At 66.5% G+C, this 56,021-nt stretch carries 50 protein-coding genes (1 of these 50 running past the window's edge); 30 read left to right on the top strand and 20 right to left on the bottom strand.

All coding sequences use genetic code 11. The annotated features are described in order from the left end of the window. Positions 1–487, bottom strand: partial view of a short-chain fatty acid transporter gene (locus tag NAO55_RS16105; protein ID WP_045159158.1) — the start only. Its footprint begins 854 nt before the window's first position; 487 of the gene's 1,341 nt are visible here — the first part of the coding sequence; its start codon is at positions 485–487; its stop codon lies off the left edge, out of view. A 107-nt stretch (positions 488–594) separates the two neighbouring features. Between NAO55_RS16105 and NAO55_RS16100 the strand changes: the two genes are divergently transcribed. Further along, on the top strand, positions 595–1,029 hold the full coding sequence (locus tag NAO55_RS16100) for a DUF192 domain-containing protein (protein WP_102840461.1): 435 nt from the start codon (positions 595–597) through the stop codon (positions 1,027–1,029). Positions 1,030–1,067: 38 nt separating this feature from the next. Here NAO55_RS16100 and NAO55_RS16095 read toward each other — a convergent pair whose 3' ends face one another. After that, positions 1,068–2,978 (bottom strand): methyl-accepting chemotaxis protein, encoded by a 1,911-nt coding sequence (locus tag NAO55_RS16095; protein WP_102840462.1) that lies wholly within the window; start codon positions 2,976–2,978, stop codon positions 1,068–1,070. A gap of 150 nt (positions 2,979–3,128) precedes the next feature. Then, positions 3,129–3,599, bottom strand: coding sequence for an Lrp/AsnC family transcriptional regulator (locus tag NAO55_RS16090; RefSeq protein ID WP_014595823.1), 471 nt, complete (start codon positions 3,597–3,599; stop codon positions 3,129–3,131). A gap of 241 nt (positions 3,600–3,840) precedes the next feature. Between NAO55_RS16090 and NAO55_RS16085 the strand changes: the two genes are divergently transcribed. From NAO55_RS16085 to NAO55_RS16040, 10 genes are all read left to right on the top strand, one after another. After that, on the top strand, positions 3,841–7,311 hold the full coding sequence (locus tag NAO55_RS16085) for an indolepyruvate ferredoxin oxidoreductase family protein (RefSeq protein WP_102840463.1): 3,471 nt from the start codon (positions 3,841–3,843) through the stop codon (positions 7,309–7,311). Between the two features lie 119 nt (positions 7,312–7,430). Further along, entirely contained in the window at positions 7,431–8,525 is a 1,095-nt protein-coding gene (locus NAO55_RS16080; RefSeq protein WP_102840464.1) for a Glu/Leu/Phe/Val dehydrogenase dimerization domain-containing protein, read from the top strand. Positions 8,526–8,653: 128 nt separating this feature from the next. After that, positions 8,654–10,063 carry a sodium-dependent transporter gene (locus NAO55_RS16075; RefSeq protein ID WP_102840465.1) on the top strand — a complete coding sequence of 470 codons (1,410 nt, stop codon included), beginning with the start codon at positions 8,654–8,656 and terminating at the stop codon, positions 10,061–10,063. Between the two features lie 410 nt (positions 10,064–10,473). After that, the gene (gene hppD / locus NAO55_RS16070; RefSeq protein ID WP_102840466.1) at positions 10,474–11,559 is read left to right on the top strand and encodes a 4-hydroxyphenylpyruvate dioxygenase; all 1,086 of its coding nucleotides are present in this window, start codon (positions 10,474–10,476) and stop codon (positions 11,557–11,559) included. A 182-nt stretch (positions 11,560–11,741) separates the two neighbouring features. Then, positions 11,742–12,881 carry a homogentisate 1,2-dioxygenase gene (locus NAO55_RS16065; RefSeq protein ID WP_102840467.1) on the top strand — a complete coding sequence of 380 codons (1,140 nt, stop codon included), beginning with the start codon at positions 11,742–11,744 and terminating at the stop codon, positions 12,879–12,881. Then, positions 12,881–13,864 carry a fumarylacetoacetate hydrolase family protein gene (locus NAO55_RS16060; protein ID WP_102840468.1) on the top strand — a complete coding sequence of 328 codons (984 nt, stop codon included), beginning with the start codon at positions 12,881–12,883 and terminating at the stop codon, positions 13,862–13,864. The genes NAO55_RS16065 and NAO55_RS16060 overlap by 1 nt, the downstream gene beginning before the upstream one ends. Next, on the top strand, positions 13,854–14,513 hold the full coding sequence (maiA, locus tag NAO55_RS16055; protein ID WP_102840469.1) for a maleylacetoacetate isomerase: 660 nt from the start codon (positions 13,854–13,856) through the stop codon (positions 14,511–14,513). Before NAO55_RS16060 ends, maiA begins: the two co-directional genes overlap by 11 nt. Before the next feature lie 81 nt (positions 14,514–14,594). Further along, complete coding sequence (locus tag NAO55_RS16050) at positions 14,595–16,055, top strand: sodium-dependent transporter (protein WP_102840470.1); 1,461 nt, start codon at positions 14,595–14,597, stop codon at positions 16,053–16,055. A gap of 185 nt (positions 16,056–16,240) precedes the next feature. Further along, positions 16,241–18,130: a methyl-accepting chemotaxis protein gene (locus tag NAO55_RS16045; protein ID WP_102840942.1), complete on the top strand. Its 1,890-nt coding sequence runs from the start codon at positions 16,241–16,243 to the stop codon at positions 18,128–18,130. A 122-nt stretch (positions 18,131–18,252) separates the two neighbouring features. After that, positions 18,253–18,936: a type 1 glutamine amidotransferase domain-containing protein gene (locus NAO55_RS16040; RefSeq protein WP_102840471.1), complete on the top strand. Its 684-nt coding sequence runs from the start codon at positions 18,253–18,255 to the stop codon at positions 18,934–18,936. Between the two features lie 3 nt (positions 18,937–18,939). On the opposite strand, the gene rimA is transcribed toward NAO55_RS16040, so the two are convergent. Together rimA and NAO55_RS16030 are read right to left on the bottom strand one after the other, a co-directional pair. Further along, the gene (gene rimA / locus NAO55_RS16035; protein WP_102840472.1) at positions 18,940–19,752 is read right to left on the bottom strand and encodes a S6 modification regulatory phosphodiesterase RimA; all 813 of its coding nucleotides are present in this window, start codon (positions 19,750–19,752) and stop codon (positions 18,940–18,942) included. A gap of 129 nt (positions 19,753–19,881) precedes the next feature. Next, entirely contained in the window at positions 19,882–21,525 is a 1,644-nt protein-coding gene (locus NAO55_RS16030; RefSeq protein ID WP_102840473.1) for a cation:proton antiporter, read from the bottom strand. A 207-nt stretch (positions 21,526–21,732) separates the two neighbouring features. Here NAO55_RS16030 and rhlE1 point away from each other — a divergent pair, with 207 nt between their 5' ends. Next, a complete protein-coding gene (rhlE1, locus tag NAO55_RS16025; protein ID WP_102840474.1) occupies positions 21,733–23,055 on the top strand; it encodes an RNA helicase RhlE1 in 1,323 nt (440 codons plus the stop codon). A gap of 49 nt (positions 23,056–23,104) precedes the next feature. On the opposite strand, the gene NAO55_RS16020 is transcribed toward rhlE1, so the two are convergent. Together NAO55_RS16020 and NAO55_RS16015 are read right to left on the bottom strand one after the other, a co-directional pair. Then, on the bottom strand, positions 23,105–23,692 hold the full coding sequence (locus NAO55_RS16020; RefSeq protein WP_102840475.1) for a LysE family translocator: 588 nt from the start codon (positions 23,690–23,692) through the stop codon (positions 23,105–23,107). 108 nt (positions 23,693–23,800) lie between these two features. After that, a complete protein-coding gene (locus NAO55_RS16015) occupies positions 23,801–24,640 on the bottom strand; it encodes an AraC family transcriptional regulator (protein WP_102840476.1) in 840 nt (279 codons plus the stop codon). A 215-nt stretch (positions 24,641–24,855) separates the two neighbouring features. Here NAO55_RS16015 and adhP point away from each other — a divergent pair, with 215 nt between their 5' ends. Then, entirely contained in the window at positions 24,856–25,878 is a 1,023-nt protein-coding gene (adhP, locus tag NAO55_RS16010; RefSeq protein ID WP_102840477.1) for an alcohol dehydrogenase AdhP, read from the top strand. 28 nt (positions 25,879–25,906) lie between these two features. Here adhP and NAO55_RS16005 read toward each other — a convergent pair whose 3' ends face one another. Then, entirely contained in the window at positions 25,907–27,190 is a 1,284-nt protein-coding gene (locus tag NAO55_RS16005; RefSeq protein ID WP_102840478.1) for a TIGR03862 family flavoprotein, read from the bottom strand. 19 nt (positions 27,191–27,209) lie between these two features. Further along, positions 27,210–28,130: a histone deacetylase family protein gene (locus tag NAO55_RS16000; protein WP_102840479.1), complete on the bottom strand. Its 921-nt coding sequence runs from the start codon at positions 28,128–28,130 to the stop codon at positions 27,210–27,212. A gap of 70 nt (positions 28,131–28,200) precedes the next feature. Between NAO55_RS16000 and NAO55_RS15995 the strand changes: the two genes are divergently transcribed. The 3 genes from NAO55_RS15995 (at position 28,201) to NAO55_RS15985 (ending at position 30,289) form a co-directional block, all read left to right on the top strand. Continuing rightward, complete coding sequence (locus NAO55_RS15995) at positions 28,201–28,755, top strand: GNAT family N-acetyltransferase (RefSeq protein WP_063544186.1); 555 nt, start codon at positions 28,201–28,203, stop codon at positions 28,753–28,755. Between the two features lie 77 nt (positions 28,756–28,832). Further along, complete coding sequence (gene tesB, locus NAO55_RS15990; RefSeq protein WP_102840480.1) at positions 28,833–29,702, top strand: acyl-CoA thioesterase II; 870 nt, start codon at positions 28,833–28,835, stop codon at positions 29,700–29,702. After that, the gene (locus NAO55_RS15985) at positions 29,699–30,289 is read left to right on the top strand and encodes an HAD family hydrolase (RefSeq protein ID WP_102840481.1); all 591 of its coding nucleotides are present in this window, start codon (positions 29,699–29,701) and stop codon (positions 30,287–30,289) included. The genes tesB and NAO55_RS15985 overlap by 4 nt, the downstream gene beginning before the upstream one ends. 217 nt (positions 30,290–30,506) lie before the next feature. Here the strand turns inward: NAO55_RS15985 and ypfJ are convergent, their stop codons facing one another. Together ypfJ and NAO55_RS15975 are read right to left on the bottom strand one after the other, a co-directional pair. Beyond that, positions 30,507–31,361, bottom strand: coding sequence for a KPN_02809 family neutral zinc metallopeptidase (ypfJ, locus tag NAO55_RS15980; RefSeq protein WP_102840482.1), 855 nt, complete (start codon positions 31,359–31,361; stop codon positions 30,507–30,509). A 127-nt stretch (positions 31,362–31,488) separates the two neighbouring features. Then, positions 31,489–31,923, bottom strand: coding sequence for a DUF411 domain-containing protein (locus NAO55_RS15975; protein WP_102840483.1), 435 nt, complete (start codon positions 31,921–31,923; stop codon positions 31,489–31,491). 193 nt (positions 31,924–32,116) lie between these two features. Between NAO55_RS15975 and NAO55_RS15970 the strand changes: the two genes are divergently transcribed. Beyond that, positions 32,117–32,656 carry a DUF4345 domain-containing protein gene (locus NAO55_RS15970; RefSeq protein WP_102840484.1) on the top strand — a complete coding sequence of 180 codons (540 nt, stop codon included), beginning with the start codon at positions 32,117–32,119 and terminating at the stop codon, positions 32,654–32,656. A gap of 6 nt (positions 32,657–32,662) precedes the next feature. Here NAO55_RS15970 and NAO55_RS15965 read toward each other — a convergent pair whose 3' ends face one another. After that, on the bottom strand, positions 32,663–33,358 hold the full coding sequence (locus NAO55_RS15965) for a Crp/Fnr family transcriptional regulator (RefSeq protein WP_081253795.1): 696 nt from the start codon (positions 33,356–33,358) through the stop codon (positions 32,663–32,665). A 98-nt stretch (positions 33,359–33,456) separates the two neighbouring features. Beyond that, positions 33,457–33,660, bottom strand: a complete 204-nt coding sequence (locus NAO55_RS15960; protein ID WP_102840485.1) for a hypothetical protein — start codon at positions 33,658–33,660, stop codon at positions 33,457–33,459. A gap of 192 nt (positions 33,661–33,852) precedes the next feature. Here NAO55_RS15960 and moaB point away from each other — a divergent pair, with 192 nt between their 5' ends. The 4 genes from moaB to NAO55_RS15940 all read left to right on the top strand — a co-directional run bounded on the left by moaB (position 33,853) and on the right by NAO55_RS15940 (position 38,714). Further along, on the top strand, positions 33,853–34,398 hold the full coding sequence (moaB, locus tag NAO55_RS15955) for a molybdenum cofactor biosynthesis protein B (protein ID WP_102840486.1): 546 nt from the start codon (positions 33,853–33,855) through the stop codon (positions 34,396–34,398). Next, the gene (locus NAO55_RS15950; RefSeq protein ID WP_102840487.1) at positions 34,395–35,627 is read left to right on the top strand and encodes a molybdopterin molybdotransferase MoeA; all 1,233 of its coding nucleotides are present in this window, start codon (positions 34,395–34,397) and stop codon (positions 35,625–35,627) included. Before moaB ends, NAO55_RS15950 begins: the two co-directional genes overlap by 4 nt. A 509-nt stretch (positions 35,628–36,136) precedes the next feature. Next, complete coding sequence (locus NAO55_RS15945) at positions 36,137–36,532, top strand: diacylglycerol kinase (protein WP_102840488.1); 396 nt, start codon at positions 36,137–36,139, stop codon at positions 36,530–36,532. A gap of 28 nt (positions 36,533–36,560) precedes the next feature. Next, complete coding sequence (locus NAO55_RS15940) at positions 36,561–38,714, top strand: LTA synthase family protein (protein WP_102840489.1); 2,154 nt, start codon at positions 36,561–36,563, stop codon at positions 38,712–38,714. A gap of 70 nt (positions 38,715–38,784) precedes the next feature. Here NAO55_RS15940 and NAO55_RS15935 read toward each other — a convergent pair whose 3' ends face one another. Both NAO55_RS15935 and NAO55_RS15930 read right to left on the bottom strand, forming a co-directional pair. Next, complete coding sequence (locus NAO55_RS15935) at positions 38,785–39,309, bottom strand: diheme cytochrome c (protein ID WP_102840490.1); 525 nt, start codon at positions 39,307–39,309, stop codon at positions 38,785–38,787. Positions 39,310–39,319: 10 nt separating this feature from the next. After that, on the bottom strand, positions 39,320–39,724 hold the full coding sequence (locus NAO55_RS15930) for a DUF1924 domain-containing protein (RefSeq protein WP_102840491.1): 405 nt from the start codon (positions 39,722–39,724) through the stop codon (positions 39,320–39,322). A 140-nt stretch (positions 39,725–39,864) separates the two neighbouring features. Between NAO55_RS15930 and NAO55_RS15925 the strand changes: the two genes are divergently transcribed. Beyond that, entirely contained in the window at positions 39,865–41,421 is a 1,557-nt protein-coding gene (locus tag NAO55_RS15925; RefSeq protein WP_102840492.1) for a 2Fe-2S iron-sulfur cluster-binding protein, read from the top strand. A gap of 97 nt (positions 41,422–41,518) precedes the next feature. Here the strand turns inward: NAO55_RS15925 and NAO55_RS15920 are convergent, their stop codons facing one another. From NAO55_RS15920 to NAO55_RS15910, 3 genes are all read right to left on the bottom strand, one after another. Further along, the gene (locus NAO55_RS15920) at positions 41,519–42,925 is read right to left on the bottom strand and encodes an MBL fold metallo-hydrolase (protein WP_102840493.1); all 1,407 of its coding nucleotides are present in this window, start codon (positions 42,923–42,925) and stop codon (positions 41,519–41,521) included. A 72-nt stretch (positions 42,926–42,997) separates the two neighbouring features. Next, positions 42,998–44,086, bottom strand: coding sequence for a tRNA (uridine(54)-C5)-methyltransferase TrmA (gene trmA, locus NAO55_RS15915; RefSeq protein ID WP_102840494.1), 1,089 nt, complete (start codon positions 44,084–44,086; stop codon positions 42,998–43,000). Between the two features lie 93 nt (positions 44,087–44,179). Next, positions 44,180–45,475 (bottom strand): NCS2 family permease, encoded by a 1,296-nt coding sequence (locus NAO55_RS15910; protein WP_011912110.1) that lies wholly within the window; start codon positions 45,473–45,475, stop codon positions 44,180–44,182. Between the two features lie 130 nt (positions 45,476–45,605). Between NAO55_RS15910 and NAO55_RS15905 the strand changes: the two genes are divergently transcribed. The 6 genes from NAO55_RS15905 to NAO55_RS15880 all read left to right on the top strand — a co-directional run bounded on the left by NAO55_RS15905 (position 45,606) and on the right by NAO55_RS15880 (position 51,628). Next, entirely contained in the window at positions 45,606–46,169 is a 564-nt protein-coding gene (locus NAO55_RS15905) for a DJ-1 family glyoxalase III (protein WP_011912111.1), read from the top strand. A 68-nt stretch (positions 46,170–46,237) separates the two neighbouring features. Further along, complete coding sequence (locus NAO55_RS15900) at positions 46,238–47,212, top strand: XdhC family protein (protein WP_011912112.1); 975 nt, start codon at positions 46,238–46,240, stop codon at positions 47,210–47,212. Positions 47,213–47,219: 7 nt separating this feature from the next. Beyond that, positions 47,220–47,810, top strand: a complete 591-nt coding sequence (locus NAO55_RS15895) for a nucleotidyltransferase family protein (protein ID WP_102840495.1) — start codon at positions 47,220–47,222, stop codon at positions 47,808–47,810. A 124-nt stretch (positions 47,811–47,934) separates the two neighbouring features. Further along, positions 47,935–48,447 carry a (2Fe-2S)-binding protein gene (locus NAO55_RS15890; protein ID WP_102840496.1) on the top strand — a complete coding sequence of 171 codons (513 nt, stop codon included), beginning with the start codon at positions 47,935–47,937 and terminating at the stop codon, positions 48,445–48,447. Further along, complete coding sequence (locus tag NAO55_RS15885; RefSeq protein ID WP_102840497.1) at positions 48,444–49,430, top strand: FAD binding domain-containing protein; 987 nt, start codon at positions 48,444–48,446, stop codon at positions 49,428–49,430. The genes NAO55_RS15890 and NAO55_RS15885 overlap by 4 nt, the downstream gene beginning before the upstream one ends. Next, a complete protein-coding gene (locus NAO55_RS15880) occupies positions 49,427–51,628 on the top strand; it encodes a xanthine dehydrogenase family protein molybdopterin-binding subunit (RefSeq protein WP_102840498.1) in 2,202 nt (733 codons plus the stop codon). The genes NAO55_RS15885 and NAO55_RS15880 overlap by 4 nt, the downstream gene beginning before the upstream one ends. A 397-nt stretch (positions 51,629–52,025) precedes the next feature. On the opposite strand, the gene NAO55_RS15875 is transcribed toward NAO55_RS15880, so the two are convergent. After that, positions 52,026–53,264: an acyltransferase family protein gene (locus NAO55_RS15875; RefSeq protein ID WP_102840499.1), complete on the bottom strand. Its 1,239-nt coding sequence runs from the start codon at positions 53,262–53,264 to the stop codon at positions 52,026–52,028. A gap of 142 nt (positions 53,265–53,406) precedes the next feature. On the opposite strand from NAO55_RS15875, the gene NAO55_RS15870 reads away from it, so the two are divergent. Then, positions 53,407–54,486, top strand: coding sequence for a serine hydrolase (locus NAO55_RS15870; RefSeq protein ID WP_102840500.1), 1,080 nt, complete (start codon positions 53,407–53,409; stop codon positions 54,484–54,486). Beyond that, a complete protein-coding gene (locus NAO55_RS15865; RefSeq protein ID WP_180981646.1) occupies positions 54,483–55,538 on the top strand; it encodes a serine hydrolase in 1,056 nt (351 codons plus the stop codon). Before NAO55_RS15870 ends, NAO55_RS15865 begins: the two co-directional genes overlap by 4 nt. Positions 55,539–55,573: 35 nt before the next feature. On the opposite strand, the gene NAO55_RS15860 is transcribed toward NAO55_RS15865, so the two are convergent. Then, positions 55,574–55,978, bottom strand: coding sequence for a carboxymuconolactone decarboxylase family protein (locus tag NAO55_RS15860; RefSeq protein ID WP_102840501.1), 405 nt, complete (start codon positions 55,976–55,978; stop codon positions 55,574–55,576). Between the last annotated feature and the right edge of the window lie 43 nt (positions 55,979–56,021).

Genomic DNA, 56,021 nt, shown 5'->3' with positions numbered 1-56,021 from the left:
CCAGCGACAGCGGAATCGAGCCGGAAAAGCCGCCGTGCCAGATCAGGAAGCCTGAGTAGGCCGAGGCCACCAGCAGCGGGTAGTCGACGCCGCGCACCTGGCGTGCCAGCGCGCGGGCGAACACTGCTCCAATGACCAAACCAAAGCCCCAGTTGATCCAGGAACCGGCCAGCGCCACCAGGGTCACCAGCACGATGGCCTGGCCCGGAGACTGCGGGATGCGCGCCATGCGGTCGAGCAGGCGGTTGATTGCCGGCGCCCGTGCCAGGGCATGGCCGGTGACCAGGATCAGCGACATCTGCATGGTGAAGGCCAGCAGGTTCCAGAAGCCGTTGCCCCAGTGCTGCGCCATCGCCGGCAGGCCCTGACCGGTGCTGAGCATGGCGGCGATCAGCACGATCAACGTGAGCAGGATGGCGAAGACGAAGGGCGAGGGCAGGAAGCGTTGCACCAGGTAGACGCTGGCGGCGGTTATTCTGTTGAGCACGTGGGGTTCTCCCTTGTTGTCGTTATGGGCCGCGACGGGCGGCGCTTCGCTTATGAGTGCGGCCGGGGCTGGCTGTTCCGCCGTACCCGGTCTCAGGAGATTGCTTTATGCGTATTGCGTTGCTGCTATCGCTGATGGCCGTCGCGACCACCGCCCAGCCCGCCGAGCCGTTGCGGCTGGAGGTTGGCGGGCATCAAGTGCAGGCCGAATATGCGGATACCTTCCTGCGGCGTCAGCGTGGCCTGATGGGGCGCACCGAACTCGCTGCGGACAGCGGCATGCTGTTTCGCTTCGACGAGGTGCGGCGGCACTGTCTATGGATGAAGGACACGCCGTTGCCGTTGTCGGCGGCGTTTCTCGATGAGAACGGGGCGATCGTCGATGTGATCGATCTGGAACCGCTGAGCACGGAGGTGCGTTGCTCCGAGAAGCCGGCACGCTATGCCCTGGAGATGCATCAGGGCTGGTTCGACGCGCAGGGTATTCGCGTGGGGGATCGGCTGACAGGGTTGCCCGAAGCCTGGCCGCCTGCTGACGGCTGACCCCGGGTCAGTCGTGACCCGGGTTGCGCCTCTGGTCTTCAGAATCGGAATTGTCCGACCAATGTTTGCAGGCCCGCCGCCAGATGAGCGAGCTGGCTGCTGGCCTGGGCGGTTTGGCCGGCGGACTCGGTCACGCGGTCAGCCACCTGATTGATGTTCACCACGTTCTGGCTGATTTCGTCGGCCACCACACTCTGCTGTTCCGCGGCGCTGGCGATCTGGGTGTTCATGTCATTGATGCTGGTGACCGCCCCGGTGATGCCGGTCAGCGATACACCGGCCTGCTGGGCCTGGCGCACGCTGGTCTCGACCTGAGCGCGGCCCTGCAGCATCACCGCGGAGGAGTCGCGCGCACCGGCCTGCAGCCGTTCGATCACCTGCTGGATTTCCACCGTCGACTGCTGGGTGCGCGAGGCGAGCGTGCGAACCTCGTCCGCCACCACGGCGAAGCCGCGGCCCTGTTCGCCGGCTCGGGCCGCCTCGATGGCGGCGTTCAGCGCCAGCAGGTTGGTCTGCTCGGCGACGCCGCGGATCACGTCCAGCACGGCGCTGATGCTCTGGCTGTCGGCCTCCAGCCGCTGGATGGCGGCAGCGGTACGCTCGACCTCGGCCGAGACGTTCTCGATCGAGCTGACCGTCTGCTGCACCACCTGCTGGCCCTGCTGGGCCTGCTCATCGGCTGCCTGGGCCGATTCGGCCGCTAGTGCGGCGTTACGCGCGACGTCCTGCACGGTGGCGGTCATCTCGTTCATTGCCGTGGCCACCAGCTCGATCTCGTGGCGCTGCTGCGCGACGTCGCGGTTGAATTCTTCGGTGATCGCCGACATTTCCTCGGCCGCGGCGGCCACTTGCGTCGTCGAGCCAGCCACCTCGCTGACCAGCCGGCGCACCTTCTCGGCGAACTGATTGAAGGCTCCGGCCAGTTCGGCAACCTCGTTGCGTCCGCGCTGTTCCAAGCGGCGGGTCAGGTCGCCTTCGCCGGCGGCGATGTCGCGCATCGCATCGACCGCGACCCGGATCGGCCTGACAATGCCGCGCGCCACCAGGGCCGCGACCAGCAGGCCGATGGCCAGCGCGATGCCGGCGACGACCAGTGCGGTGTTGCGCATCGAGGCCAGTGCATCGGCGTAACGCGTGCGGTCCATCGCCACTTCCAGCACGCCCAGCGGCTTGCCGGAGAAGTCCTCGACCGCCGATACCAGGACCGCCACCGGCTGGCCGTCGGCCTCGGCCTGGAAGATCACGTCATTGCCGGCGAGCGCCTGGCCGCGCTGCTCATCGCTGACCAGGGCGCTGCCAAATGTGGTGGCGAAGGGCTTGAAGCTGCCGTTGGCCTCGCGCAGCACCAGGCCGACATCGACGTGGTAACGCGCCTTGAAGGCGTCGAAGAACGCCTGGCCAAAGGACAGGCCGAACTCCACCGAGCCGACCGGTCGGCCCTGATGGCTGATCGGCACGAGGCCGCGAATGCCCAGGCCGGCGACGCCGGACTCGACGCCACGCACCGGCACCTGCCGGGTGTTGGTATCGACGATGGTCTGGCGGATCGCGGAAAGATCGTCACCGAACTGCGCCGGCTTGTGCACGCGCAGGAAGGACGTTGCCGGTGCCTTGTGGAACTGGAACTGGGTCAGGCCATAGTCGTTCGCCAGCTTCGCATAGCCCGGTACGAACAGCGCCGAGAGCCGTTCACGGTCATCGTCGGCCATCGCCTGCTGCACCTCGGGAATGCTCGCCACCAGGGCGGCGAGGCGCTCGGCGGTGAGGCTTTCCGCGGCGATCGTGGTGCTGACGTTGTCGAAGATGCCACGCAGTTCGCGGCGCTCGGCGTCGGCCAGCAGGCTCTCGAAGCGGCTGAAGAACAGGGCGGTAAGAATCGTCACGGTGACGATCAGCAGCAGCACGATACTGATCGCGATGCGCTGTCCGATGCGGATATTGGCGAGCATGCTCTGGAACTCCCGGCAGTAGGAATGGCTGCCGATGGGCAATGGATGGTGGGGGCGTCGACGAGAATGCCTGGTGCGATAGGCACCGCCCGTAATATCGACCGGCGGGGCCTGGTTCTTAAATCTTTCCTGCAAGCGGGAGCGGGGCGCTCAATCCAGCGGCAACTCCGTGGTCCGCTTCACTTCGCTCATGGCGATATGCGAGTGCGCCTCCTGCACGTGGGGGCGCTGCAGGAGCTGGTCACGCAGGAAGCGTTCGTAACTGTCGATATCGCGCGCCACCACCTTGAGCAGGTAATCCGACTCACCGGCCATGGTGTGGCACTCCAGCACCTCGGGATAACCCACCACCGCCCGCTCGAACTCGTCGAGGTTGCTGCGCCCGTGGGCCGAGAGCTTGATGTTGACGAACACCGTCATGTTCAGCCCGAGCTTCTTCGGGTTGAGCAGGGCGACCTTGCGCTCGATCAGCCCCTCCTCCTGCATGCGATGGATGCGTCGCCAGCAGGGCGATTGCGACAGCTCGACCTTCTCGGCGATTTCCGCAGCGGACAGATCGGCGTTGTGCTGCAGCAGCAGGAGGATCTTGCGATCGATGCTGCTCAGAGGTGTGGACTGCATGGTCGTTCCTGTTTTGTTGTTGTTTGCGAATGGGTCATGCACAGAACCGCTGTTCTACCGCAAAAGTAGAAAGAAAATCTCTCCGCGTCACGGCCAGACTGTTAATCGACACGCGACGGTGGGGCGATCCCCTGCCGATTGCCGGCGTGGAGAGACAACCGTGCGGTTTCTCCATGACTGCGTCAGGCGGGTAGCGAACAACGCCACCCTGACTCCGATAACAACAAATTAGGAGCGCCCCATGTCTCTGGCCGAGATCCGTCTGGACGACAAGTACCGGCTTGCTACCGGTCATCTGTACCTCACCGGCACCCAGGCGCTGACCCGCTTGCCGATGCTGCAGCATCAGCGTGATCAGGCCCGTGGATTGAACACCGGTGGCTTCATCTCCGGCTATCGCGGCTCGCCACTGGGCGGGCTGGACAAGAGCCTCTGGGAAGCCCGCGACTACCTCAAGCAACACGCCATCCACTTCCAGCCGGGCGTCAACGAAGAGCTGGCCGCCACCGCGGTGTGGGGCAGCCAGCAGACCAACCTGTTCCCCGGCGCCAAATACGATGGCGTGTTCGCCATGTGGTACGGCAAGGGCCCGGGCGTCGACCGTGCCGGAGACGTGTTCAAGCATGCCAACGCGGCGGGTGTGTCGCCCCAGGGCGGCGTGCTGCTGCTGGCGGGTGACGACCACGGCTGCAAATCCTCGACGCTGCCGCACCAGAGCGAGCATGCCTTTATCGCCGCTTCCATACCCGTGTTGAATCCAGCCAACGTCCAGGAAATCCTCGACTACGGCATCATCGGCTGGGAGCTGTCGCGCTACTCCGGCTGCTGGGTGGCGCTGAAGACCATCGCCGAGAACGTCGACTCCTCCGCCGTGGTGGAAGTCGATCCGCTGCGCGTGCAGACGCGTATCCCGGAAGACTTCGAACTGCCCGAGGACGGCGTGCACATCCGCTGGCCGGACCCGCCGCTGGCTCAGGAAAAGCGCCTGAACCTGTACAAGATCTACGCCGCACGCGCCTTCGCCCGGGCCAACAACCTGAACCAGGTGACGCTCGATTCGCCGAATCCGCGGCTTGGCATCATCACCACCGGCAAATCCTATCTCGATGTGCGTCAGGCGCTGGATGACCTCGGCCTGGACGAAGCGCTGTGCGCCTCGGTCGGCCTGCGCGTGCTCAAGGTCGGCATGAGCTGGCCGCTGGAGCCGGTCTCGGTGCACGAGTTTGCCCAGGGGCTGGACGAGATTCTGGTGGTCGAGGAAAAGCGCAGCATCATCGAGGACCAGCTCACCGGACAGCTCTACAACTGGCCCGTCAGCAAGCGTCCGCGGGTGGTCGGCGAGTTCGACGAGCAGGGCAACTCGCTGCTGCCGAACCTCTCCGAGCTGACCCCGGCGATGATCGCCCGGGTGATCGCCAAGCGCCTCGCGCCGATCTACACCAGCGACAGCATCCAGACCCGCCTGGCCTTCCTCGACGCCAAGGAAAAGGCCCTGGCCGCGCGCAGCTACAGCACCGTGCGCACGCCGCACTACTGCTCCGGCTGCCCGCACAACACCTCCACCAAGGTGCCCGAGGGCAGCCGCGCCTCGGCCGGCATCGGCTGTCACTACATGGTGCAGTGGATGGACCGGCGCACCGAGACCTTTACCCAGATGGGCGGCGAGGGCGTCAACTGGATCGGCCAGGCGCCGTTCACCGACACCCCGCACATGTTCCAGAACCTCGGCGACGGCACCTACTTCCACTCCGGCAGCCTCGCGGTGCGTGCGGCGGTGGCAGCCGGCGTCAACATCACCTTCAAGATTCTCTACAACGATGCCGTGGCCATGACCGGCGGCCAGCCCATTGACGGCGAGCTGCGCGTCGACCAGCTCAGCCGGCAGATCTTCCACGAGGGCGTCAAGCGCATTGCTCTGGTCAGCGACGAGCCGGACAAGTACCCGACCCGCGATACCTTCGCGCCGATCACCAGCTTCCACCATCGCCGCGAACTGGATGCGGTGCAGCGTGAGCTGCGCGAATTCAAGGGCGTCTCGGTGATCATCTACGACCAGACCTGTGCCACCGAGAAGCGTCGTCGGCGCAAGCGCGGCAAGCTGGAAGACCCGGCCAAGCGCGTGTTCATCAATCCCGCCGTGTGCGAGGGTTGTGGCGACTGCGGCGAGAAGTCCAACTGCCTGTCGGTGCTGCCGAAGGAAACCGAGCTGGGCCGCAAGCGCGAGATCGACCAGAACGCCTGCAACAAGGACTACTCCTGCGTCGAGGGCTTCTGCCCGAGCTTCGTCACCGTGCATGGCGGCGGGTTGCGCAAGCCCGGAGCCGTGGCTGGCGGTATCGAGGCGGCGACCTTGCCCGAGCCGCAGCATCCGTCGCTGGAGCGGCCATGGAACGTGCTGATCCCCGGAGTTGGCGGCAGCGGCGTGACCACCCTTGGCGCGCTGCTCGGCATGGCCGCGCACCTGGAAGGCAAGGGCTGCACCGTGCTCGACCAGGCCGGTCTGGCGCAGAAATTCGGCCCGGTGACCACTCACGTGCGCATCGCCGCTAAGCAGAGCGACATCTACGCGGTGCGTATCGCCGCCGGTGAAGCCGACCTGCTGCTGGGCTGCGACCTGATCGTCGCGGCGGGCGATGAATCGCTGACCCGCCTCAACGAGCAGATCAGTAATGCCGTGGTGAACAGCCACGAGTCCGCCACCGCCGAGTTCACTCGCAACCCGGACGCCCAGGTGCCCGGCGCGGCCATGCGCCAGGCGATCAGCGACGCCGTCGGCGCCGACAAGACCCACTTCGTCGATGCCACCCGCCTGGCCACGCGGCTCTTGGGCGACAGCATCGCCACCAACCTGTTCCTGCTCGGCTTCGCCTATCAGCAGGGGCTGCTGCCGATCAGCGCCGAGGCCATCGAGAAGGCCATCGAACTCAATGGCGTTGCCGCCAAGCTGAATCTGCAGGCCTTCCGCTGGGGCCGCCGTGCGGTGCTAGAGCGCGAAGCGGTGGAAGGTCTGGCGCGCCCAGTCGAGGTCGCCGAACCACTCTGTAAAACCTTGGAAGAGATTGTCGAGTGGCGCGTGGACTTCCTTACTCGCTACCAGAACGCCGGGCTGGCGCGCCGCTATCGCCAGCTGGTCGAGCGCGTGCGCGATGCCGATACGGCGGACGATCTGGCGCTGTCCAAGGCCGTCGCCCGCTACTACTTCAAGCTCCTGGCCTACAAGGACGAGTACGAGGTGGCGCGGCTCTACAGCGAGCCGGAATTCCGCCAGCAGCTCGAGGCGCAGTTCGAGGGCGACTACAAGCTGCAGTTCCACCTCGCTCCGGCCTGGCTGGCCAAGCGTGACACGGTTACCGGCGAGCCGCGCAAGCGCGAGCTGGGGCCGTGGATGCTCAATGTGTTCGGCGTGCTGGCCAAGTTCCGCTTCCTGCGTGGCACGCCTCTGGACCCGTTCGGCTATGGCCACGACCGCCGCGTCGAACGCCAGTTGATCAGCGAGTACGAGAAGACCGTGGACGAGCTGCTGGCCCAGCTCAAGCCGACCAACTACCGCACCGCCTTGGCCATCGCCGCGCTGCCGGAACAGATCCGCGGCTACGGCCCGGTGAAGGAGCGTTCCATCACCAAGGCCCGCCAGCAGGAGAAATTGCTCCGCGAGCAGCTGGCCAAAGGCGACGAGGTGCAGAGCGTACGGCTGCTCCAGCCGGCGGCGTAGCTCGCAGTGCGCTAGCGGGGTGAAATCGGTCGCCCCGCATGGCCACCGCCGCAGGCGATACCCGCTAACGAGGCCCTGTCCGTGACAGGCCACCAGACCAACAAGAACGAGGTAACCAAATGTCCGTCTTCGCTCATCCTGACTTCGACCGCCACGAGCAGGTGGTCTTCTGCCATGACCAGGCGTCGGGTCTGAAAGCCATCATCGCCATCCACGACACGCGCCTCGGGCCGGCGCTGGGTGGCTGCCGGATGTTCCCCTATGCCAGTGACGACGAGGCCCTGCGCGATGTGCTGCGGCTGTCGCGCGGGATGACGCTGAAATCCTCGCTGGCCGGGCTCAAGCTCGGCGGCGGCAAGGCGGTGATCATCGGCGACCCGCATACCGGCAAGAGCCAGGCGCTGCTGCACGCCATGGGCGACTTCGTCGACAGCCTCGGCGGGCGCTACATCACCGCGGCCGACTCCGGCACCGGCGATGCCGAAATGCAGGCCTTCGCCCAGCGCACCCGCCATGTGGTCGGCGCCACGCCGCGCACCCTGCTCGACGGCAGCGTCGCCAGCGGCGACCCGTCGCCGTCTACCGCCTACGGCGTCTTCGTCGGCCTCAAGGAAGCAGTGCGCCAGCGCCTCGGTCGCGACGAGCTGACCGGGCTGAAGGTGGCGATCCAGGGCGTCGGCCATGTCGGCCTGGGGCTGGCGCGGCACCTGAAAGCGGCTGGCGCCGAACTGTGGGTGGCGGACATCTTCGATGCCAACGTCAAGCAGGCAATGGAGGAGGTGGGCGCCAACGTGGTGCGCCCGCAGGACATCTACGGTCTCGATGTAGACGTCTTCGCGCCCTGCGCCATGGGCGGCATTCTCAACGAGCAGACCCTGGATGTGTTGCGTGCCCCGGTGATCGCCGGTGCGGCCAACAACCAGCTGGCCAGCGCCGAGATCGGCGTCGAACTGCAGCGGCGCAACCAGCTCTACGCGCCGGACTACGCGATCAACGCCGGCGGCATCATCGACGTCTACTACCAGCGCAACGGCGGCAGCGCCGCGCAGATCGATGCCCATGTGAACGCCATCGCCGGCACGCTGCGCGAGATTTTCGAGCGGGCCGCCGCCAGCGGCGAATGCACTTCGGTGATCGCCGACCGCCTGGCGCTCGAGCGTTTGCAGGCCGGCGGCGCGCCTCAGGTCGCGACGCTGCAGCGGCAGGCTTCATGACGGCACATGGCCGGTCGCCCGAGCGCGCCGGCCTTCGCTGAGCGGGGCGGCGGGCTCTGATCGCCAGCGCCGTGCCCGCTCCGTTCGTTCGCACCATCCCTGACAAAAACAACAAGCAGGAATCCGCAATGACCGATAAAACCAGCCTCGCGGCCGGCACCTTCGCCGGCGCGCGCGCACGCATCCAGGACAACGCCAGCCGAGGCCTGTGGTCCTCCCGCTGGGTGTTCTTCCTCGCCGCCACCGGCTCCGCGGTGGGCCTGGGCAATATCTGGAAATTCCCCTACGTGACCGGGCAGAACGGCGGCGGCGCCTTCGTGCTGGTCTATCTCGCCTGCATCCTGTTGATCGGCATTCCGCTGCTGATGGCCGAGGTGATGATCGGCCGCCGTGGTCAGGCGAACCCTGATGGCGCCGTGGCGCGGTTGGCGCGCGAGGCCGGGGCCAGTTCGCGCTGGCGGGTGGTGGGCTGGCTCGGAGGGCTGACCGGCTTTCTCATACTGAGTTTCTATCTGGTGGTGGCCGGCTGGGCGCTGGCCTATGTGCCGGCGACGTTCAGCGGCGGCTTCACCGGGGTCAGCGGGGAGGCCAGTGGTGCGCTGTTCGGCGCGCTGCTGGCGGACCCGCTGCGCCTGGTGGTCTGTGCCACGCTGGTGCTGGCGGCGACCATGCTGATCGTCGGCTTCGGCGTGCGCGGCGGGCTGGAGCGATCGCTGCGCTTTCTGATGCCCGGGCTGTTCGTGCTGATGCTGGTGCTGGTGGTCTACGCCGCCATCGAAGGCGAGTTCGCCCAGGCGCTGCAGTTCCTCTTCGTGCCGGACTTTTCCGCGCTGACCGCGCAGAGCGTGCTGGTCGCCCTCGGCCATGCCTTCTTCACTCTGAGCCTGGGCTGCGGCGCGATGATGGTTTACGGCTCCTATCTGCCGGAAGGCACCTCGATCGCCAAGACCTCGATTCTGGTGGCGCTGGCCGATACCGCGGTGGCGCTGCTGGCCGGCCTGGCGATCTTCCCGCTGGTGTTCGGCAACGCGCTGGAACCGGGGGCCGGGCCGGGGCTGATCTTCGTCACCCTGCCGATCGCCTTCGGCCAGATGCCGCTGGGGCAGGTCGTGGGCGGGCTGTTCTTCGTGATGCTGGTGATCGCCGCGCTGACGTCGGCCATTTCGCTCTCCGAGCCGAGCATCGCCTGGCTCACCGAGCGCTTCCGCATCAGCCGGACCAAGGCCGTGCTGGGCAGCGGCCTGGTGCTCTGGCTGCTGAGCCTGGGCAGCGTGTTCTCCTTCAACCACTGGGCGGACTACCAGCTGTTCGGCAAGACCTTCTTCGACAGCCTGGACTACCTGACCACCAATTGGCTGATGCCGCTGGGCGGGCTGGGCACGGTGCTGTTCACCGGCTGGGTGCTGCAGCGTCACGTGGTCAGCGAGGCCATCGGCATTCGCAACGCCGGGATGTTCCAGGCCTGGTGGAAGCTGCTGCGCTACGGCACGCCGGTGGCCATCGTGCTGGTGTTCCTCAACCTGCTCGGGCTGATCTAGCGCGACCTTGGTCGTCCGTGCAGAACGCGCCGGTGGGCTGAAGCCCATCCCGCAAGCATGCTGCGGGCTTCTCAGGAAGTCCTTTTGGTGGGCTCAGGTCCATCCATCGAGGCCGACGCCAGCCTTGGTGGGTGGGCTTCAGCCCACCTTTTTTTATGCGCGACGCCATTGCGCCAGATGACATGTGCGGCAGCTTGTCGCACCAGGCTGTCAGTTTTTCGTTACGCCTGGCAAGCCGCCGAGCCAGGCTTTTCAGCAAAAAAGGAGCTGTAAGGAAAACCTGACAGCGGGGATGGCGCCAGCCGCTTTCCGTGCCCGTGAACAGCATTGTTCGCCGCCCTGGCCTGGGGTGTGATGGGGCCAGCCAAGCCGTGCAACGGCAGTCCTCACAACAATAATCAGGAGGCGATATGAACGCAGTGAACAAGATCGAACAGCACAACCCCATCGGCACCGACGGCTTCGAGTTCGTCGAATTCACCGCGCCGAATGCCGAGGGCATCGAACAGCTGCGTACGCTGTTCACCCAGATGGGTTTTACCGAAACCGCCAAGCACCGCTCCAAGGAGGTCTGGCTGTTCCAGCAGCACGACATCAACATCGTGCTCAACGGCAGCCCCACCGGGCATGTGCGCGAGTTCGGCGAGAAGCACGGCCCGAGCGCCTGCGCCATGGCCTTCCGGGTGAAGAACGCCGCGCAGGCCGCCGCCTACGTCGAATCCCAGGGCGCCAAGCTGGTCGGCAGCCACGCCAACTTCGGCGAGCTGAACATCCCCTGCGTCGAAGGCATTGGCGGCTCGCTGCTGTATCTCGTCGACCGCTATGGCGACAAGAGCATCTACGACGTCGACTTCGAGTACATCGAAGGGCGCACGCCGAACGACAATGCCGTCGGCCTGATGTGCATCGACCACCTGACCCACAACGTCAAGCGCGGGCAGATGGACGTCTGGTCCGGTTTCTACGAGCGCATCGCCAACTTCCGCGAGATTCGCTATTTCGACATCGAGGGCAAGCTGACCGGCCTGTTCTCACGTGCCATGACCGCGCCCTGCGGCAAGATCCGCATTCCGATCAATGAGTCGGCCGACGATAAGTCGCAGATCGAGGAATTCATCCGCGAGTACCACGGCGAGGGCATCCAGCACATCGCGCTCTCCACCGACGACATCTACGAGACCGTGCGCCGCCTGCGCGCCAACGGCGTGGACTTCATGACCACCCCGGACACCTACTACGAGAAGGTCGATACCCGCGTTGCCGGCCACGGCGAGCCGCTCGACCAGCTGCGCGAGCTGAACCTGCTGATCGACGGCGCGCCGGGCGATGACGGCATCCTCCTGCAGATCTTCACCAACACGGTGATCGGCCCGATCTTCTTCGAGATCATCCAGCGCAAGGGCAACCAGGGCTTCGGCGAAGGCAACTTCAAGGCGCTGTTCGAATCCATCGAGGAAGACCAGGTGCGTCGTGGCGTGATCAAGGCGGGCGAGTAAGGCCGGCGTCGAGGTGGGGTTGCGTAGGGTGGATGTCGCGAAGCACATCCACGCGTTTCGGTAGGCCGACATGAACGCGTGGCCGACTCAGACGCGTGGAAGATGCTTCGCAGTCTTCCACCCTACGCATCGGCAACCACCGCAGCGCCATTCAGATCACGCGGTATCACGAGGAGAGGCACATGAGCCGCAAATGGATCAGTTTCCCCATCCGCGAGGGTGAGAGTTCGCGTCAGGCGCACTGCGATTTTCCGCTGGGCACCTACGAGCGCGAAATGGGCCGCGAAGGCTTCTTCGGCCCGGCTTCGCACCTGCATCACAAGCATCCGCCGACCGGCTGGATCGACTGGGAAGGCCCGCTGCGCCCGCACGCCTTCAACTTCAATCACATCCCCAGCGAAGGCGACTGCCCGCTGCAGGCGCCGCTGGCGCTGCACAATGCCGACGTCAAGCTGCGCCTGTGGAAGACCAACGGCGCCATGCGCCACCTGGTGCGCAACGGTGACGGTGACGAACTGCTGTTCATCCACGAGGGCGCCGGGCATTTCTACTGCGACTTCGGCCACCTGGAATTCCGCGACGGCGACTACCTGATGATCCCGCGCGGCACCGCTTGGCGCATCGAGGCGACGCAGCCGGTGTTCATGCTGCTGATCGAGAACACCGACGGCGCCTACCAGCTGCCGGAAAAAGGCCTGGTCGGCCCGCATGCCATCTTCGACGCCGCGGTGCTCGACCATCCGCGGCTGGACGACGCCTTCCGCGCGCAGCAGGACGAGAACCCCTGGCAGATCCGCATCAAGCGGCGCGACCAGATCACCACCGTGACCTACCCGTACAACCCGCTGGACGTGGTCGGCTGGCACGGCGACAACACCGTGGTACGGCTCAACTGGCGCGACATCCGCCCGCTGATGAGCCATCGCTACCACCTGCCGCCGTCGGCGCACACCACCTTCGTCGCCAACGGTTTCGTGGTCTGCACCTTCACGCCGCGGCCGGTGGAATCCGATCCGGGTGCGCTGAAGGTGCCGTTCTTCCACAACAACGACGACTACGACGAAGTGCTGTTCTACCACCGCGGCAACTTCTTCAGCCGCGACAACATCGAGCAAGGCATGGTGACCTTCCACCCCTGCGGCTTCCCCCACGGGCCGCACCCGAAGGCACTGAAGAAGGCCAGCACCGACCCGGCGACCTTCGCCGACGAGGTGGCGGTGATGATCGACACCCGTCGTGCGCTGGAAGTCGGAGAGGCTGCCGCAGCCGTCGATGTCCCCGAATACGTCAACTCCTGGCGTGCGCCGGGCAAGGAATCCTGATGAAACTCGCAACCCTCAACCAGGGCCGCGACGGCGTACTCGTCGTCGTTTCCCGTGATCTCGCCCTCGCGGTGAAAGTCCCGCAGGTCGCCGCCACGCTGCAGGCCGCGCTGGATGACTGGCAGTACTGCAAGCCGAAGCTGGAAGCGGTCTACCAGCGCCTCAACGACGGGCTAGAGGAGGGCGCATTCGCCTTCGATCAGGGCGCCTGCCACAGCCCGCTACCGCGCGCCTATCACTGGGCGGACGGCAGCGCCTACGTCAATCACGTCGAGCTGGTGCGCAAGGCGCGTGGCGCCGAGATGCCGGAGTCCTTCTGGCACGATCCGCTGATGTACCAGGGCGGCGCCGATGCCTTTATCCCGCCGCACAGCCCGATCCGCCTGGCCGACGAGGCCTGGGGCATCGATCTGGAAGGCGAACTGGCGGTGATCACCGACGACGTGCCCATGGGTGCGACGCCGGCCGAGGCGGCCTCGCACATCCAGCTGCTGATGCTGGTCAACGACGTCTCGCTGCGCAACCTGATCCCCGGCGAGCTGGCCAAGGGCTTCGGCTTCTACCAGAGCAAGCCGTCGTCGAGCTTCTCGCCGGTGGCGGTGACGCCGGATGAGCTGGGCGAAACCTGGCGCGACGGCAAGGTGCACCGGCCTCTGGTCTCGCATATCAACGGTGAGCTGTTCGGCCAGCCGGATGCCGGCACCGACATGACCTTCAACTTCCCGACCCTCGTCGCCCACGCCGCGCGCACCCGTCCGCTGGGCGCCGGGACCATCATCGGCTCGGGCACGGTGTCGAACTACGATCGCAGTGCCGGCTCGTCCTGCCTGGCCGAGAAGCGCATGCTCGAGGTCATCGAGCACGGCGAGGCGAAGACGCCGTTCCTCAAGTTCGGCGACCGGGTGCGCATCGAGATGTTCGACGCCGCCGGGCAGAGCATCTTCGGCGCCATCGATCAGCAGGTCGAGCGCTATGAGCACTGAGCTGACGCTCTACGGCTACTGGCGCTCCAGTGCCGCCTACCGGGTGCGCATCGCGCTGAACCTCAAGGGCCTGGCCTACCGGCAGGTGCCGGTGCATCTGGTCAAGGATGGCGGCCAGCAGCGTGCGGCCGATTACCGCGCCCTCAACCCGCAGCAGCTGGTGCCGTTGCTGGTCGATGAAGCCAACGGCGGCGCGCGCATCAGCCAGTCGCTGGCGATCCTGGAGTACCTCGACGAAGTGTTTCCGGTGCCGGCCCTGTTGCCGGCCGATCCGGTCGAGCGCGCCCAGGTGCGCGCGCTGGCCATGCACATCGCCTGCGAGATCCATCCGCTGAACAACCTGCGCGTGCTGCAGTACCTCAGTGCCGAACTGGGCGTCGACGACGAGGCGAAGAACGCCTGGTACCGGCACTGGGTCGATCAGGGGCTCGCCGCCGTGGAAGCGGGCCTGGAATGTTTCGATGGCAGACTTTCCCTGAACGATCGGCCAGGTTATCTGGAGGCGTGCCTGGTGCCGCAGGTATACAATGCGCGCCGTTTTGCCTGTGACCTCGCGGCGTATCCACGCATTCTCGAGATCGTCGCACGCTGCGAGACGCTTCCGGCCTTCCAGCAGGCCGCGCCGGAGGTGCAGCCCGACGCTCAATGAAAGACTGAATCCGCCTTGCACGCCGCCGCGCCCTGCGCGACGGTCCCGATCCCGTCACAGATAACAACAAACAGGTGACGTATGACTCGTGAAAAACCGAAGAACCTCTGGCTCTCGCGCTGGGGTTTCATCCTCGCGGCAACCGGCTCGGCCGTGGGCCTGGGCAACATCTGGAAATTCCCCTACATCACCGGTGAATTCGGCGGTGGTGCCTTCGTATTGATGTACCTGCTGTGCATCCTCGCCATCGGCGTGCCGGTGATGATGTGCGAGATCGCCATCGGTCGCCGCGGCCGTGGCAGCCCGATCGACGCCATCGGCCGGGTGGTTCGCGAGAACAACGGCAACCCGCTGTGGAAGGCGGTGGGCGGCATGGCCATGACCGCCGGCTTCCTGATCCTCTGCTTCTATGTCGTGGTCGCTGGCTGGGCCTTCGCCTACACGGTGAAGATGCTCGACGGCTCGCTGACCGCGACCAGCGTCGAGGCGCTCGGCGGGGTGTTCGAGGCGCACAATGCCAACCCGTGGGAGCTCGGTGGCTGGAGCCTGCTGGTGGCATTGCTGACGCTGTGGATCGTCGCCAAGGGCGTGCAGAAGGGCATCGAGAATGCGGTGCGCTGGATGATGCCGGGGCTGGCCGTGCTGCTGCTGATCCTCGTGGGTTACGCGGTGACCAGCGGCGGCTTCGATCAGGGCTTCGCCTTCCTGTTCAGCTTCGACACCTCGAAGATCACCGGCGAGGCGCTGCTGGCCGCGCTCGGTCACGCGTTCTTCACCCTCAGCCTGGCGTCCGGCGCGATCCTCACCTACGGCTCGTATATTCCGGATGACCAGTCCATCGCCCGCACCACCTTCATGGTCGCCATCGCCGACACCTGCGTGGCGCTGCTGGCGGGCCTGGCGATCTTCCCGATCATCTTCGCCAATGGCATGGACCCGACCGCCGGCCCCGGGCTGATCTTCATGAGCCTGCCGCTGGCCTTCCAGCAGATGCCGTTCGGCACGGCGTTCGGCGTGCTGTTCTTCGCCATGGTGTCGATCGCCGCGCTGACCTCGGCGATCTCCATGATCGAGGCCACCGTCGCCTACCTCAACGAGAAGCACGGCATTTCGCGGATGAAGGCGGCCATCGGTTCCGGCGTGGTGCTGCTGGTGATCAGCCTGCTGGCGATGCTCTCGTTCAACCTGCTCTCGGGCTGGACGCCGATGGGCAAGAACTTCTTCGACTGGCTGGATTACCTGACCTCGCGCTGGATGATGCCGCTGGGCGGGATCTTCACCGTGCTGCTGGCCGGCTACGCGCTACGCAGCGAGATCATGCGCGACGAGCTGAACCTGCCGCCGCTGGGCTATGCGTTGTGGCTGTTCATGGTGCGCTACGTCTGTCCGGTGCTGATCCTCATGGTCTTCCTCCATGCCCTTGGCTGGCTGGGCTTCGACCCGCTGCAGCGCTGGTACTGGATCGCCGGAGCGATCGGTGCGCTGGCGGTGCTGGGCGAGCTGCTGCGCCCTCGGGTAATGCCGGCGCTGGCCGGTCGCTGACCACGGCGCGGCCCCTTCGCGTGAAGAACGCCAGCCAGCAGGCTGGCGTTTTTTATGGGGAAACATCCGCATTGCGACTAGTAGGTCAAGTTTCTTTGGGAACGGCCGAAAAAGTGATTGAGATCAAAGGAATGCACAGTGCGCAGGATGCCAGCACCCCGTTCAGTCATTCGGATGCGCCTCAAATGTCTAGTCATCTTAAGTTCAGCCACAAGATTCTGCTGGCCGCCTCGTTAGTGGTGATCGCAACTTTTGCGCTGTTTACCCTCTATAACGATTATCTGCAGCGGAGCGCCATTCGCGCCAACCTCGAAAGCTACCTGGGGGAAATGGGCGAGGTTACCGCCCACAACATTCAGAACTGGCTGTCAGGCCGTATCCTGCTGGTGGAAAGCGCTGCGCAGACCATCGGCCGGGATGACTCGGCAGAGTCTGTTGGCAGTCTGCTCGAACAACGTGCACTGACCTCTACGTTCATGTTCACCTATCTCGGCGGAGCCGATGGCAGCTATATCCTCCGCCCTTACGAGGCCATGCCGGACGACTACGATGCGAGAACTCGCCCCTGGTACAAGGATGCGCTGTCTGCAGATGGCACGACGCTGACCGAACCTTACCTGGATGCCACGCTGAACGAGCTGGTTGTGACAGTCGCAACCCCGGTCAAAAGCGGCCAGGGCGCGACGGGTGTAGTTGGTGGCGACCTAGGCCTGAAAACTCTGGTGGATATGCTCAACGCGCTGGATTTTGATGGCATGGGGTACGCCTTTCTTGTCAGCGGCGACGGCAAGGTGTTGGTCCATCCCGATCAGCAGATGGTCATGAAGTCGCTCCAGGATATTTACCCGCAGAATACGCCGTCGCTCAGTAGTGGCTATGTCGAGGCGCAGCTTGAGGGTAATCCGCGCATCCTCGGCTTCAGCCCAGTCAAGGGCCTGCCTTCGGTGCAGTGGTACGTGGGTATTTCGCTGGATCGTGACAAGGCCTATGCCGCGCTGACCAGTTTCCGCACCACTGCGCTGGTCGCCACGGTTGCCGCCGTGGCGTTCATCCTGCTGCTGCTGGGCATGTTGATTCGTGTGCTGATGCGTCCGCTCACCGACATGGGCCGCGCCATGGCCAACATTGCCGAGGGCGAGGGTGACCTGACCCGGCGCCTCGCCGTGCAGTCCAGAGATGAGTTCGGTCAGCTGGCGACCGCCTTCAATCGCTTCGTCGAGCGTATCCATGAATCGATCCGCGAGGTGTCCTCGGCCACGCTGCAGGTCAACGAAGTGGCACAACGCGTGCTCGGCGCTTCGAACGCATCGATGGCCAACTCCGACGAGCAGGCCAGTCGCACCAACAGCGTGGCGGCGGCGATCAACGAACTTGGCGCCGCCGCCCAGGAGATTGCCCGCAACGCGGCGGATGCCTCGCAGCATGCCAGCGGCGCGCGGCATCAGGCCGAAGACGGTCGCCAGGTGGTGGAGCAGAACATCGCCGCCATGCGCGAGCTGTCGGCGAAGATCAGTGCTTCCTGTTCGCAGATCGAGGCGCTCAACGCCAAGACCGTGGACATTGGCCAGATTCTCGAGGTGATCAAGGGCATTTCCGAGCAGACCAACCTGCTCGCGCTGAACGCCGCCATCGAAGCCGCACGGGCCGGCGAGGCAGGCCGCGGTTTCGCCGTGGTCGCCGATGAGGTGCGCAACCTGGCGCATCGCACCCAGAGTTCGGCGCAGGAAATCCAGCAGATGATCGAGCAACTGCAGGTTGGCGCCGGCGCCTCGGTGCAGACCATGACCGAAAGCCAGCGGCAGAGTGAATCCAGCGTCTCCATCGCCGACCGCGCCGGCGAGCGCCTCGGCGAGGTGACCCAGCGCATCGGCGAGATCGACGGCATGAACCAGTCGGTGGCCACCGCCACCGAGGAGCAGACCGCGGTGATCGAGTCGCTGAACATGGACATCACCGAGATCAACACGCTGAACCAGCAAGGCGTGGAGAACCTGCAGTCGACCCTGCGCGCCTGTGGCGACCTGGACCATCAGGCGCGCCGGCTGAAGCAGCTGGTGGACAGCTTCCGTATCTGATCGGAACGGTGGTTTAGAAGGGCGCTGCGGCGCCCTTTTTCATGGAAGTGATTTGGCCGCGGAGCAATGTGCCCGCGGCGGCAGTCTCAACTGTTCACGTCGCGCTTCAACAAGGAGGCTCCATGAAAATTCTCATCGTGCTCACGTCCCACGACCAGCTGGGTGACACCGGCAAAAAGACCGGCTTCTGGCTGGAGGAATTCGCCGCGCCGTATTACGTCTTCATGGATGCCGGGGCGCAGGTGGTGCTCGCGTCGCCCGAGGGTGGCGAACCGCCGCTCGACCCGAAGAGCGACGAACCCGACGCCCAGACCGAGGCCACCGAGCGCTTCAACGGCGACGGCGAGGCGCAGACGCTGCTGGCCAACACCTATCGTCTGGATCAGGTCTCGGCCGAGGATTTCGATGCGGTGTTCTACCCCGGTGGCCATGGTCCGCTGTGGGACCTGGTGAACAACCCGACGTCCATCGCCCTGCTCGAGTCCTTCGTCAAGTCAGACAAGCCGATAGGGGCGGTCTGCCATGCGCCGGCGGCGTTGACCGAGGTGCGCGGCAAGGATGGCGAGTATCTGGTCAAGGGCAAGCGCGTCACCGGCTTTACCAATGGCGAGGAGGCGGGGGTGGAGTTGACCGAGGTGGTGCCGTTCCTGCTCGAGGACCGCCTGCGCGAGCGCGGCGGGCAGTACAGCAAGGGCGCGGACTGGACACCCTATGTGCAGGTCGATGGGCTGCTGGTGACGGGGCAGAATCCGGCGTCATCCGAGGCAGCCGCGCAGGAGCTGCTCAAGCTGCTGCGCGTGGGCTAGGCATCACTGCGGCCAGGCGAGCTGTTCCGCCTGACCGCAGGCCTCGAATAGCGGCCGGCTGAACAGGTAGCCCTGCATCAGATGAATGCCCAGATCGAACAGGGCGCTGCATTCGTCGGCGGTTTCCACGCCTTCACCGATCACCTTGATACCCAATTCCTCACACATCCCCACCGTCGCCCGGACGATGGCCTGACGCGTGCGGCTCTGGTCGATGCCGCGGATCAGGTCCATGTCCAGCTTGATGATGTCCGGCTGAAAATCGGCCAGCAGATTGAGCCCGGCAAAGCCGGCACCGAAGTCATCGATGGCGGTGAGAAAGCCGATGCGCTGGTATTCGCGGAACACCTCGGTCAGCCACTTGCTGTCGTTGATGCGCTCGCCTTCGACGGTCTCGAAGATGATTTGCTCGATGGGAAAGTCGTGGGCGCGGGCGGCTTCCAGCGTCGAGCGTATGCACAGCTCGGGGCGGTAGATCGCGTTGGGCATGAAATTGATCGACAGCTTGCTCTGCATGCCTAGCCTGGACGCGGTCTTGATCGCCTTGACCCGGCCGGCCTGATCGAAGCGGAAGCGATTCTGCTCGGTGACCTGCGACAGCACGGTGGTGGCTGGTTCGCCGCCGATGCCGCGGACCAGCGCCTCATGGGCGAAGATCTGCCGGTCGTGCAGATCGATGATCGGCTGGAAAGCGTAGCTGAAGCCGAAGCCCAGGCGTTCGCCACTGGCGCAGCTGGGGCAGGCGCCGTGTGCGCTGGCGTCGTGGCAGCTGTAGGTGGCTGGGTCGGGGTTGTCGCTTGGATTGTTGAAAGTCATAACGCTCTCTTCTGCGGACTGGCTCAGGTTGGCGGCCGCGATGCCGTTAACTGCAGCGCGCTGGTCCGGTTGGGCGACAGTCGGTTGTTCAATCTACCGCTGGCTTGGGGTTAGGTTTGCTCGCGGGGCTCAATTCATCGAGCAGGCGCCTGCGGCGAAGTCCGCGGCATCGGTGAAAGGATTGAGTACCCGGTTGACTCCCGCGGCATCCAGCGCCCTGCCATGCTGGTCGTCGCGCACCACGCCAGCGATCTTCCCTTTGAAACCAGCATGCTTGAGCGCGTGCAGGAAAGCACGGTTGGATTCCCACTGCGGGAAGCTGGTGACCACCCATTCGGCATGCTGCAGCGGCAGTGATTCGAGAAAGCTCGGGTCCTTGCCATCGCCGAAACGCACCGGCAGCTTGCTGCGGCGCAGCGTGCGCACGGCTTCCGGATCGAAGTCCACGCCGAGCACCGGCATCCGCGCCGCCGCCAGCTGTTGCAACAGGCGCGAGCCATAACGGCCCAGGCCGAAGACAATGATGCGCGGATGGCCCTGCGGCCTGCCCTGGGCCTCCACTTCCAGTTCGCGATAGGGACGCTTGCGTTCGAACAGGCCGAGCCAGGGTGCCAGGCGTTCATAGAGCGGCTGCGAGAAGAGGATCATGTAGGTCGAGAGCATGATGGTCACCAAACCGACCAGCGTGGTGAGCCCCAGCGCCTCCGGCCCGATATCGCCGAGGGTGATGCCCATGGCGACGAAAACGATGGAGAACTCGCTGATCTGCGCCACGGTCAGCCCGGCGAGAAAGCCGGTGCGCTTGCGATAACCCATGTACCCCATGATTGCCATGACGATCAGCGGATTGCCGATCAGTACGAACAGCGCCAGCACGATGGCCGGCAGGATCTCGTTGCCGAGCGTGGAGAAATCCAGCCGGCCACCGAGGTCGATGAAGAAGAACAGCAGCATGAAGTCGCGGATGCCGGTCAGGCGCGCGTTCATCGCTTCGCGATAGGCCGTCGAGGCCAGCGAAAAGCCCGCGACGAAGGCTCCGGCCTCCTTGCTGAAACCGATGTAGTCGCCCAGCGCGGCAAGTCCGGTGCCCCAGGCAATCGCGAAGATCAACAGCAGTTCCTGTGAGCGCGCCATGCGGCTGACCAAGCTGGGCAGCACATAGCGCATCAAGACATACATCAGCACCGCCGCACCTGCCAGACGCAGCAGCAACGAACCGGAGACCTCGGCCCAGCCTGCATCGCCTGCGCCACGCAGGGCGCTCATGGTCATCATCGCCAGCACCACGGCCAGGTCCTGGACAATCAGGAAGCCCACTGCGATGCGCCCGTGCAGCGAGTCCAGCTCCTGTTTGTCCGAGAGCAGCTTGACGATGATGATGGTGCTGGAGAAGGTCAGCGCCACGGCGATGTAGATCGCCTCCATGGCGCTCTTGCCCATCAGCAGGGTGAGCGCGAAGCCGAAGATGATGGTGAAGGTCAGCTGCCCCAGCCCCGTGGCCAGCGCCACCGGGCCGATATTGCGGATATGCGCGAGATCGAGCTTGAGACCGACCACGAACAGCAGCACGGCGACGCCGATCTCGGCCAGCAGATGGATCTGGTCAGCGGCGTTGACCGGCCCGAACACTGCCGGCCCGAGCAGGATGCCGACCACGATGTAGGAGATCAGCAGCGGCTGACGCAGGCTCACGGCGATGACGCCGACCACTGCCGAGATGATCAGCAGCAGGGCGAATTCGGCGAAAGGGCCATGGGCGAGCAGCGCTTCCATCAGAGTCTCCGTGCGGTTGAGTGCCGGCGCCGCGGCGCTGTGCCTATCCTGCGGCAGGCGTTGGCCAGCTACCAGCGCGGCAGCGTATGACTGTGACAGCAAGGCATCGCCTGGCGCGCCTGCAATCGGCTGGTGCGCCGATGTGCCCGGCCTGCTGCTAGAATCCGCCCTTTTTTCACCCCGCCGAAACGGCGCTGCGAGCCTGCCATGACCTTCGCTTCCCTGGGCCTGATCGATCCGCTGCTGCGGACCCTGGAAACCCTCGACTACCGCAAGCCGACGCCGGTGCAGATCGAAGCCATTCCCGCCGTGCTCAAGGGCCGCGACCTTATGGCGGCGGCGCAGACCGGTACCGGCAAGACCGCCGGTTTCGCCCTGCCATTGCTGCAGCGCCTGACCATGGAAGGCGCCAAGGTGGCGAGCAATTCGGTGCGCGCGCTGGTGCTGGTACCGACCCGCGAGCTGGCCGAGCAGGTCCACGAGAGCTTTCGTGTTTACGGCCAGAACCTGCCGCTGCGCACTTACGCGGTGTACGGCGGTGTCAGCATCAATCCGCAGATGATGGCGCTGCGCAAGGGCATCGACGTGCTGGTGGCGACGCCCGGTCGCCTGCTCGATCTCTACCGGCAGAATGCCGTGGGCTTCGCCCAGCTGCAGGCGCTGGTGCTCGACGAGGCCGATCGCATGCTCGACCTCGGTTTCGCCGACGAGCTTGACCAGTTGTTCTCGGCCCTGCCGAAGAAGCGCCAGACCCTGTTGTTTTCCGCGACCTTCTCCGATGCGATCCGGCAGATGGCCCGCGAGCTGCTGCGCGACCCGCTGTCGGTCGAGGTCAGCCCGCGCAACGCGGCGGCAAAGACGGTCAAGCAGTGGCTGGTGCCGGTGGACAAGAAGCGCAAGAGCGAGCTGTTCCTGCATCTGCTGGCGGAGCGGCGCTGGGGCCAGGTGCTGGTGTTCGTCAAGACGCGCAAGGGCGTCGACCAGCTGGTGGACGAGCTGCAGGCGCAGGGCATCGCCAGCGACGCGATCCACGGCGACAAGCCGCAGGCCTCGCGTCTGCGTGCACTGGAGCGCTTCAAGGCGGGTGAGGTGCGCATCCTGGTGGCGACCGACGTGGCGGCGCGCGGGCTGGACATCCACGACCTGCCGCAGGTGGTCAACTTCGACCTGCCCACCGTCGCCGAGGACTACGTGCACCGCATCGGCCGTACCGGCCGCGCCGGCGCCACAGGGGAGGCGATCTCGCTGGTCAGTGCCGATGAGGTCGATCAGCTCGCGGCCATCGAAACCTTGATCAATCAGGTTCTGCCGCGCCACGACGAGCCGGGTTTCGTGCCGGACCATCGCGTGCCGGCCACGGCGCTCGGCGGGCAGATCATCAAGAAACCGAAGAAACCGAAAAAGCCCAAGGACGGCGGCGGCAAGGGCAAGATTCATCTCGGCAACTGGTTCGACGAGAGCGAAAAGCCCAACGCCAGGCCGATTCGCAAGGTACCGAGCCTGGGCGGCAAGCCGGCGAAGAAGCGCTGAGCCGTCCGTAGGTTGGAAAACGGCGCAGCCTTTCCACTGGTAACGCAGGTCACAGACCCAGCAGCGCCGACACCACCAAGAGCAGCGCCATGGCGTAGTTGAACCGGCGCAGGTGCGCGGCCGATTGCAGCAGCTTCGCCGCACCGGCGCCGAGCAGGGCCCAGGCCGCCAGGCATGGCAGGGCGATCAGAAAGAACAGTAGGGCGTGAATGGCGTAACGCCCCGCGTCGGCAGCGGCGCCGCTGAACACGCCGACCACCGCCAGCGCCATCATCCACACCTTCGGATTGACCAGTTGCAGACCGGCGGCGCCCAGCGCGCCAAGCCGGCGCGGCGCAGCGGCGGCCTCGACCGGCTCGGCCGGGCTGCGGGCGATCTGCCAGGCCAGGTAGAACAGCCAGGCCAGACCAAGCCAGCTCATCAGCTGCTGCAACTGCGGATGGCGCAGCAACCACTCGCCGGCACCCAGGCCCACCAGCAGCACGATCAGCGCCGCGGCCGAGCAGGCGCCGAAAATGATCGGCATGGCTGCGCCGAGGCCGAAGCGCGAGCTGTTGCTCAGCACCAGAATGTTGGTCGGCCCCGGCGTGATCGAGGCGACGAAGGCGAACAGCATGAAGGGCAGCAGCTGGCTCACGATGGCTGCTCCGCGATGTGCGTGGCGAGTGCTCCGGGGGTGGCGGTGAGGTGAGGCATGGTTTTCGGCTCCAGGGTGGCGGACGACCGAATACTCGCGCCTGTTGGCTCAGTGGTCTGGAAGATTCGAGCAGCGTTTGCGGTAGTGCGCCGGTGTCAGCCCGTAGGCGCGGCGGAACCAGCGGCCCATGTGGCTCTGGTCGGCGAAACCGAGGCTCATCGCCACCAGCGCCGGTGGCTGGCCGGCTGCGAGCAGGCGACGGGCCTTGGCCAGGCGCAGCTGGACCAGATAGGCATGCGGCGCCAGCCCGAAGGTCGCCTTGAACGCCCGCGACAGCCTGAAGCGATCGACGCCGGTGGCGCGCGCCAGATCGTCCAGCCCCAGATCCTGATCCATGTGCGCATGCAGATAGTCCCGCGCCCGCAGCGCCACGGCCGGCAGGCGCGGGTCGGCGGTCAGCCGCGGTCGCCATGACAGGTGCCGGGCCAGCTTGCCCAGCAGCGCGTCCAGCGCGGCCTGGCGAACGATGCGCAGGTCCTGGCTTTGCAAGGCCTGGAAGGCGTCGGCAATCACCGTCACCAGCTCTGGTTCGCTTTCCAGCGTCTTGGCGAACGCCGGCTGGCACTGGCTGGGCGCATCCTCGAACAGCGCGCGCAGTTCGCGCTCGATCCAGTGCGGATCGAGGTAGAGCATCGAGTAGGTGAAGCCACCGGGTGTCGGCGCGTGGCCGTCGTGCAGCTCGCCGGGTTCGAGCAGAAACACCTGCCCCGGCGTGCTGCTGTGCAGCGTCCGGCGACAGTGAAACTGCTGCACGCCCTGTTCGGTGAAGCCGATCAGGTAGCTGTCATGGAAATGCGGGTCGTAGGCGTGGCCTTCGAAATGCGCACGGATCGTCTCGATGCCGGTTTCGGCATCCTTCTTCAGATCGATCCAGTCATCGGTACCCATGATGGCTCCATGAACTCTGCGTCGCGGTGCGGCCCGGCTCAGTATCGCCCGCTGCAGCCTGGCCGTCTGGAACATTCGTGCAGCGCCGCTCACGGCCGGACAACGCGATGCGCTCGACGGACGGTCTCTGACTGCATGCTGTAATTGATCTGGGTCTAGGCTTGATCCGGTCAGTGTTGTGCAGACTCGAACGTCCCGACTCAAGGAGCAAGCCCATGCCCCAGACCATGAAAGCCGCAGTGGTACACGCCTTCGGCGAGCCGCTGCGCCTCGAGGAAGTCAAGGTGCCGATGCCCGGCCCCGGCCAGATCCTGGTGAAGATCGCCGCCTCCGGCGTCTGTCACACCGACCTGCATGCGGCCGAGGGCGATTGGCCGGTCAAGCCCACACTGCCGTTCATCCCCGGCCATGAAGGCGTCGGCCACGTCGCCGCGGTGGGCGCCGGTGTGAAACGGGTGAAGGAGGGCGACCGGGTCGGCGTGCCCTGGCTGTACACCGCCTGCGGCTGCTGCGAACACTGCCTGACCGGCTGGGAAACCCTCTGCGAAGGCCAGCAGAACACCGGCTACTCGGTCAACGGTGCCTATGCCGAGTACGTGCTGGCGGACCCGAACTACGTGGGCATCCTGCCGAAGAACGTCGAATTCGACGAGATCGCACCGATCCTCTGTGCCGGGGTCACCGTCTACAAGGGGCTCAAGGTCACCGAAGCGCGGCCCGGCCAGTGGGTGGCGATCTCCGGTATCGGCGGCCTGGGCCACGTTGCGGTGCAGTACGCCAAGGCGATGGGCCTGCACGTGGTGGCGGTGGATGTGGACGACGCCAAGCTGGAACTGGCCAAGCGCCTGGGCGCCGACCTGACCGTCAATGCGCGCAAGGAAAACCCGGTGGAAGTGGTGCAGCGCGACATCGGCGGCGCGCATGGCGTGCTGGTGACGGCGGTGTCCAACAGTGCCTTCGGTCAGGCCATCGGCATGGCCCGGCGGCGCGGTACCGTGGCGCTGGTCGGCCTGCCGCCGGGAGATTTCCCGACGCCGATCTTCGACGTGGTGCTCAAGGCGATCAGCATCACCGGCTCCATCGTCGGCACCCGCGCCGATCTGCAGGAGGCGCTGGACTTCGCCGGCGAGGGGTTGGTCAAGGCGACCATCCATACCGACAACCTCGACAACATCAACCAGATCCTCGACGACATGCGTGGCGGGCGCATCGAGGGCCGTATCGTGATGAAGATGTAGCAGGACCGTGCGGCCGGCAGCGCACCGCTCAGCGTGGCGCGTTTGCCGGCACGTTGTCGCGCAGCCAGCGCAGCATGCCTGCGGCCGCGGCGCGCCCGCTGGCAAAGCAGGCGGTCAGCAGATAGCCACCGGTCGGCGCTTCCCAGTCGAGCATTTCGCCGGCGCAGAACACGCCGGGTAGCCGGCGCAGCATCAGACCCTCGTCCAGTTCCTCGAAAGGCACGCCGCCGGCGCTGCTGATCGCCTCGTCCAGCGGACGGGGGCGGACCAGGCGGATGGGCAGCGCCTTGATCGCGGCGGCCAGGGCCTGCGAGTCTTGGAAGGTGGCGGCATCGGTCAGCTCGCGCAACAGCGCCGCCTTGACGCCATCGAGCTTCAGCTGGCGGTGCAGATGCTTGGCCATGGACTGCGAACCCCGCGGTCGGGCCAGGGCGCTGGCGATCTGTGTCAGGGTGCGATCCGGCAGCAGGTCGAGCAGTACCGTGGCGGCACCGTCACGGTTGATCGTATTGCGGATCGGCGCAGAGAGCGCGTAGACCAGGCTGCCCTCGATACCGGTCGCGGTGAGCACGAACTCACCCTTGCGCGGTGCTTCGCCGGGCAGCGCCAGGCTGACCGTCTTCAGCGGCGCGCCGGCGAACTTCTCCCGCAGGTATTCGCTCCAACCGGCCACCTCGAAGCCGCAATTGGCCGGCTGCAGGGGCGCGATGGCGATCCCGCGGTTCTGCAGCAACGGCACCCAGGCGCCATCGGAGCCCAGTCGCGCCCAGCTGCCACCACCGAGGGCGAGCAGGGTAGCGTCAGCCTCCATCAGGCTTTCGCCTTCCGGCCCGGCGAGGCGCAGCGCACCCCGTTCGCTCCAGCCCAGCCAGCGCTGGCGGGTATGGATGCGTACGCCGTTTTCGCGCAGGCGCTTGAGCCAGGCGCGCAGCAGGGGCGCGGCCTTCATGTCGGTGGGAAACACCCGGCCCGAACTGCCGACAAAGGTGTCGATGCCCAGCCCGTGAATCCATTCGCGCAGCGCATCCGGGGTGAAGGCATCGAGCAGCGGGCGCAGGTCGCCGGCGCGCTCGGCGTAGCGGCTGACGAACGCGGCGTAGTCCTCGGCATGGGTGATGTTCATGCCGCCGACGCCGGCCAGCAGGAACTTGCGCCCCACCGAGGGCATGGCGTCATACAGGTCGACATTCACGCCTGCCTGCCCGAGCACCTCGGCGGCCATCAGGCCGGCCGGACCACCACCGATGATGGCGACGCGAAAAGAGCAGGGCTGGGGCATGGTGGCAACCGGGTAGACGAGCGGGGCGGGCATTGTAGCCGCTGACGGTTGCTCAGCCGAGCCCGTGGCGCTGCCAGGCCGAGTGGGCGCTGACATGCAAGGTCGCATGACGACGGGCGAGCAGGGCGCGGTCCTTGTCGTAGCCACCGCCGATCAGGCCGACCACGGGAATGTCGCGGCTCAGGCAGTGATCGAGCACGGCGCTGTCGCGCGCGGCAAGCCCGGCGTCGGTCAGCGAGAGCAGGCCCAGGGCGTCGTCGCGGTGGACGTCGACGCCAGCGTCATAGAGCACCAGGTCCGGCTGATAGATCGGCAGCAGGTAGTTCAGGGTGTCGTGCACGACCTGGAGGTAAGCCTCGTCGCCCATGCCCGGCGGTAGCGGGATGTCCCAGTCGCTATGGGCCTTGCGGGTGGGGAAGTTCTTCTCGCAGTGCAGCGAGACGGTCACCGCATCCGGCACGTTCTCCAGGATGCGCGCGGTGCCGTCGCCCTGATGCACGTCGCAGTCGAAGATCAGCACGCGGCCGACACGTCCGCTCTCCAGCAGGTACAGCGCGATCACCGCCAGGTCGTTGAAGATGCAGAAGCCGGAGGCGTGATCGCGATGCGCATGGTGCGTGCCGCCGGCCAGGTGGCAGGCCAGGCCATGCTGCAGTGCCTGCTCGGCGGCCAGCAGCGAGCCGCCTACCGCCCGCACGGTGCGCTGCGCCAGCTCCGGGCTCCAGGGCAGGCCAAGGCGGCGCAGCTCGTCGCGGCCCATGTCGCCGCTGCAGTAGCGCGCGACATAATCGGCGTCATGAGCCAGAGTGAGGATATCGCTGCTGCACAGTTGCGGGCGCAACAGGCCCGCGTCCGTGGTCATACCCAGGGTGACCAGGTGGTCACGCAGCAAGCGAAACTTCTCCATGGGAAAACGATGGCCCGGCGGCAGCGGCGGGCTGTAATCGTCGTGATAGACCAGGGGAAGGGACATGAACCACGCGCGTTCGACAGATGTGCGCCGCAGTATGCAGGCTGCCCGTCGGCGCGCTCAAGGAGCAAGGATGGTCGATCGAATCGCCCTCGAAACCTCGCGTCTGCGGCTGCGCAGCTGGCACGACGACGATCTCGATGCGTTGGTGCAGCTGTGCGCCGATGCGGAGGTCATGCGCTACGAGCCGGCGCTTCTGACGCGGGACGAGTGTGCCGCGATGATGGTGCGCAGCCGCCTGCATCTGTTGCGCCACGGCTTCGGCCTGTGGGCGCTGGAGCGCAAGGACAATGGTGCGTTCGTCGGCTACTGCGGGCTGGGCTGGGCACCGCCGTCGCTGCCAAAGCCAGCGGTGGAATTGCGCTGGGGCGTGGCATGCGAGCAATGGGGCCAGGGCCTGGTGCTTGAGGCGGCACGGGCCGTCCTGCAGCATGCCTTTGTCACCCTTGAATTGCCCGAGGTGGTCGCCTGCTTGGCGCGGATCAACGAGCCGGCCAGGCAGCTGGTGGAAGCGCTGGGCATGCGCGCCGAACAGGCCCTGCCGTTCGCGCACCCGGATCTCGCCGCGGGGCACCCGCTGCACGAGCAGCTGCTTTACCGTCTGCAGCGGGACGATTGGCGAAAATAAGCCCTGTTGCTGGAGCGTTGTCGGCGAAATACGTAACATGGCGCGCCTGTCCGCCCGCCCTTATCAAGGATGCCGAAATGACCCAGATACTCGACGCCCTGGTCAACCTGCTGACCCTGGAACGCATCGAGGAAAACCTGTTCCGCGGCGCCAGCCAGGACCTCGGCTTTCCCCAGCTGTTCGGCGGGCAGGTGCTCGGCCAGGTGATCTCCGCCGCCAGCCAGACGGTGACACCGGAGCGCCATGTGCATTCGCTGCACGGTTACTTCCTGCGTCCCGGCGACTCGCACCAGCCGGTGGTGTACGACGTCGATCGCGTGCGCGATGGCGGCAGCTTCACCACGCGGCGGGTCAGCGCGATCCAGAAGGGGCAGACCATCTTCACCGGCATCGCCTCGTTCCAGGCCCAGGAGAGCGGCTACGAGCACCAGTTGCCGATGCCGGACGTGGTCGGGCCGGACGACCTACCCAACGAGTGGGAGCTGCTGCACAAGCTGTCGCCGATGGTGCCCGAGCGGGTGATGGAGAAGCTGCGCCGACCCAAGCCCATCGAAATCCGCCCGGTCACCCTGGTCGACCCGGCCAACCCGCAGCCGATCGAACCGGTGCGCCACCTGTGGTTCCGTGCCGACGGCTCGCTGCCCGACAGCCCGGCGCTGCACAAGTACCTGCTCGCCTATGCCTCGGACTTCAGCTTTATCGGCACCGCGTTGCAGCCCCACGGCGTCAGCTCGTGGAGCAAGTTCATCCAGCTGGCCAGCCTCGATCACGCCATCTGGTTCCACCGTGAAGTGAAGATGGACGACTGGCTGCTCTATTCCATCGACAGCCCCTGGGCCGGCAATGCCCGCGGCTTCGCCCGTGGAAGCATTTTCAACCGCCAGGGCGAGCTGGTCGCCTCGGTGGCGCAGGAAGGCCTGATCCGCGTACGCGAGGACTGGATGTGACGATCACCGAGGTACGGCACTGGGTGTTCGACATGGACGGCACCCTGACCATCGCCGTGCACGATTTCGCCGCGATCCGCCGCGCCCTGGAGATTCCCGAGGAGGACGACATCCTCCATCACCTGGCCGCGCTGCCGGCCGACGAAGCGGCGGCCAAGCGTGCCTGGCTGCTGGAGCACGAGCGCGAGCTGGCCTACGCCGCGCGCCCGGCCGAAGGCGCCCGCGAGCTGCTGCACGCGTTGCGCGAGCGCGGCTGCCGCCTCGGCGTGCTGACCCGCAATGCCCACGAACTGGCGCTGGTGACCCTGCAGGCGGTGGGCATGGGTGACTGTTTTCTGCCCGAGGACATCCTCGGTCGCGACGAGGCACCGCCCAAGCCGCATCCGGGCGGGCTGCTGCAGCTGGCGGAGCGCTGGGGCGTGGCGCCGGCGTCGATGCTGATGGTCGGCGACTACCGCTTCGACCTGGAATGCGCCCGTGCCGCCGGCGCGCGCGGGGTGCTGGTCAACGTGCCGCACAACGAATGGCCGGAACTGGCTGACCTGTACGCGCCTGATTGTCGCGCGTTACACGGCATGCTGGGCTGAGAGCGGATTTCGGCCCTGCGACTATTTGCACTGGTCTTGCTGGTGGGCTGAAGCCCACCCTACGCCACGTGCCAGGTTCCACGTGCCGGGTGTCGTGTCGGAGAGGGCAGCGGCGCTGGAACGTCATCTTAGGGTGGGCTTCAGCCCACCAGTCATCGCAACGACCCTCGCATGCGTGCCCGCAGCTGCGTCAGGGTTGGGGCACGCCTGGAAGCGCCTACAGCCGCGCCGCCTTGAAGGTGTCGCAGCGCGCTGGATCGCCATGTTCGAAGCCATCGCGGAACCAGCGCACCCGCTGCGCCGAGGTACCGTGGGTAAAGGCATCCGGCACCACGCGGCCCTGGCTGCGCTTCTGCAGGTTGTCATCACCGATGGCGTTGGCGGCGTTCAGCGCTTCTTCCAGGTCGCCTTCTTCCAACCAGTCGTGGCGTTGCTGCGCGTGATAGGCCCAGACGCCGGCATAGCAGTCGGCCTGCAGTTCCTGGCGCACCAGCAGGCCGTTGTCGCCTTCCATCCGCGCACCACGCTGGCGGGCCGCCTGCATCTGCCGGGAAACGCCGAGCAGCGTCTGGACGTGATGACCGACCTCATGGGCGATCACATAGGCCTGGGCGAAGTCGCCTGCAGCGGAAAAGCGCCGGGACATCTCGTCGAAGAACTGCAGGTCGAGGTAGACCTGCTGATCGCCGGGGCAGTAGAACGGGCCGACCGCCGAACTGGCGAAGCCGCAGGCCGAGTTCACGCCGCCGCGAAACAGCACAAGGGTCGGGTCGCGATACTGCACGCCGTTCTGCTGGAACAGCGCGTGCCAGGTGTCTTCGGTGTCGCCGAGCACAGCGCGGACGAATTCGACCTGTGGATCGTCGCCGGCCGGGCGCTGGCTTTGTTGGGAGACTGCAGGCCCGCCCTGGTTGGCCAGCTGGTCGAGGATCTGCAGCGGGTCCTGGCCGGAGAGCAGGCCGATCACCACCACGATGGCGATGCCGCCCAGACCCAGGCCGCCCAGGCGCATGCCGCTGCGGCCCCTGGCGTCCACTACGTTGTCGCTGCGTCGGGCTCGTTTCCAGCGCATGAGTTGCCCCTCGGAAATGGTGGATGGGAGCGTCGTGGCCGCAGCGAAGCGGCCAACGTCTTCCACTCAGACCCGTGAGCGGGCAAAAAAGATGCAGCGGGTATGGGCTCGGGTCGCGCCGGCGCTATCAGTTGCCCGGGTACTCGGAGATCACCCGCTCCTGGCCCTGCTTGCTGACGCCGATCACCTGGAAGGCGTCCTTGCGCTCGCCCATCTCCATACCGGGCGAGCCGACCGGCATGCCCGGAACGGCGGCACCGATCAGGTCGGGTTGCGCGCGCAGCTTGAGGATGTCGGCCGCCGGCACGTGGCCTTCGACGAACTTGCCGCCGATCACGCCGGTGTGGCAGGAGCCGAGGCGGTGCGGTACTCCATGCTCCATCTTCACCGAGGTCATGTCGTTGACCACATGATCGGCAACGGCGAAGCCGTTGTCTTCCAGATGCTCGATCCACGCCTTGCAGCAGCCGCAGTTGGGGTCGCGGTAGACGTCGATGGCGATGGGGTCGGCCGCCTGGGCGAAGCCGGCGAGCAGGACGGGTAGAAGCAGAAGGCGGCGCATGGGTATCTCCAATCAGCGAGGCGCCCAGAATACGCCGCCTCGCGGCCATCCCCAAGCTGCGAGTCGTGTGCAATTGTCACCGCCGGCGTGGCGTTCGGACCGCCGGCCGTGTGTTCGGGCGCAGAACAAAACGGCGGCGCGGCAGTCCCATGCCAACCGGAAGAGCGAGTCGCACCCATCAGGAGAGTTTTCGATGCGTTTTGCCCGTTTCGTTCTGCTCGCGCAGGCGCTGGTGATGGCCTGCCTGAGCCTGGCCTACTGGTTGCGCCCCTACGAGATGGCCAACCTGAACGGCATGCTGTTGATGGAAGAGGCCTCTGTCAGCCATATGCGGGTCTACTACGGTGGTCTGCAGCTGGGCCTGGCGGCCTTCCTGATCTGGGCGGCGCGTGCGCCCGAACGGGCGCGGTCGGCGCTGATGATGCTGATGATGACCCTGACGGCGCTGGTACTCGGCAGGCTGGTTTCGCTCTTGCTGGATGACAGCGCGCTGGTTGGCTTCGACCTGGCCTCGTTGATCTATCGGGTGCTGGCTGCGGTACTGGCGGGCGTCGCCTGGCAGGTCATCCGCGAACGTCCCGAGGCGGAACCCGAGCGCATCGAGCCGGCCACTCGCAGGCTGGTCAGCGAACCGCCGAAACCGTTTCAGCTCGGTGACGGCCCGCCGCCGGTCGAACCTGCCGTCAGTGAAGTCGCGCCGCAGCCGTTTCGGCGCGGCGGTCCCGATGACTGAGCCCGTTCAGGCCGCCGCTTCCAGATAGGCCGAGAGGCTGTGCTGATCGAGTATTTCGATACGCCGCCGCTGCACGGCGATCAGGCCCGCGTCGGTCAGCCGGTGCAGGATGCGCGAGAGGGTTTCCGGCTGAATGCCGAGCTGCGAGGCGATCAGGCGCTTGGGCAGATCCAGATCGATGACGTCGCTGTGCGCAGCCTGCAGCTCCTGGAACAGATAGCGCACCACGCGCTGGCAGACATTGGATGAGGTCAGGTTGTCGATCTGATGCAGGCGCTGGTTGAGCCGGGCGCTCAGACTGCTGAGCAGCTGCATGCACAGCTGCGGCTGATTCTCCAGCAGGCGCAGGTAGTGGCTGTTCTGCACGTTGAGCACCAGACTCTCCTTGAGCGTGGTGGCGCTCAGCGGATGTTCGGGCAGCTTGTCGAACAGCATGGTTTCGGCGAATGCCTCGCCGGGCCGGATCACCTCGATCACCTTTTCCTGGCCATCGCTGGTGACCCGGTGCAGTTTGACCTGACCGCTGATCAGCAGATGAAAATGCTCGGCCGCATCGCCCTGGTGGAACAGCGTGCATCCGGCGGGCAGGCGCTTGGCCGTGGTATGCGAGGCGATGGCGTGCAGCGATGTCTCGCTCAGGCCGCGGAACAGATGATGACGGCGCAATGTGTTGAGCACGGTGGAGCCTGTCAGCATGGCCATCCCCTTCCTTTCGATGCGGGCATGCTAGGTTGCAAGATGCCTCTATCCCATTGTCCCTAAGCCATACCTCTTTCTAGGCAGCCGGTGGCGGCCGGCGCTCAGCGTGCGCCGCCGGCCAGGCGTTCGTAGTCGAGGGTCAGTTGCTCGATCTTGCGCAGCAGCGAATCGCTGGTGGTGACGATCACCGTAGGCACGAATTCTCCAGCGGCGGCGAGGTCCAGGTATTGCGCTTCATGAACGCCAGCGGCGGTTGACTGCCGGCGCCGAACGGGCTGCGGGCCGACCGTTTTATTCGCTACCATCGGCCGGCACTGCCGGTCTGACCCATGCCCCGCTGCGTTGCAGTCGGGTTTGTCGCAACGCTCGCTGACCAACGCCATGCGTGTTGGTCGACCTGCCGGCACCGCCTGCCGCGCGCCTACCTCCAACGGGGAATGGGCTGGCCCGCGGCGCCGGTGCAGCCTGCGCACACATCTTCAAGGGAGTTTCGAGCCATGGCTCACCTGTCCAACACCGAATTCCAGCCTCTGAACATCGCCGTGCTCACGGTGAGCGATACCCGCAACCTGGACACCGATACCTCCGGCCAGGCGCTGATCGACGGCCTGCAGAGCGCAGGCCATACGCTGGCCGAACGGGCTATCGTCAAGGACGACATCTGGCAGATCCGCGCCCGGGTGTGCAGCTGGATCGCCAGTGAGCATGTGCAGGTGGTGCTGATCACCGGCGGCACCGGCTTCACCGCCCGTGACAACACCCCGCAGGCAGTGCAGCCGCTGCTGGACAAGGACGTCGATGGCTTCGGCGAACTGTTCCGTCATGTATCGCTGAGCGAGATCGGCACCTCCACCGTGCAGTCCCGCGCGCTGGCCGGGATGAGCAACGGCACACTGGTCTGCTGCCTGCCGGGTTCGACCAACGCCTGCCGCACCGCCTGGAACAAGATCCTCGTCGAGCAGCTGGACAGCCGTACCAAGCCCTGCAACTTCGTCCCGCACCTTAAGGCGGCCGCGGTGGAAAACTGCGGGCCACGCTCATGAGCGCCTGCGGCTGCGATACCGGCGGGCTGAAGCCGGTCGACGAGGCCATCGCCGAGCTGCTGGCGCGGGTGCCGGCGCCGCCCGCGGTGGAAGAGGTCGCGCTGCGCGATGCCCTCGGTCGCGTGCTCGCCGAGCCGCTGGATGCCAGCTTTCCGGTGCCCCCCTGGGACAATAGCGCGATGGACGGCTACGCCCTGCGCGCCGCCGATCTGCCGGCCGAGGGCGGTGCGCTGCCACTGGCCGGACGCATCGCCGCCGGCGACGCCGCCAGTCAGCAGCTGCCGGCCGGGCATGCGGTGCGCATTTTCACTGGCGCGCCGTTGCCGCCGGCCGCGGACGCCGTGGTGGCGCAGGAAAACTGCCGTATCGAAGGCGATCGCATCTGGCTGCCGGCGGTGAACGCCGGTGACAACGTGCGCTGCCTGGGTGAGGAAACCGCGGCTGGCGAGCGTCTGATCGACGCCGGCAAGCGTCTGCGCCCGCAGGAGCTCGGCCTGCTGGCGACCTTCGGCGTGGCGCGGGTGAAGGTGTACCGGCGTCTGCGCGTGGCGCTGCTGTCCAGCGGCAACGAACTGCGCGAGCCGGGCGAGCCGCTGGACGCCGGGCAGATTTACAACTCCAACCGCTACAGCCTGCTCGGCGTGTTGCAGAGCCTCGGCTGCGAAGTGCACGACTACCCGATCCTGATCGACGATCTGGGCGCCAGCCGCGACGCGCTGGCCGATGCGGCGAGCCGCTTCGACCTGATCATCACCTCGGGCGGTGTTTCGGTGGGTGAGGAGGATCACCTCAAGCAGGCGATTCGCGAGTTGGGCGAGCTGCACCTGTGGCGCCTGGCGATCCAGCCGGGCAAGCCGCTGGCCTTCGGCGAAGTCAACGGCACGCCGTGGATCGGCCTGCCCGGCAACCCGGCGGCGGCGCTGGTCACCTCGCTGGTGGTGGCTCGGCCGTTCCTGCTGCGCGCCCAGGGCTGCACGCAGGTGCAGGTCACGCCGCTGCGCCTGCCTGCCGGTTTCGCCTGGCGCAAGGCCAACGTGCGCCAGCAGTTCCTGCGCGCGCGGCTCGAAGCGGTCGATGGCCGGCTCGAGGTGCGTCTGTTCCCACGCCAGGGCTCGGCCATGCTGACCTCGGCGACTTGGGCGGATGGCCTGGCCATCGTCGAATGCGGGCGCACCCTCGCCGAAGGCGAGCTGGTGCAGTACCTGCCGTTCAGCGAACTGCTCGGCTGAGACATGCGAACGCCCGGTCGATGATGAGTCGACCGGGCGTTCTAACGCCTGGGTGCTGCTCCGTGACGCCGCGAGCGCGTTGCATCGACAGCGGGCTGGTGCAGTGGCGATTACCCGACAGTGTTTTCACTTCGCTGATAAAACACGGGGGAGCGTGGTCCTGCCGTGATCCCTGATAGCCGCGTCGCCGATCGATATCGATACATGTAAAGCCAGCGAGCTTGTACCGACCGCCTAAGGCACCCGCCTTCAGGGGCGGCGGGGCAATCTGCTTTTCACTTTTTTCACATTCTTTTGACGAGGCGTTGATTCGCGCCTCGCTAGTTTGACGCTCCGTTACCGACCGGAATGGCTCGTCATGACCACATCAAGCTCCACCCAGCTGGAGTTCTCGAGCAGACCCGGCTACCGGCATGCGCTGGGGACTCGCTACCGGCGCCCGGATGGATGGCCCCGGCAGTGGCATGACCAGCAGGCCGCTCATCCCTCCTCCAGTGAGGTGCGCTGCGATGTCATCCGAGCGTGACCGCGCGGTGGCCGATGGCGCAGCGCTCAAGGGGCGCAGCGGGCTGACACGGCTGTGGCTCGCTGGCGGCTATTCGTTCGCCGGCCTCCGGGCCGCCTATGTCGGCGAGGCGGCCTTCCGCCAGGTGGTGTTGCTCAACCTGCTGCTGATCCCGCTGACGTTTCTGCTCGACATCAGCCGCGTCGAGCGCGCCGTGCTGATTGCCGTGGTGCTGCTGGCGCCCATCGTCGAGCTGCTCAATTCGGCCATCGAGGCCACCGTCGACCGCATTTCGCTGGAGCTGCACCCGCTGTCCAAGCGCGCCAAGGACATGGGTAGCGCGGCCCAGCTGCTGACCATGACGCTGATCGCCCTGGTCTGGGCGGTGATCCTGCTCTGAGTCCCTTCCCGTTGCCCAGGAATTTCCCATGACCGATGGAACCGCTCGCCCCCAGGCCGGCCAGCCCGACCTGCGCCACCACCTGCTGTTCATGGCCGGCAGCGCGCTCGCACTGCTGATGCTGTTCACCCTGCTGCGTCTGGCATTGTTGCTGTACAACCGCGAGCTGCTCGGCGATGCCTCGCCGGCCACCCTGCTGGAAGGCTTCGGCAACGGCTTGCGCTTTGACCTGCGCCTGCTGGTCTACATCTGCGTGCCGCTGTCGCTGGCGGTGCTGAGTCGCCGCGCGATGGCCGCGCGCAGACTGCAGCGGCTCTGGCTGGCTGCCTGCGCCAGCCTGGTGATCCTCCTCGGCATGGTCGAGCTGAACTTCTACCAGGAATTCCACCAGCGCCTGAACAGCCTGGTCTTCCAGTACCTCGCCGAGGACCCGGCGACGGTGCTGAGCATGCTCTGGCATGGCTTTCCGGTGCTTACCCTGTTGAGTGTCTGGGGCGGGCTGACCCTGATCTGGTCGCTGCTGTTCGGTTGGCTCGACCGTCGTTGCCGGCCACGCGCTGGGCTGCTGACCAAACGATCGACAGCACCTATGCAGCTGAGCTGGCACTGGCACGGTGCGACGCTGGTCGCGCTGGTGCTGATCAGCGTGGTCGCCGCCCGCGGCACCCTGCGCCAGGGGCCGCCGCTGCGCTGGGGCGACGCCTTCACCACCGACTCGGTGTTCATCAACCAGCTCGGCCTGAACCCGGCGCTGACGCTCTACGAGGCGGCGAAAAACCGCTATTCCGATCATCGCGACAACGCCTGGAAGGCCGTGCTGCCGGAGGACGAGGCGCTGGCGGTGACCCGCGCGCTGTTGCTGACCGGCAATGACCGGCTGGCCGACCCGGAGCTGGCCGCCGTGCGCCGCGACTATCGGGCGCCGGAGGCCGGTCGGCTGCCGGTGCGCAACGTGGTGGTGATCTTGATGGAGAGTTTCGCCGGGCGCTATGTCGGCGCGCTGGGCAGCCGCGACGACATCACACCCAACTTCGACCGCCTGGCCGCTGAGGGCCTGCTGTTCGAGCGCTTCTTCGCCAACGGCACCCACACCCACCAGGGTATGTTCGCCAGCATGGCCTGCTTTCCCAACCTGCCGGGCTTTGAGTACCTGATGCAGTCGCCGGAAGGCGGCAACCGCTTCTCCGGGCTGCCGCAGCTGCTCAGCGCCCGGGCGTTCAACGACGTCTACGTCTACAACGGCGATTTCGCCTGGGACAACCAGCTGGGCTTCTTCGGCAACCAGGGCATGACCCGCTTCGTCGGCCGCAACGACTATATCGACCCGGTGGTGGCCGACCCGACCTGGGGCGTCTCCGATCAGGACATGTTCGACCGCGCGGTGCAGGAGCTCGGCGCCCTGGCACCGGGCGAACCCTTCTATGCATTGCTGCAGACGCTGTCCAACCACACGCCATACGCGCTACCGGACCCGCTGCCAGTGCCGGCGGTCAGCGGCCATGGCTCACAGGATGCGCACCTGACCGCCATGCGGTACTCAGACTGGGCGCTGGGCCGCTTCTTCGAGCAGGCCAAGCGCCAACCCTGGTACCAGGACACCCTGTTCGTGGTGGTTGGCGACCATGGCTTCGGCGCGCCGGAGCAGCTCACCGAGATGGACCTGTTCCGCTTCCATGTGCCGCTGCTGCTGATCGCCCCCGGCGTCACCGAACAGTTCGGCAGCCGTCGCGAAGTGGTCGGCACCCAGGTCGACGTGGTGCCGACCATCATGGGCCGCCTCGGTGGCAAGGTGCGCCATCAGTGCTGGGGTCGTGACCTGCTGGCACTGGACGAGCGCGATCCCGGCTTCGGCATCATCAAGCCCTCGGGCAGCGACCAGACCGTGGCGATGATTCGCGGCGAGCAGATCCTGGTCCAGCCCAAGGACCTCGAGCCGCGGCTGTACCGCTATCGCCTCGGTGCCGATGCCAGCGCCCAGCGGATCGAGGATGCCGACAACGCGGCGTCGATGCTGCGCCAGCTGCAGGCCTATCTGCAGGTCGCCACCGCCAGTCTGCTGGCCAATAGCGCGGGCGACCGCGAGCGGAAGGAGCCAGAGACGGGGCAGCAACTGGCGCGTGCCGGCGGCGGGCAGCAGGTTGTGCTGCCGGCGCCGAGCCCTCGTCAGCCGCGTGAGGGGTGAGTAAAGGCGTGGTTCAGCGGCTGCGGCCCGGGTGTTCTGGCGTGAGTAAAATGGGCGCACAGGCCATCGCTCAGCGCGGGATCTTCACTCGGTCGTCATCGAAGTCGCCGCGTTCTGCGTCGCGGTGGCAGGCCACGCAGTTGAAACGGCCACCGACCGATTCGCGGGCGAACTTGGCATCGCTGACTTCGTCGTGCTTGCGTTCGAACCAGCGGGTCTGGCTGATGCGCGGCGGCTCGCCAGTGGTCGGCGACGGCTCCACCGGCAGGCGGTTGGCGGCCGAGGCGCGGACCAGAAAGTCGAGGATTTCCTTTTCCTGCGCTGGGTCCAGCGAGGCGTTGCTGCCGTAGTGATCACTCAGAGTGCGCATCTGCTCGCGCCAGGCATCGGCCGGTAGCAGGCCCGGGGAATAGAGCATGTGGCAGGCAGCGCATTCTTCTTTCCACACCAGCGGCGCGTCGCTCGGTATCGACAGGCGCTTGGGCCGTTTGTAGCCCTTGCGTTCGTGGTGATCGTCATCGGCCAAGCTAAAACCGGCCAGGGTCAGTGCCAGCGTCAGGCCGGCGACGGTAGAAAGCGCAACGATGGGTTTCATGGCCGTACTCCTACTTCAAGCCAGTGATCCAGGCGATGAAGTCGCCCTTTTCCTGGGCGGTGCATTCGCGGGCGAAGACGTCGTCGCAGTTGCGACGGAACCACTTCTCGACCTTCTTCAGGTTGGTGAAGCGCTCGGGGTTGGCCACGGGTGCTAGCGGGTCGACCTTGCGGTGTGCGGGTGTCTTGCCCGCTTGGCGCGGGTCGGCGGTATGGCAGGTGGTGCAGCTCATGGTCTTGCCGTTGCGCTGCTCCTCGGCGACGTACAGCGCCTCGCCGCGCTCGGCGGAAAAGGCGGCGAAGGCCGGGTCCTGCTGAAGGGCTTGGGCGGCGTAGCCAGCCAGCAGCGGGTGCTCGGTTTCGGCCAGCGCCGGTAGGCTCAGGCAGCAAGCCAGGACGATCCAATGGGTTTTCATGGGGCACGCTCCAGTGAGGAATGAGCGCAGCCTAGGCCTGATGCATTACGCGAAGCTGAATATGGCAGCTTGATGGCATTCAGTTTCGCTTCAGCTGGTGGGTTTACAAAAGTGGCACTTCCCATCCAGAGGATGCCATCGTGGCTGCCTTCAAGCGTTTTCGCCTGTTTCACTGGCTGCTCGCCGGATTCTTCGTCGCCGTCTACCTCAGTGGCGACGATGCCGAGCTGCTGCACGTCTGGCTGGGCTACGGCCTGGTCGCCCTGTTGGTGCTGCGCCTGCTGATCGCGCCGCTGCGTCCGCGCGGTTTTCCGCGGCTGCTGCCAGCCAGGCCGCAGCGGCGCAAACCGAGCCTGACCACGTTCGGTAGTTGGCTGACCTTTGGCACGCTGCTCAGCCTTGCCCTGGCCAGCCTGCTCGGGCTGGGCATGGTGGACAACGGCGATGTACTGGCGGCGCTGCCGGGTGTTGGCCCGGACCTGTTCGGTGCGGCAAGCGACCTCGATTTCGTCGGCTGGCTGGGCGATGCCGAGGAGGTGCACGAGTTCTTCGCCAATCTGGCGCTGACCCTGGTCGCGCTGCATATCGGCTATGTCTTGCTGTTCCGTCGCACTGCTGCCTGGGCGATGCTGCGCGGCCCGCGCCAGCCGGCCGAACCGGCCGCGCCGGTGTCGGTCGCGGTTTCTGAAACGCCGGTATTTGCCGCGCTGACGGTGATCTCGCGCCGGGCCGAGACGGCCGATACCGGCTCGTTCAGCCTGCAAGTGCCGGCGGAACTGCGCGAGCGTTTCGCCGCGCAGCCGGGGCAGTTCGTCACCCTGCGCGTGCCCTGCGCCGAGCGGCCGTTGCTGCGCTGCTATTCGCTGTCGAAACCGCTCGGCAGCGACGGCGTGCTGCGCATCACCGTGCGCCGCGTGCCCGGCGGGCGAGCTTCGAACTGGCTGCTGGATAACCTGCAAGTGGGGCAGCGTATCGAGCTGTTGCCGCCAGCCGGCCGCCTGGTGCCGGATGATCTGGACGGCGACCTGCTGTTGCTGGGCGCCGGCAGCGGTATCACACCGCTGCGTGCGATCCTCGAGGCGGCGCTCGAGCTCGGCCGCGGGCGCGTGTTCCTGTTCTATGCCAGCCGCGATGCCGCCTCGCTGATCTTCGCCGAGGAGCTGGCCGATCTTGCCGCACGCCATCCCGAGCGCCTGCAGCTGCGTATCTGGCTGGATGCCGAGCAGGGCGTGCCCAGTGGGCCGGCGATCGCCGCGAAGATCGCCGACTGGCCGCAGGGCGAGGCGTTCGTCTGCGGGCCGCAGCCGTTCATGGATGGTGCTTCGGCGGCGCTGGCCGAGCTTGGCGTGAAGAGCAACTCCATTCATGTCGAGCGATTCGATGCGCCCGTTCCCGCAGTGCCGTTCGGCGAACCGCGCCAGCCGCTGCGCAGCCGCCTGCAGGTGGCACTGGACGGCCGCCGGCATGCGCTGGATGTGCCGCAAGGCGAGGTGCTGCTGGACGCCATGGAGCAGGCCGGGCTGCAGCCGCCCAGCGCCTGCCGCTCCGGTGTCTGTGCGGCCTGCCGTTGTCGGGTGGTGGAGGGCAGCGTGAGCATGCGCAGCAACCAGGTGCTCAGCGACCAGCAGGTACGCCAGGGCTGGACGCTCGCCTGCCAGGCGGTGCCGACCAGCGCGCGGCTGGCGGTGGAGTACTGACGGCCGCGGAAGGAGGGTGGCCGGCTATTGCGCGAAGCCGGCCAAGCGTGATCAGCATGCCCGAGCTATGCAGCTGGCACGCCTGGAGGACATCGCCTTATCCGTCGGAGCGGCTTTTCTCCACCGGCAGATCATGCCGCTGCCAGGCCATCCACGAGCCGGGAATGTTCACCACGTCGCGGAAGCCTTCGCGCTTGAGGATGCTCGCGGCGATCGAGGCGCGGTAGCCACTGCCGCAGTAGGCCGCCACGGTCTTGCTGCGGTCCAGCTGCCCCAGCCCGTCGGGCAGGTGGGCGACGAAGGCGTGCTCGGCACCAGGCACACGGCCCTGCGCGACTTCCTCAGGGGAGCGTACGTCGAGCACCTGCACCTGCGGATCTTCGCGGCGTGCCTCCAGTTCGTGCACCGTCCACTGTTCGACGCGCGCCAGCGGCAGGCCGGCGTTCTGCCAGTCGGTCATGCCGTTGCGTAGGTAGCCTTCCACGCGATCCAGGCCGATGCGGTAGAGCTGCAGCGTGGCCTGCTGAATCTGCTGGCTGTCTTCGCCGATCAGGTAGATCGGCCGCTGGTCATCGAGCATCCAGCCGGCCCAGCTGACGAACTCGTTTTGCAATGCGATGTTCAGTGCGCCATCCACATGGCCGCCGCCAAAGGCGAGTATCGAACGCAAATCCACCAGCTGCACCGCTTCCTTGTCGGCGATGCGCTCGGCGAAACGCTCCGGTGACAGTGGCGGCGGCAGCGCCGGCCCATGAATGCGTGTGGCCGGTCGCACGTTGTAGCGCTTGAGTCGCGCATAGTGGCGTGGTGGTTCGGGCATTCCGGTCAGCAGCCAGTCGACGAATTCGCTTTCGCTGCGCCGCTGGTTGAGCGCCGGGTTGAACAACAGCTCGTTGCCGAGCGTGGAGCGTCGGCGATCACCGATGGATTTGCCGCAGGCCGAGCCCGCGCCGTGGCAGGGATAGATTTCGACGCGCTCACCCAATGGCAGGTAGCGAGTGAAGAGGGTGGCATAGAGCTGTGCGGCCAGCTGTTTGGTGCTGTCCTCGCCGAGCAGGTCGGGGCGGCCGACGTCGAGGTTGAACAGGGTGTCGCCGGTGAACAGCGCGAACGGCTCATCGCCCTGCTGGCCGTCGCGCAGCAGCAGCGAAATGTGTTCTGGCGTGTGGCCGGGCGAGTAGATGATTTCCAGGCTGACCTGGCCGAGCTCCAGCACCTCGCCATCGGCCGCCTGGCGCAGCTCGAAGGCGTAGTCCGGCGAGCAGCCACCGATGATCTCGGCACCACTGCGTTCGGCCAGTGCCTGGGCGCCGGAGACGAAGTCGGCATGGATATGGGTTTCGATGGCGTAGGCGATGCGAAGGCCCTTCTCGCGGGCCAGGTCGAGGTAGATATCGACGTCGCGCCGCGGGTCGATCACTGCGGCGATCGCGGCCTTGCTGTCGCCCACCAGGTAGGAGATCTGCGCCAGGCCATCGGTATAGATCGGCTCGAACACCAGCATGGTGGCACCTCCGTAACGGCTGAATGGTTACGGATGTGGAACGTCGACAGGTTGCCGACGTTCACTCGCCCATCATTTGCGAACCAGCAGCACCCCGGCTTCCATATGGTGGGTGTAGGGGAACTGATCGAACAGCGCGCAGCGCTCGATGCGATGGGTGTCGGCGAGCTGGGCGATGTTCTGCGCCAGGGTCTCCGGATTGCAGGAGATGTAGAGGATGCGCTCGAAGCGACGGGTCAGTTCGCAGGTGTCCGGGTCCATGCCGGCGCGTGGCGGGTCGACGAAGACGCTGCCGAAGTCGTAGCTCTTCAGGTCGATCCCGGCCAGGCGGCGGAACGGGCGCACCTCGTTCAGCGCCTGGGTCAGTTCTTCGGCGGAGAGGCGCACCAGCTCGATGTTATCTAGGCCGTTGTCTTCGATGTTGGCCAGCGCAGCGCTGACCGAGGTCTTGCTGATCTCGGTGGCCAGTACGCGGCGCACGCGGGTGGCCAGCGGCAGGGTGAAGTTGCCGTTGCCGCAGTACAGCTCCAGCAGGTCGTCATCGCGTTCGCCGAGCGCCTCGTACGCCCAGTTCAGCATCTTCTGGCAGACCTCGCCGTTGGGTTGGGTGAAGGCGCCTTCCGCCTGGCGGTAGCGGAAGCTGCGGCCGGCGACCGTCAGCTGTTCTTCCACGTAATCGCGCCCGATGACGATGCGCTTGCCCTTGGAGCGGCCGACCAGGCTGACGCCGAGGTCTGCGGCGAGCTGCTCGGCTTCGGCCTGCCAGGCCTCGTCCAATGGGCGGTGGTAGGCGAGGGTGATCAGCGCATCGCCGCTCAGGGTGGTGAGAAATTCCACCTGGAACAGTTTGAAGCTGAGTACTTCCGAGGCCTGCCAGGCCGCCTTCAGTTGCGGCATCAGCTCGTTGATGCGGCGGCTGGCGATGGGGAAGTCGTCGATCAGGATCGCCTTGTGCTTGTCGCCCTGCTCGAACATCGCGTAATGGCGCTGGCCGTCTTCGCGCCACAGGCGGAACTCGGCACGCAGGCGGTAATGCTCGCGCGGCGAATCGAAGACTTCCGCTGCCGGTGCATCGAACGGTGCCAGCAGCTCCTCCAGCCGGGCGGCTTTCTCGGCAAGTTGGGCGTCGTATTGGGCGGGGTCGAGCTGGGGCAGCGGCATGGCAGGGCTTCGTGCAGAGGTTTCAGGAGCTTCGCGGCCAAGCCCACTTCCGGGCGGACAGTGGGGGAGCGGCCGCGAACGTGTACGGTCTGATCAGCCGGTAAACCAGCCCAGCTTGACCACGAACAGTGCCGAGAGTACCCACATCGCCGGGCTCAGCTCGCGCCAGCGGCCGGCCAGCAGCTTGATGGCGGTCCAGGCGATGAAGCCGAAGGCAATGCCGTTGGCGATGGAGAAGGTCAGCGGCATGGCCAGCGCGGCGATGGCCACCGGCGCGGCGACGGTGAGGTCGTCCCAGTCGATGCCGGCCAGGCTGCTCATCATCAGCACGGCGACGAACAGCAGCGCCGGGGCGGTGGCATAGGCCGGCACGGCGCCGGCCAGCGGGGCGAAGAACAGGCTGAGCAGGAACAGCAGGGCGACCACGCAGGCGGTCAGGCCGGTGCGGCCACCGGCAGCGGTACCGGCGGCGGATTCGATGTAGCTGGTGGTGGTCGAGGTACCCAGCGCCGCGCCGGCCATGGTGGCGGTGCTGTCGGCGAGCAGGGCGCGGCCCAGGCGCGGCATCTTGCCGTCTTTGTCCAGCAGCTCGGCTTTCTGCGCCACGCCGATCAGGGTGCCGGAAGTGTCGAACAGGTCGACGAAGAGGAAGGCGAAGATCACGCTAATCAGGCCGATATCCAGCGCGCCCATGATGTCCAGCTGCATGAAGGTCGGCGCCAGCGACGGCGGCATCGACACCACGCCGTTGAGCTGCGACAGGCCGAGCAGGATCGACAGGCCGGTGACCACCAGGATGCCGATCATCACCGCACCGGTGACCTTGCGGTAGGCCAGCGCGGCGATCAGAAAGAAGCCCAGGCACGCCAGCAGCGGGCCGCCGGCGCTGAGGTCGCCGAGGCCGACCAGGGTGGCCGGGTTGTCGACGACGATGCCGGCATTCTTCAGGGCGATGATCGCCAGGAACAGGCCGATACCGGCGGCAATGCCGGCGCGCAGGGCCAGCGGAATGCTGTGGATGATCCATTCACGGATCTTGAAGATCGACAGCCCGAAGAAGATCAGGCCGGAAAGGAACACCGCACCCAGCGCGGTCTGCCAGGTGTAACCCATGGTCAGCACCACGGTGTAGGTGAAGAAGGCATTCAGGCCCATGCCCGGTGCCAGCGCGATCGGGTAGTTGGCGACCAGGCCCATGATCGCCGAGCCGATGGCTGCCGCCAGGCAGGTGGCGACGAACACCGCGCCGTGGTCCATGCCGGTCTCGGCGAGGATGCTCGGGTTGACGAAGAGGATGTAGGCCATCGTCAGGAAGGTGGTGATGCCGGCCAGGATCTCGGTGCGCAGCGTGGTGTTGTGCGCCTTGAGTTGAAACAGCTTTTCCAGCATGGTCGATCCTCTTGTGCCGGTTAAGTGTGGGGCCGTCGCCTCTGGCGGGCGGCTGGCCTGTCGTCGCAAAAGCCGGGCATCTTACACCGGCCGGCAGCGCGGTTGAATTTCCATTGAGCAGGTGAACGCCATGAGCAAACGTGTCCTGATTCCGATCGCCGACGGTTCCGAAGACCTGGAGGCCGTCACCCTGATCGACGTACTGCGCCGCGCCGAGTTCGACGTGGTGGTGGCCAGCGCCGAGGAACGTCGCATGCTGACCTGTGCGCGCGGCACCCGGATCACTGCCGACACCATGCTGCTCGACGTGCTGGCGCAGGATTTCGACCTCATCGTGCTGCCCGGCGGCATGCCCGGGGCGAAGACCCTCGGCGAGCTGGAGCCACTGGCCGAGCGCGTACGCCAGCAGGCCCGCGCCGGACTGGACTACGCGGCGATCTGCGCCGCGCCGGCGGTGGCGCTGCACCCCTACGGCGTGCTCAAGGGCCGCCAGGTGACCTGCTACCCAGGCATGAGCGACAACCTCACCGGCACGCATTTCCTCGACCAGCCGGTGGTGGTGGACGGCAACTGCATCACCAGCCAGGGCCCGGCGACCGCCCTGGAATTCGCCCTGACCCTGGTGGAGCGCCTGGCCGGACGGGGCAAGCGGCGCGAGGTGGCCGACGCCATGCTGGTGCCGGCGACGAACTAACCACGCAGCCCATCGGTCACTGCTTGCATGCCGGCCAGCCGGTGCAAACAGTGAATTCGAGGAGAACGATGGACAGTGTCGATCTGGCAGTGCTGCGGCGTGCCCGCGACTGGTTGCGTGACGGTCACGCGGTGGTGCTCTACACGGTGATCGAAACCTGGGGCAGCGCGCCGCGCCCGGTGGGCTCGCTGCTGGCGCTGCGCGGTGACGGCCGTGTCGAGGGCTCGGTGTCCGGTGGCTGCGTCGAGGACGACCTGCTCGCCCGGGTCATGGCCGATGAGCCACCGTCGACCTGCCAGCTGATCACCTATGGCGTGAGCAAGGAAGAATCCGCGCGTTTCGGCCTGCCCTGCGGTGGCACCCTGCGCCTGCTACAGGAGCCATTGCGCGATGCCGGCTGGATCGACGAGCTGCTGTCGCGCTGTGCCGCACACGAGCGGCTGCTGCGCCGGCTGGACATGGCCAGCGGCGCGGTCGTCCTGCAGCCCGCCGGTCGTGAGGCTGTGCTGCAGTTCGACGGGCATACCCTGCGCGCGCCATTCGGTCCGGCCTGGCGCCTGCTGATGATCGGCGCGGGGCAGCTGTCGCGCTATGTCGCCGACCTGGCTCACGGCCTCGGCTTCGAGGTGCTGATCTGTGACCCACGCGAAGGCTATGCCCACGACTGGAATCCGGCCGCCGTGCGCTTCGTGCCCGGCATGCCGGACGACGCCGTGCTGGCCATCGAGCCGGATGCGCACACCGCCATCGTCGCGCTGACCCACGACCCGCGGCTGGACGACATGGCGCTGCTCACCGCGCTGCAGTCCGAAGCCTTCTACGTCGGCGCCCTGGGCTCGCGGGTCAATAGCGAGAAGCGCAAGGCGCGTCTGCTCTCGCTGGGCCTTGGCGAGCGCCAGGTGCAGCGCCTGCACGGCCCCATCGGGCTGCCCATCGGCAGCCGCACGCCGGCGGAAATCGCCCTGTCGCTGATGGCCGAGGTGGTGGCGCTGAAGAATGGCGCCCTGGCCCCGAGCCTGTCGGCGCAGCAGCGCTGTGCCTGAGCGCAGGGTGCCTGGTGCCGGTGTCTGCGCCATCGTGCTCGCCGCCGGGCAGGGCAGCCGCTACCGCGCCATAGGCGGGGCAGACAAGCTGCTGGCGCCGAGCCTCAGCGGTGCGCCGGCGCCGCCGGTGCTCGCCGCCACGCTGGCGAACCTGCGCGGCGTCGCCGAGCGGCTGCTGGTGGTGAGCCGCGCCGACAATGGTCCGCTGCACGACTGGCTTGGCGCCCATGCCGGGGACTGCGAGCGGCTGCTGGTGGAGACCCGTGGCCTCGGTCATAGCCTGGCCCAGGCGGTCGCCCATGCACCGGCGGCCCGCGGCTGGCTGGTGGCGCTGGGCGACATGCCCTATGTCCAGCCAGCGACCCTGCGGGCCATCGTCGCGGCGATCGACCACGACAATCTGGTGGTGCCTGTCCATCAGGGGCGGCCCGGCCATCCGCGCGGGATTGGTGGCGCTTATCGCGAACTGTTGCTGCAGCTCGATGGCGATCGCGGTGCCCAGGCGCTGTTCGCCCGGCATGCCGTGCAGCAGCTGGAGGTGGACGACCCCGGCGTGTTGCAGGACATCGACCACCCGGACGATCGCCGGCGGTGCTGATCCGATAAGCCTGCACGGCGATGCTCCGGCCCCCGCTCAGGGAGCTGAACGATTTCGGCGCCACGCCAGTCGTACCCCAAGACGCACGGACAGCGCACACCAATGCCCAAACCGTGAGGCTGCCATGAGCGAACATTCTTCAGCTGCAGGCCAGACCTGCACCATCAGCCTGGAGCTGAACGGCGAACGCCGTGAGCTCCAGGTGCAACCCTGGACCACCTTGCTCGACCTGCTGCGCGACCAGCTCGGCCTGACCGGCACCAAGAAAGGCTGCGATCACGGCCAGTGCGGCGCCTGCACGGTGCTGCTCGACGGGCGGCGCATCAACAGTTGCCTGACCCTGGCGGTGATGCACGACGGCGCGCGTCTGACCACCATCGAGGGCCTGGCCAGCACCGAGGCGCTGCACCCGCTGCAGGCCGCCTTCGTCAAGCACGATGCCTTCCAGTGTGGTTATTGCACGCCGGGGCAGATCTGCTCGGCGGCCGGGCTCGCGGCCGAGCACCGCGCCAGCAGCCGCGACGAGATCCGCGAACACATGAGCGGCAACCTCTGCCGCTGCGGCGTCTATCCGAACATCCTCGCCGCCATCGAGGAGGCACTGCCGGTGCTACGTGGCCAGGAGGGTGCGCAATGACGCCGTTCAGCTACCAGCGCCCCGAACGTATCGACCAGGCCATCGCCCTGCACGGGCCGGACAGCCGCTATATCGCCGGTGGCACCAACCTGCTCGACCTGATGAAGGAAAACGTGCTGCATCCGGGCCAGCTCATCGACATCAACGGCCTGCCGCTGCGCGAAATCGAGCAGACCGCCGAGGGTGGCCTGCGCATCGGTGCGCTGGTGAGCAACGCCGACCTGGCCTGGCACCCGCAGATCGAGCAGCGCTACCCGCTGCTGAGCAAGGCCATTCTTGCCGGGGCATCGCCGCAGCTGCGCAACATGGCCAGCACCGGCGGCAACCTGCTGCAGCGCACCCGCTGCTACTACTTCTACGACACCGCCACGCCCTGCAACAAACGCGAGCCGGGCTCCGGTTGCAGCGCGCGTGACGGACGCAATCGCATCCACGCGATTCTCGGTGCCAGCGAGCACTGCGTCGCCGTGCATCCGTCGGACATGTGCGTGGCGCTGGCGGCGCTGGATGCGCGGGTGCACATCGAAGGGCCACATGGCCAGCGGCGTGTCGACCTGGTGGACTTTCACCGCCTGCCCGGCGACCAGCCCCAGCTGGACAACGTGCTCACCGAAGGCGAGCTGATCACCGCCGTCGAACTGCCGGTGGAGGGCTTCGCCAGCCACTGCGCCTACCTCAAGGTGCGTGACCGCGCGTCCTACGCTTTCGCGCTGGTCTCCGTTGCCGCCGCGCTGGAGGTCGATGGCGACGTCATCCGTCGCGCACGCATCGCCCTGGGCGGCGTGGCCCACAAACCCTGGCGCCTGGAGGAAGCCGAAGACCTGCTCAGTGGTCAGCGCGCCGAGCCGGCGAGGTTCGCTGCGGCGGCCGATCGCCTGCTGCAAGGTGCGCAACCGCTTGCCGACAATGCCTTCAAGATCGACCTGGCCCATCGCGCCATCGTGCGCGCGCTCACCGAAGCCGCCGGAGGAACCGTCCGATGAACAGCGCCAACTCTCCACTCGGCAAGCCGCTGGACCGCGTCGACGGCCCGCTCAAGGTCACCGGCAAGGCCTGTTATGCCGCCGAAGCCGAGGTGCCGGGGCTGCTCTACGGCGCGGTGGTTTCGAGCCGTATCGCCCGTGGCCGAGTCACGCGCATCGATGCCGCCGCGGCCGAGGCATTGCCCGGCGTGCGCCTGGTGCTGACCCATCAGAACCGACCGCCGGTGGCCAGCTACGACGAGCCCTACGAGGACGATGATGCCGCCGAAGGCTCGCCGTTCCGCCCGCTGTACAACGACCGTGTGCTCTACAGCGGCCAGCCTCTGGCGCTGGTGGTGGCCGAGACCCAGGCCCTGGCGCGCCATGCGGCGAGCCTGGTGCGCGTCGAGTACGACGCCGAGACGCACCAGACCGATCTGCAGGCGGTACGCGAGCAAGCCCATGACGCACCTACGGAATTGCCCGAGCCGCGTGGTGATTTCGACTCGGCGTTCGCGGCGGCGGCAAATCGCATCGACCGTGAGTACGAGACCCCGGTGGAACACCACAACCCCATGGAGCCGCATGCTTCCATCGTCCAGTACCTGCCGGGCGGGGAGCTGCTGATCTACGACAAGACCCAGGGCGTGCAGAACTGCCAGCGCTACCTGGAGCAGGTGTTCGACATGGAGGGCAAGATCCGCGTGCTGTCGCCCTTCGTCGGCGGTGCCTTCGGCTCCGGCCTGCGCCCGCAGTACCAGCTGCCGCTGGCGGTAATGGCCGCGCTCAAGCTCAAGGCCGCGGTGCGCGTCGAGCTGACCCGCCAGCAGATGTTCACCTTCGGCTATCGCCCGCGGACCGTCCAGCAGCTCAAGCTCGCCGCCGATGGCGAAGGGCGGTTGCAGGCCATTGAGCACAGGGCCATCGGCCAGACCTCGCGCTTCGAGGACTTCACCGAACATGAGGTGGAGTGGTCCGGCATGCTCTACGCCTGTGACAACGTGCGCCTCGGCTACCGTCTGGCGCCGCTGGACGTCTATACCCCGCTGGACATGCGCGCCCCGGGGGCGACCATCGGCGTCTATGCGCTGGAGTGCGCGATGGACGAGCTGGCGTATGAAGTCGGTATCGATCCGCTGGAGCTGCGCTTGCGCAACTACACCGAGACCAACGGCAACGAGGGCAAGCGCTATTCCAGCAAGGAACTGCGTGCCTGCTACCAGCAGGGTGCCGAGCGTTTCGGCTGGTCGCGGCGCCCGGCGCAGCCACGCAGTCTGCGCGACGGCCATCAGCTGGTCGGCATGGGCATGGCCACCGGTGTCTGGGAGGCGATGCAGATGCCTGCCTCCGCTCGCGCCTGTCTCGACGCGGACGGAAGGCTGCTGGTAACCAGCGCCACCGCCGACATCGGCACCGGCACCTACACCGCGATGACCCAGATCGCCGCCGACGCGATGGGCCTGCCGATGAGCGAGGTGGAATTCCGTCTCGGCGACTCCAGCCTGCCGCAGGCGCCGCTGGAAGGCGGTTCGGCCACCGTGTCATCGGTGGGCAGCGCCGTGCAGCGGGCCTGCGCCGGCCTGCGGCAGAAGCTGCTGGACGCCGTGCAGCAGTCGCCGGCCTCGCCGTTCACCGGGGCGAGTCTGGACGCGGTGGAGTTCGTCGATGGGCAGCTGCGGCTGAAAACCGGCGAACATGCCGTGGCGCTGCGCGACATCGTCCAGGTCAGCGGGGCGCTGGACGCCGAAGCCAGCGTCAAGCCCGACGAGAGGCGCGACGCCTGGGCGACCGCGACCCATTCGGCGGTGTTCGTCGAGGTGCGCGTCGACGAGGACCTTGGCACCATCAAGGTCAGTCGCGTGGTCAGTGCGATCGCCGCCGGACGGATCGTCAACCCGAAAACGGCCGGCAACCAGATCGTCGGCGGCGTGGTATGGGGCATCGGCCAGGCGCTGCACGAGGAGACGCTGATCGACCACCGGCTCGGCCGCTACATGAACCACAACCTCGCCGAGTACCACATCCCGGTGAACGCGGACATTCCGGAGGTCGAGGTGATCTTCGTCGAGGAACACGACGAGGTGGTCAACGAGCTCGGGTCGAAGGGAGTAGGGGAGATCGGTATCGTCGGCGTGGCGGCGGCGGTGGCCAATGCGATCTACAACGCGACCGGCAAGCGGGTTAGGGACCTGCCGATTACCCTGGATAAATTGCTGTAGTCGCCGGCGCGCTAGGTGGGCTTCGGCCCGCCGGTGCGGCAAAAGGTTGCTGGGTCGTCAGGAGGATAACGAGTTGTCTGACGGCTTGGTTTTCGCCCTGCTGGGCGAGTCACTTTTTCTTGTCTGGCCAAGAAAAAGTAACCAAAAAGAAGGCCACCCGGCATCCGGGTTTTGCTTCGCAAAACTTCCCTCCTTCCGGCGTTGCTCCGGGGGTCGTCGCGAAGGGACGTCCCTGTCCCTTCACTCCTCGCTCGGCGTCCTGCCTCGCGCCCCCCTACGCAACGCCTACGCTCGGCCTCCTGACGGGGAATGGGGTCCGAGGGTGCCTGTAGGTTTTCGGTCGCGATCTTTCGCTTTTTCTGGCGCGCATGGGCATGCGACTTCACGCGCCCCTGCATCAAACCTTCAATACCCGCCTCAGCAGGAACTGCCTCACCGGCACCACCGCTCGCTCCTGCGCCAGCACGCACACCACGATGCACAATCCCAGATACAGCGGATAGAAGGCTGGCGTCAGCGTCAGCTCCCCCGCCTGTGCTACGCAATCCGCCCAGCCCTCGAGGCATTCGGCCGACACCGCCCCGAGCAGCTTCTCCGAGCGCGAGAAGAGGATGAACACCGGCACATGTAGCACGAACAGCGGCAGCGAGGCCGCGCCCAGGCGCTGCGACCAGTTGACTACCGCGGCACTGCGTGGCGTGGCGATCAGCGCGCAGAGCCAGACCAGCGCCAGTTGCGCCGGCAGCAGCAGGCCGTTGTGCAACAGGAAGTACCAATAGCGTTCGCCCTTGAGCAGCCACACCGTGGCCAGAAAGCTCGCCAGCACGAAGGCCCCCAGCGCCAGCCGTGCTGCGATGCCGAGTTGCCCGTCGGCCGCTCGCCATTCGCGGAACAGCCCGCAGAGCAGAATGCCGGCGAGAAATTCCGGCAGCCGCAGCAGCGGCATGCGGTGCAGCATGCCGGTGACGGGGATGCCATAGGCGTCCTGCTGGATCGCCCACAGCGGCGGCAGCAGATAAAGCACGCCGATCGCCAGCAGCCACCAGCCCTTGTGGCGCAGGCGCATCAGGCGCGGTGCCAGCAGCGGGAAGCACAGGTAGAAGAAGAACAGCGTGGAGATCGACCACAGCGGCGGGTTGAACGTCAGGTACAGCGGGTTCCAGGCATGCAGCATCAGCAGCTGCAGAATGAAGTTGAACGCCAGCTCGCGGTTGTTCATGAAGTACTCGAGGGCGTCGCGGGCCTCGCCGCTGAGCTCCTCGTTGGTGTCGTAGACCACGTAGCGCAGGCTCGCCTTGGCGTCGTCCGGCGGAATGCCGAGCTTGGCGATGATGGTCAGCACGATGGCCGTCAGCAGCAGCGAGAACAGGTGCAGCGGGTAGAGGTTGGCCAGGCGCTTGCCGAGGAAGTGTCGCGCCGGCTCGCGCAGTTCGCCCTGCCGGCAATACACGTGCGCCAGCAGAAAGCCGGAGAGGACGAAGAAGCTGCTGGTGGCGAAGAAGCCCACGCCGGCCAGCTCCGAGAGCCAGGTCGGCTCGTCTTCGACGTAGGCGTGCACGGTGTGGAACAGCACGACGTAGATGGCCAGCAGAAAGCGCAGCCACTCCAGTCCGATGAAATGTTCGGTGCGCGCCACAGCCCGCTCCTGTGTCGGTTGATAGTCATCGGACTCGCATCGACGCCAGCGGTTGCGCCGCACCGGTAATCGGGACGCGGTGCACGGCAGCCGGCGCCGGTGGTCGGATAGGTGGGGAATGCACCATTCGATCCGGAGGCCCATGTTGTTGCCCGCCCCGCTACGTTCACCGCTTGCCGTTCTATGTCTGCTGCTGATCACGCTGCCACTTGCCCAGCGCGCCGTCGCGCAGGACAGCATCGAATGGAGCGGCCCGTTACTGGCGCGTCTGGCCCAGGTCGACAGGCAGACACCGGGGCAACTGGGCGTCTACGTCAAGGACATGCAGACCGGCATCTCGGTCTCCTACCACGGCGAGGACGCCTGGTACCTGGCCTCGACGGTCAAGGTGCCGATCGCCATCGCCGTGCTGCGCCGCATCGAGCAGGACGACTTGACTCTGGACAGCCGGGTGACCCTGCTCGCCAGCGACTACGTCGACGGAGCGGGCCCGACCAACCGCCATGCGCCGGGCAAGGCGCTGAGCGTGCGCTATCTGCTGGACCAGATGCTGATCCACAGCGACAACACCGCCAGCGACATGCTGATCAGGCTGGTCGGCATCGACCAGGTCAATGCGGTCACCCGCGAGCTGGTGCCCGAGGGGTTCGGGCCGATCACCACCCTGGCCGATGTGCGACGGCTGATCTACGGCGAACTGCATCCGGCGGCGCGCACCCTGTCCGGTAAGGATTTTCTCGCCCTCAAGCGGCAGCCGAACGACGCCGGCCGCCTGGCCTTGCTGCCGCGGCTGATCGGCGTGGAGCGCAGCGCGCTGGTGCCCATCAGCCTCGGCGAGGCCTACGAGCGTTACTACGCCACGCTTTTCAACTCCGGCACGCTGAAGGCCTATGGCGATCTGCTCTCGGCACTCGATGCTGGCACCGCGCTGGGTCCGGCGAGCACCGAGTACCTGCTGAGCGTGATGCGCCGGGTCGAGACCGGCGCGCGGCGAATCAAGGCTGGCCTGCCGTCCGACACCGTGCTCGCCCACAAGACCGGCACCCAGCGCGCGCGCATCTGCGATGCCGGGCTGGTGGACCAGCCAGGCACGGCGGATTCGACGTCCCAGCGCCTGATCATTGTCGCCTGCGTGCGCGGGGTGGCCTCCACCACCCAGGCCGAGCGGGCATTGCGTGGCACCGGCGAGGCCGTCGCCGCAGCGGGGTTGATTCGAAGATGAGCAGGTTGATCGCGTTGGGCGCACTGCTGTTGCCACTGGCCGGCCTGACGGCCTGCACCGAACAGGCCGAGGCGACCTGGAAGGATGGGCTGGAGCAGGAGCTGCGTCGCGTCGACGAGGCGTCGCCGGGCAAGCTCGGCGTGTACATCAAGCATCTGGGCGAGGATGCCGAGCTGCGCTACGACGCCGAGCGCTTCTGGTACCTGGGCTCGGCAGTGAAGGTGCCGATCGCTCTGGCCGTGCTGCAGGGCGTGGACGATGACGAGTTTCGCCTCGATCAGCGGCTGACGCTGGAGGCGGAGGACAAGGTGGACGGCTCCGGCGATCTGGTTTGGCAGGACAACGGCGTCGATTACTCGCTGCGCGACCTGCTCAAGGAAATGCTCATCGAAAGCGACAACACGGCCGCCAACATGCTGATCCGCCTGGTCGGCGGGGATGCGCTCAACCAGCGCACCCGCAAGAGCATGGGTGGCGACTTCGAGGCCATCACCAGCTTTACCCAGGTGCGGCGCGACGTATACGGCGAGGTACATCCCGATGCCGCCCAGCTGGACAACATGCAGCTGGTGGAGCTGGCCTCAGCGCCGTTCAGCAAGCCGCGTTATGAGGCGCTGGCGCGGGTACTCAATGTGCAGCAGGACGAGTTGAAGGCGGCAAGCATGGAGCAGGCCTACGAGCGCTACTACGCCCGCCAGCTCAACTCCAGCAGCCTGGTGGCCTACGGCACGATGCTGGAAAAACTGGTGCGCGGAGAGTTGCTGTCGGCCGAGAGCCGCGATCTGCTGTACGGCTTCATGAAGCTCGATTCCTATGACAACTACCGGCTCGAGGCCGGGCTGCCGGAGGACGTGCCCTTCATCCAGAAGACCGGCACGCAGCTGGAGCGCGCCTGCCATGTGGGCGTGATCGAGCCGCAGGACGAGCGCCGTGCGATCGTCGTGGTGGCCTGCGCCGAAGGCCTGGACGAAGGCAAGGAAGCTGGCAGCCTGTTCGAACAGGTCGGCCAGGCGATCAGCAAGGCGTTGCTGAGCGAGGCGCCGCCGAACTGAGCCGCGCCTGCAGCAAGACCAAGCCCGGCAGTTGGTCATTCGTTGGCGTTGCCGGTCGGCAGCAAACCTCGTTCGGCGAATACCGTCTTGACGGTGTGCATGCCATTGAGTGCCGCCGGGAAGCCCGCATAAACCGCCATCTGAATGACCACTTCGACGATCTGCTCCGGCGTGCAGCCGACATTCAGCGCGCCGTGAACGTGCACCGCCAGCTGCGGTTGGCAGTGGCCGAGCGCGGTGAGCGCCGCCACGGTCGCCAGCTCGCGCTGGGGGAGGTCCAGGCCGGGGCGCTGATAGATGTCGCCGAAGGGAAACTCGATCACGTAGCGGGCCAGGTCCGGTGCGATGGCTTGCAGGCTGTCGATGACCTTGCGCCCGGCTTCGCCGTCAATTTCTTCGAGCTTGGCCAGGCCGTATGTGTAGCGGGTCGATGCAGACATGGAGCGTTCCTCTTGATGGGCAAGGGTCTGTTCCCGTTTCGTA

Origin of the sequence: Stutzerimonas frequens, from assembly GCF_024448335.1 — a bacterium.
Taxonomy (GTDB): domain Bacteria; phylum Pseudomonadota; class Gammaproteobacteria; order Pseudomonadales; family Pseudomonadaceae; genus Stutzerimonas; species Stutzerimonas frequens.
Note: the sequence above shows the minus strand (reverse complement) of the source record. Positions and strands in the feature narration are given on the sequence as shown.

What these genes read in the sequence shown, in the direction of transcription:
- NAO55_RS15865 (WP_180981646.1), top strand. Translation starts at nt 54,483, where the DNA reads ATGAGCAGGTTGATCGCGTTGGGCGCACTGCTGTTGCCACTGGCCGGC.
- hppD (WP_102840466.1), top strand. Translation starts at nt 10,474, where the DNA reads ATGAACGCAGTGAACAAGATCGAACAGCACAACCCCATCGGCACCGAC.
- NAO55_RS15880 (WP_102840498.1), top strand. Translation starts at nt 49,427, where the DNA reads ATGAACAGCGCCAACTCTCCACTCGGCAAGCCGCTGGACCGCGTCGAC.
- NAO55_RS15935 (WP_102840490.1), bottom strand. Translation starts at nt 39,309, where the DNA reads ATGAAACCCATCGTTGCGCTTTCTACCGTCGCCGGCCTGACGCTGGCA.
- trmA (WP_102840494.1), bottom strand. Translation starts at nt 44,086, where the DNA reads ATGCCGCTGCCCCAGCTCGACCCCGCCCAATACGACGCCCAACTTGCC.
- NAO55_RS16100 (WP_102840461.1), top strand. Translation starts at nt 595, where the DNA reads ATGCGTATTGCGTTGCTGCTATCGCTGATGGCCGTCGCGACCACCGCC.
- rhlE1 (WP_102840474.1), top strand. Translation starts at nt 21,733, where the DNA reads ATGACCTTCGCTTCCCTGGGCCTGATCGATCCGCTGCTGCGGACCCTG.
- NAO55_RS16050 (WP_102840470.1), top strand. Translation starts at nt 14,595, where the DNA reads ATGACTCGTGAAAAACCGAAGAACCTCTGGCTCTCGCGCTGGGGTTTC.
- NAO55_RS15920 (WP_102840493.1), bottom strand. Translation starts at nt 42,925, where the DNA reads ATGCTGGTGTTCGAGCCGATCTATACCGATGGCCTGGCGCAGATCTCC.
- NAO55_RS15860 (WP_102840501.1), bottom strand. Translation starts at nt 55,978, where the DNA reads ATGTCTGCATCGACCCGCTACACATACGGCCTGGCCAAGCTCGAAGAA.
- NAO55_RS15930 (WP_102840491.1), bottom strand. Translation starts at nt 39,724, where the DNA reads ATGAAAACCCATTGGATCGTCCTGGCTTGCTGCCTGAGCCTACCGGCG.
- NAO55_RS16075 (WP_102840465.1), top strand. Translation starts at nt 8,654, where the DNA reads ATGACCGATAAAACCAGCCTCGCGGCCGGCACCTTCGCCGGCGCGCGC.
- NAO55_RS16005 (WP_102840478.1), bottom strand. Translation starts at nt 27,190, where the DNA reads ATGCCCGCCCCGCTCGTCTACCCGGTTGCCACCATGCCCCAGCCCTGC.
- NAO55_RS16030 (WP_102840473.1), bottom strand. Translation starts at nt 21,525, where the DNA reads ATGGAAGCGCTGCTCGCCCATGGCCCTTTCGCCGAATTCGCCCTGCTG.
- NAO55_RS16080 (WP_102840464.1), top strand. Translation starts at nt 7,431, where the DNA reads ATGTCCGTCTTCGCTCATCCTGACTTCGACCGCCACGAGCAGGTGGTC.
- NAO55_RS16045 (WP_102840942.1), top strand. Translation starts at nt 16,241, where the DNA reads ATGTCTAGTCATCTTAAGTTCAGCCACAAGATTCTGCTGGCCGCCTCG.
- NAO55_RS15950 (WP_102840487.1), top strand. Translation starts at nt 34,395, where the DNA reads ATGAGCGCCTGCGGCTGCGATACCGGCGGGCTGAAGCCGGTCGACGAG.
- NAO55_RS16090 (WP_014595823.1), bottom strand. Translation starts at nt 3,599, where the DNA reads ATGCAGTCCACACCTCTGAGCAGCATCGATCGCAAGATCCTCCTGCTG.
- NAO55_RS16085 (WP_102840463.1), top strand. Translation starts at nt 3,841, where the DNA reads ATGTCTCTGGCCGAGATCCGTCTGGACGACAAGTACCGGCTTGCTACC.
- NAO55_RS15945 (WP_102840488.1), top strand. Translation starts at nt 36,137, where the DNA reads ATGTCATCCGAGCGTGACCGCGCGGTGGCCGATGGCGCAGCGCTCAAG.
- rimA (WP_102840472.1), bottom strand. Translation starts at nt 19,752, where the DNA reads ATGACTTTCAACAATCCAAGCGACAACCCCGACCCAGCCACCTACAGC.
- NAO55_RS15940 (WP_102840489.1), top strand. Translation starts at nt 36,561, where the DNA reads ATGACCGATGGAACCGCTCGCCCCCAGGCCGGCCAGCCCGACCTGCGC.
- adhP (WP_102840477.1), top strand. Translation starts at nt 24,856, where the DNA reads ATGCCCCAGACCATGAAAGCCGCAGTGGTACACGCCTTCGGCGAGCCG.
- maiA (WP_102840469.1), top strand. Translation starts at nt 13,854, where the DNA reads ATGAGCACTGAGCTGACGCTCTACGGCTACTGGCGCTCCAGTGCCGCC.
- NAO55_RS15905 (WP_011912111.1), top strand. Translation starts at nt 45,606, where the DNA reads ATGAGCAAACGTGTCCTGATTCCGATCGCCGACGGTTCCGAAGACCTG.
- NAO55_RS15970 (WP_102840484.1), top strand. Translation starts at nt 32,117, where the DNA reads ATGCGTTTTGCCCGTTTCGTTCTGCTCGCGCAGGCGCTGGTGATGGCC.
- NAO55_RS15890 (WP_102840496.1), top strand. Translation starts at nt 47,935, where the DNA reads ATGAGCGAACATTCTTCAGCTGCAGGCCAGACCTGCACCATCAGCCTG.
- NAO55_RS15870 (WP_102840500.1), top strand. Translation starts at nt 53,407, where the DNA reads ATGTTGTTGCCCGCCCCGCTACGTTCACCGCTTGCCGTTCTATGTCTG.
- NAO55_RS16095 (WP_102840462.1), bottom strand. Translation starts at nt 2,978, where the DNA reads ATGCTCGCCAATATCCGCATCGGACAGCGCATCGCGATCAGTATCGTG.
- NAO55_RS16060 (WP_102840468.1), top strand. Translation starts at nt 12,881, where the DNA reads ATGAAACTCGCAACCCTCAACCAGGGCCGCGACGGCGTACTCGTCGTC.
- NAO55_RS16000 (WP_102840479.1), bottom strand. Translation starts at nt 28,130, where the DNA reads ATGTCCCTTCCCCTGGTCTATCACGACGATTACAGCCCGCCGCTGCCG.
- moaB (WP_102840486.1), top strand. Translation starts at nt 33,853, where the DNA reads ATGGCTCACCTGTCCAACACCGAATTCCAGCCTCTGAACATCGCCGTG.
- NAO55_RS15975 (WP_102840483.1), bottom strand. Translation starts at nt 31,923, where the DNA reads ATGCGCCGCCTTCTGCTTCTACCCGTCCTGCTCGCCGGCTTCGCCCAG.
- NAO55_RS15960 (WP_102840485.1), bottom strand. Translation starts at nt 33,660, where the DNA reads ATGGTAGCGAATAAAACGGTCGGCCCGCAGCCCGTTCGGCGCCGGCAG.
- NAO55_RS15910 (WP_011912110.1), bottom strand. Translation starts at nt 45,475, where the DNA reads ATGCTGGAAAAGCTGTTTCAACTCAAGGCGCACAACACCACGCTGCGC.
- NAO55_RS15965 (WP_081253795.1), bottom strand. Translation starts at nt 33,358, where the DNA reads ATGGCCATGCTGACAGGCTCCACCGTGCTCAACACATTGCGCCGTCAT.
- NAO55_RS16015 (WP_102840476.1), bottom strand. Translation starts at nt 24,640, where the DNA reads ATGGGTACCGATGACTGGATCGATCTGAAGAAGGATGCCGAAACCGGC.
- NAO55_RS16040 (WP_102840471.1), top strand. Translation starts at nt 18,253, where the DNA reads ATGAAAATTCTCATCGTGCTCACGTCCCACGACCAGCTGGGTGACACC.
- NAO55_RS15885 (WP_102840497.1), top strand. Translation starts at nt 48,444, where the DNA reads ATGACGCCGTTCAGCTACCAGCGCCCCGAACGTATCGACCAGGCCATC.
- NAO55_RS15900 (WP_011912112.1), top strand. Translation starts at nt 46,238, where the DNA reads ATGGACAGTGTCGATCTGGCAGTGCTGCGGCGTGCCCGCGACTGGTTG.
- NAO55_RS16065 (WP_102840467.1), top strand. Translation starts at nt 11,742, where the DNA reads ATGAGCCGCAAATGGATCAGTTTCCCCATCCGCGAGGGTGAGAGTTCG.
- NAO55_RS15995 (WP_063544186.1), top strand. Translation starts at nt 28,201, where the DNA reads ATGGTCGATCGAATCGCCCTCGAAACCTCGCGTCTGCGGCTGCGCAGC.
- ypfJ (WP_102840482.1), bottom strand. Translation starts at nt 31,361, where the DNA reads ATGCGCTGGAAACGAGCCCGACGCAGCGACAACGTAGTGGACGCCAGG.
- tesB (WP_102840480.1), top strand. Translation starts at nt 28,833, where the DNA reads ATGACCCAGATACTCGACGCCCTGGTCAACCTGCTGACCCTGGAACGC.